The organism is Photorhabdus hindustanensis (assembly GCF_002968995.1).
Classification (GTDB): domain Bacteria; phylum Pseudomonadota; class Gammaproteobacteria; order Enterobacterales; family Enterobacteriaceae; genus Photorhabdus; species Photorhabdus akhurstii.
In genome coordinates, this window is the sequence record NZ_PUWT01000060.1 from 1 (window position 1) to 57,671 (window position 57,671).

A 57,671-nucleotide genomic window follows, 5' to 3' on the forward strand; every position below is an offset into this window, starting at 1 on the left:
AGCCAGGCATACCGGCGGGATTTTTTCGCCACTGACAGTAAGGGTTTGAGGTCTTTACGCGGGCTGAGGTTCACCCCGTGGCGTTGATAAGCGTGCTTCTTAATGTGGAGCGCCTTGTTGTACGCGAAACGGACCGCACCGAACTGAGCATTGAGATAATCAGCCTGTTCGGGTGTCGGGTAAATGCGGACTTTGGTGGCTCTTAACATCATCAGCGCTCATCGGGATAGTTTATGTATTTTAACCGCTTTTTTTGGCCGTGTCCCCCCCGGGCTGCCAGTGAACGTGATGGTTAATAACCTGAAAGCCCTGCGGGCTTTTCGCCTTATATCACCGCCCGCATTGGGCGAGGGTTTACGGCGGATTTTGCTAAAATGGTTCGAATAGCTATTATGGTTAAAAGTGCATGGAGCTACCAGTAATCAAAATAGCCAACCGCCAACCAAGATGATTTTTGGACCCCGCTCGTCGAGTGAGAGCATTTCTGGTGGGAAAGTCTGGGGAGGTGGTGTTCTGCTCCGTTTGGTGAACGGAGCTTAATGTCCATTAAATGTTATCCAACCTTTTTTGTCTAGGTGATTGCGCATTTACTAGGAAACATGCACAATCAACCCTGTTACTTTCATCACCCTATAAGGAGTGAATCATGAAAAGCATGACCATTGAGCAGCTACGCGCCGCAAGCGATTCCGGCGGCGTGGAAGGTGTGACCCTGAAAGGGCAGGGCGGAACCTTCCTTGTGCAGATCGCAACCCGCAGCGGTGTCGCCGCTTTGCTGGCGAAGGCCCGCAGCCAGGAGCCGCGCCGTTTCGGCAACCCCATTGCCGCCCTGAACGTGTTGCGCGACGTAGGCATCACCATCGGCCAGTTCGACGCCAGTGAGTGGAACCCGGACGAGAAAGAAGAAACCGCTGGCAATCGTGGCCGGGCCGAGGCAATGCGTAAGGCCCACCAAGCCGCCGCCTACTCGGAGTGGCTGGCCGCTGAGATTCAGGATGCTATCGACGACCCGCGCCCGAATCTTTCACACGATGAGGTTATGGCCGAGATGGACGCTGATATTGCCGCCTTGGCCGCCGAACACAAGCCCGCCAAAAGGAAGCGCGCTTGAGCGCGGCTGGCTGATTTATGGCGAAAGCAAAGACCCCTTACCGCATCGAGTGGCGACCGAAGGCCCGCGAGGATTTGCGCGCCATTGTTCGATACATAGGCAAAGACAACCCGACCGGGGCGCGCAGCTTCGGTCAGGAGCTACGCGACAAGACTTTGCCGCTTGCGCAGCACCCGGAGCTTGGCCGCACCGGGCGGCCCGGCCTGCCGGATTATGTGCGCGAGCTGGTCGCGCATCGGAACTACATTATTTTTTATCGCGTGCTGGACGAGGCGCGCACCGTCGAAATTTTGCGAGTGAAACACGCGACGCAGCAAACGCCGTGACATGGTGACAGCGGATCTCCCAGCAGGAGATGGAGAGCGTAAAAAAGCGCCCCAGACTTTTTTATGCTCTCAATTAAAAGGGGTAGTGGCCGGGTAGCTGCGATAACTGCCAACAAATGCAGGGCTGGCGTAGCCCCGCATTTACTATTGCTTAATGCTTTAAGATGACCTGCGACATTTCGTCACACAGACGATATCCGCAGCTTTTAACTTGCTCTTTGCTACCGTTGTCACTGGCTTTGTAATATTGTCCGTGAATCATAATCGTCTAATAGATCATTCTGAATGTCGATAATGAATGGGTATTGCTCTCTCGATTTAGTTAATCTATTAAGTATTATTTTGTTATTGTCGGTTATTAACCAATGGTTGAGAAAAATATAATAATTCAACCTATGGAATATTCACTTTAAATTTTATCACTCCCGCTCTCTACGAAATAGTTTTTAATGTAAATCCTAAAGAAAAAAAGTAACTCATTTCTTTATAAATAGAAAATATATTGCGCCCCTTTTGGTGATTTTTATTCTTTGCTTTACAGATAATACTTAGTAGATTAAGTTACATGTTTGCGTATTAATAAAAGTAGCAATAAGGATGTACAGATCCCCTAAATTCTGTTGCCCAAGTCTCATAATTTTAATTTTTACGCTGTATCGATAAAAAATAATCTAAAACCAACTACCAAAAAATCAATTTAGTATTAACCTATAATTGTCAGTCGATAATTTTTTCTATTATCTTCTTCATCAAAGAATAGCTAGTAGTAAATGGCAGTAGAAATTCAGCTTAACCCGCAAGGGATAGGTTTTATGGCATAGATTCCCCTGTAGGTAAGAAGGTTAATCCGATATCACCATCATTAGGAGAATAATATGAATCAAAATAACGAACCCTCACCAAACATGGATGCCGAAGGTAATCCTATCAAGCAATATTGGCAACCGGATAGGAGTAGCTCCTCTGAGAATAATACTTCTATCGTCTCTAATAACGAGTCAACGGCGATGTTATTGCCAAATGGCAGAGTGATGGCTTGGGGAAATGATTATAGTAGCCAAATCCCGCCCGATATTGCCGAATTGCAGGATATCGTTAGTCTGAGTGCGACAAGTGAGGCTTTCGCGGCTCTGCGGAAAAACCGTAGCGTGGTTACTTGGGGGAACGAGGATAAAGGTGGTCAAATCCCACCAGAAATTGCCAAATTGCAGGATATTGTCAGCTTGAAGGCAACAGATTCTGCTTTTGCGGCCCTGAGAGTAAACGGTAGTGTGGTCGCCTGGGGCGATGAGAATTTCGGCGGTCAGGTTCCACCAGAAATTGCCAAATTGCAGGATATTGTTAGCTTGAGTACAACAGGCTCCGCTTTCGCGGCTCTACGGGAGAACGGTAGCGTAGTGGCTTGGGGCGATGAATATTCTGGCGGTAAGGTACCGCCTGAAATTGCAGAGCGGCAAGATATTGTCAGCCTGAGTTCAACAGTAAACGCATTTGCCGCCCTGCGGGCAAATCGGAGCGTGGTCGCTTGGGGACTTGAGAATTGGGGCGGGCAGGTTTCGCCAGAAATTGCCCAATTGCAGGATGTTGTCAGCCTGAGTGCAACAGACTCTGCTTTCGTGGCCCTGCGGTCGAACCGCAGTGTAGTCGCTTGGGGCTTCAAAAATTCGGGCGACCAGGTTCCGCCTGAAATTGCTAACTTGCAGGATATTGTCAGTATCAGTGCAACAGGAACTGCATTTGCAGCCCTGCGGGCAAATCACAGCGTCGTCGCTTGGGGAAGCAAATATTCGGGTGGCAGTGTTCCGCCCGAAATTGCCAAATTACAGGATATCGTCAGTCTGAGCACAACATATGGTGCTTTCGCGGCCTTGCGGGCAAACCGCAGTGTAGTTGTCTGGGGAGGCAATGGTATTTCAACTCCGCCCGAAATTGCCCAATTGCAAGATATTATCAGTATCAGTGCGACAGAAACCGCGTTTGCCGCCCTACGGGCGAATGGTAGCGTCGTTGCTTGGGGATATGGCAGTTATCAAGGCAACCAAATTCCATCCGGGATAGCCCGATTACAAGATATCGTCAGCCTGAGTGCGTCAAAAAACTCATTCGCCGTATTGCGGGCTAATGGTCGGAAAGTAGCCTGGGGTTCTGCTTACGACAATAACGTGCATCATGAATATGAAAATTAATTAACCCATTGGGCAAAGGTCCTACGGTACAAATCACTTGTGGATAAGGTAAATCCAATATGACCTTATTTAGGAGAATAAAATGAACCAAAATGACGATTTCTCACTAAACGGGGATACCCGCAATAATTCTATAAATCAATACCGGCAATCCGGTATAAATAGTAACTCTGATGACAAGATCTCTAGCGCTTTTAACGGGGCCAGCGCCATGTTATTGCCAAATGGCAGAGTGATCGCCTGGGGAGATGAACGTTATGGCGGCCAAATTCCGCCCGAAATTGCTCAATTGCAGGATATTGTCAGTCTCAGTACAACAAGCTCTGCTTTCGCAGCTTTGCGGGCAAATCGTAGCGTAGTCGCCTGGGGACTGAAAGATTGGGGCGGCGAGGTTCCGCCAGAAGTTGCTGAATTACAGGATATTGTCAGCCTAAGTGCAACAAGAGGTGCTTTCACAGCCCTGCGGGCCAACCGCAGTGTAGTCGCTTGGGGGGCTTCGGACTCTGGCGGGCAAATCCCGCCAGAAGTTGCTAAATTACAGGATATTGTCAGTATAAGTGTAGCTGGTAGTGCTTTTGCGGCCCTGCGGGCAAATCGTAGCGTGGTTGCTTGGGGGCTTGATTTTCTAGGCGGTGAGATCTCACCAGAAATTGCCAAATTACAGGATATTGTCAGCATAAGTGCGGGAACAAATGCATTTGCAGCCCTGCGGACAAATCGTAGTGTGGTCGCCTGGGGACAACTAAGCTCGGGGGGGCAAGTTCCACCAGAAATTGCCAGACTACAGGATATTGTTAGCCTGAGTTCAGCAAGTTCTGCTTTTACAGCTCTGCGGGCCAACGGTAGTATAGTTAGCTGGGGGATTGATAATTGGGGTGGCCAAGTCCCTCCAGACATTGCCAAATTACGAGATATTGTCAGCTTAAGTACAACAGGTGATGCTTTCGCGGCCCTACGGGCCAACCGTAGTGTAGTCGTCTGGGGGAACAGTTTTTTTGGGGGTGTAATCCCACCTGAAATTGCCGCATTAAAGGATATCGTCAGTCTGAAAACAACAGGTTTTGCCTTCGCTGCCCAGAGAGCAGATCGCAGCGTGGTCTCTTGGGGTGATCTCAGAGTCCCACCCGAAATCGCCAAATTAAAGGATATTGTCAGCCTGAGTGCAGCAAATGATGCTTTCGCAGCCCTACGGGCGAACGGTAGCGTGGTCGTTTGGGGGCCCCGAAGCTTGAATGTCCAGATCCCCCCCGGAATAGCCCGATTACAAGATATCGTCAGCCTGAGCGCATCAAAAAATTCATTCTCAGTCCTGCGGGCGAATGGAGAAAGATTAGCCTGGGATGTTGGTAACGATAATATAGTACACAGTGAATATGATGATTAATCCACTGTCATTATAAATTACTAAAAACCCTAAAACCAAGGCTGAGCTATAATACCTCGGTTCAGCCTATCGTTTATTTAATTTGAAATATTAGCTTTCCCGCTCTTGTTATTACCAAACTAACTCACTTTTTTATAAACAGAAAAAATATTACGTCATCCTTGGAGGTTTTTATTCTTTGCTTTACGGTTAATGCTTAGTAGATTAAATTACATATTTACGTATTAATAAAATTAGCCATAAAAATGTACATCTTTATTAAATTATGTTGTTCAAACCTCATAATTTTAATTTTTACTCATCATCGATAAAAATAATCTAAAACCAACTGCCAAAAAACAATTTAATATTAACCTATAGATATCAGTCGATAATTTTTTCTATTATCTTATTCATAAAATGTTGGGATTAAACACCAGTCTGGAAATGCGGGCAGAGGAAGTTGATAAAACAACTGATTAATTATAAAGAGGCTGTAAATATCTTTATCAATCAAGCATAAAAGAAGCATTAGGGGCAAAAGTAGCAAACCGTTGAGTATAAATAGCTCAGGAATGGAGATTCCATTCCTGATTATGGTGATTTAATTTTGTCTAACACTCAATTAAATCGGATGACAAGTTCTCATTTATTTCTTTTGAGGAGATATATTGGTGCCGCTATCTTGTACATAATCATCAAAAATAATAATAAAACTGTTATTAGAAGCAGGATATGATTTTTCAATACCTCTCTGTATTACTGACAATATAAAACCATGCGTATCGGATAGATCCCACACCTTGACATCTTCACAATCAAGATCTAAATATTCCTCTCTACCTTCCTCTCCACATTTATTAACCGAAACTTTAACCGGTTCAGTTGAGAGATTTTTAACATAAATCATAAATCCTCCACTATATCAATAATGAATATTTTCATTTAATTCAATGGCATATGAACGTAAATTAAGAAAACTAGATAAATAATAAAATTTTTTAGTTAGATTGTATCGAATATAAATAATTTATCTCTTCGCCGTTATTTTCAATATTGTTATTATTAATAATTAAGTAGCCATCTGATTTTATTGAATACAACTCTGGAATATTATCTTCGCGTACTACTGACATTAAAAAACCGCGCCTATCTGATCTATCCCATTGAACTACTTCTTCTGGATTAATTTCAATATATTCGTCATTACCTTCTTCACTACTCCATTTACTAATTGCGACTTTAACCACATTATCTGAAAGATTTTTGACATAAATCATATTAACCTCTCCATTATATCAACGTAGATTTATTTAGCTCTAATTTAAAAACACCCTAATATGTACCATAATGAAATATAAGTATAGGATAAAAAAGACCAACAAAACTATTATTTGTGTGACCTCCATCAAGGTTTTATACTTCGAGAAGAAAATATTTAAAATTACATTCATTGAGTTAATAGAAATATTTACTATTTAAACTTAGTAACTCAATATTACATTGATGTAAATATAATAATTACTCTTGAATTCATATCATAGGTTTACATCTATTTCCGTTTTAACCTTTGAGCATAACGTTGCGCTAATACCGTACACACCATCAACTGAATTTGATAAAAAATGGCGAAACCGCCTGTCACTCCAGTTAGCTGATAAAAGACTTCGGATAGTGACACGTCGTATCAGTTAATCCGAGGTATTAGATTCGATTTTTTTAAGAAAATAATAAAAAACCATTTATATTTTATTGGGATATATTTTAACGCTGGTGCTAATTTAGGAATAATTGTGGTTGTGTTTTCCATTCCTTTGGAAATAATACATGAACAATTAAACGGAATAATTAAAAGAAAGCTCTATAGCAGAGCATCTTAATTATTGGATAAAACCAGATATCTGTATTTTTGGCAGCTTTGAGAAACAAAAAAAACGCTCCGATATATCCTCAATCACGCATTACCATAATGTACCCGTTCCGGTAGCCAGCGTTCAATCAAGGCGCGGGCATGTTCAGGATAATGCTGGTGGAGATGGCGGGCAATACGCTGAACTTCCGGCAACATTCCCTGATCTCTTAGCAAATCAGCCACCTTAAATTCCGCATTCCCTGTTTGGCGTGTTCCTAATAATTCACCGGGACCACGAATTTCCAGATCTTTCTGCGCGATAACAAAACCATCATTACTGTCTCTAAGCACTTGCAGACGTATTCTGGCAGTACTACTCAGCGGCGTTTTGTAAAGTAAAACACAATGAGAAGCGATAGCCCCACGGCCAACTCGTCCACGTAATTGATGAAGTTGCGCCAAGCCGAGCCGTTCCGGGTTATCAATAACCATCAAACTGGCATTCGGCACATCCACGCCCACTTCAATAACCGTTGTTGCAACCAGAAGCTGTAATTCTCCACATTTAAAAGCCTCCATCACTGCCTGCTTTTCTGCGGCTTTCATGCGGCCATGCACCAGCCCGACTTTCAGTTCCGGTAAAGCAAGAGTAAGTTCTTCACTGGTGGCTTGCGCGGCTTGAGCTTCCAGCACATCGGAATCTTCAATTAGCGTACAGACCCAATAGACTTGTCTATTTTCATCAAGGCAGGCGTTTCTGATCCGTTTGATAATCTCTTCACGGCGTGTATCCGGGATCGCAACGGTCGTCACCGGCGTTCTCCCCGGTGGTAATTCATCAATAATAGAAGTATCGAGATCTGCATAAGCGGTCATGGCTAAGGTACGGGGAATCGGGGTGGCCGTCATAATCAATTGGTGAGGATGAAAACCCTGCTCACGTCCTTTTTCCCATAAAGCCAGACGTTGATGCACACCAAACCGATGTTGCTCATCAATAATCACCAGCGCCAGACCGGAAAACTTCACTTGTTCCTGAAACATGGCATGGGTACCGACAATCATGGCGACTTGGCCGTTGGCAATGGCTTCTTGTTGCTTCTGACGCGCTTTCCCCTTTTGCTTACCCGCCAGCCAGCCGACCTGAATACCCAACGGTTCCAGCCATTGCCGAAAGGTATTTGCATGTTGTTCTGCCAGTAGTTCAGTCGGCGCCATCAAGGCGACCTGTTTACCATGCGCAATGGCTCGCAACGCAGCCAATGCGGCAACCAGCGTTTTTCCTGAACCTACATCGCCCTGAATCAGTCGCATCATGGGAACATCTTTTGCCAGATCCAATTCAATTTCCGAAACAACCCGTTGTTGCGCATGAGTTGGAGAAAATGGCAGGCGATTAAGGAATTGCGGTTTTAACTTGTCCTCAGTCGGCAGCGACTGAGCGTGATAGCGTTGTACGCCGGCTCTGACGGCTAGCATACTCAAATGGTGAGCTAAAAGTTCTTCCAGAACCAGACGGCGATAAGCGGGATGTCTGCCGGTTTCCAGATCCGCCAGAGCAATATCCGGTGTCGGGCGGTGCAAAGTATGCAGTGCTTGCGGCAGACTAATCATGGAGCGGCTAAGTTCTTCCGGCAGGAGTTCATTGATTGCACAGGTGTCCAGCAATTTCAGCGCTTGATCAATGAGATTACGCAGCGTCGCCTGACGAACACCTTCTGTTGTCGGGTAAATGGGGGTTAATGTCTCTTGAAGTTGTACATTTCCAGTACGATTTTGAATCTTATACTCAGGATGAATAATTTCGGCGCCCTGACTGCCTCTTCTGATTTCACCATAGACAACAACCTGTTTCCCTTTCGCCAGATTGTTTCTCATTGCCGCCGAAAAGTTAAAAAAGCGCAGCGTGAGCACGCCGGTGCCATCACTCATTTTGCAGGTCAGGGTTCGGCGACGACTAACAGTAACATCGGTACGCAGGATTTCACCTGCGACGGTGGCGGAAATACCCGGCAAAAGATCATTAATAGTATAAAGGCGTGTCTGGTCTTCATAACGCAGCGGGAAATGCAGCAGAAGATCCTGCAAATTAACCAGCCCTATTTTTGCTAATTTGGCGGCCTGACTTGCCCCGACACCACGCAGGGAAGTCAGAGGGATGGCATCAAGCAATGGGCCTCTCATAAGGTTTCTTTTATCTCCGTTAATTGCATGGCACTCCATCAGGTTTTACAGGTCACGGCCTGATCCTGTTTACCAGCCATAATAATACAGGCGAGTTTAATGTAATCAATGGAATATTTTCCTCGGTAACTGGTTGAAAACCATATCAATACCTTTAAGAGTAAGCCGCTATAACGAAAAAGACGATTTGTAACGACAGGTTCTTGTAGCCTGTTTTGAATAATCTGTCCTGTCGGTCAAATGTAAACTAACGTGCTTGCGAGGTGAAAAAATAATCAAAAAAGGTGTTTAAATTTTGCCCCATATCTGTATAACCTCTTGTAGCCTCGGTGAACAATAGGCCATCGTTTTGGGTAGCGGTGTCTATTTTATCCTAGCTTATATCTGTTCTAAGCGGGATATCGCCGGGTTGTGCTATCAATATATTTTGGAGAAATAATCATGGGCCAAAGAAAATATCTGACTCAATCAGAAGTAGAAAGCATGTTGGAAATGGCGAAAGTGGGGCCTAATCCAGAACGAAATTACTGTCTGGTGTATATGAGCTATATCCACGGTTTTCGTGTTAGCGAAGCCAGGCATTTGCGGTTATCTGACATGGAGTTAAAAGAAAAATGCCTATATATCAGGCGATTAAAAGGCGGATTTTGTACTAATCATCCCCTTTTGCAGCGTGAAGTTAAGGCGATTAAGGCATGGCTTAAAGTGCGCAAAACTTTTCAGGGCGCTGATAGTGATTGGTTATTTCTATCGCGTTGTGGGAAACCACTGACTCGCCAGCGCATCTATCAGATTATCAACCAGTTAGGGCAACGGGCGAATATCGCGGTAGAGCCTCATCCACATATGTTGCGTCATGCCTGCGGTTTTGCCCTTGCAGATCGAGGAATCGATACCCGGCTAATACAAGACTATCTTGGACATAAAAACATTCGCCATACGGTACGTTATACCGCGAGTAATGTTGAACGTTTTCAAGGAGTTTGGGGCGTAAAAGGTAGGCGTTAAGGTACGACAGTTAGGACCATTTTGACTATCGAAACACGATCGCCTAGAAATTGTACTAAAAGTTTTCTAATAAAAAAAGAGATAGATTTGTATATATTTGTAAAACTCAATAATCCTACCACAGAAACATTCCAATAATCCACTCTTTTTATTACAACATGCAAAAACATTGCCCTTTTGTTGTCACTTTAGCAAAATTTTTGTTTTTAATTTTAGGATAGGTAAAGATGATATCCTTAAAATTTGCGAAATAATCGCATATTAACTCTGTATGGTGCTGTTTTTATACAGAAAAATAGCTATGTTTCGATAGTCAAAATGGTCCTAATTGACAAATTTTTGTACAGCTAGATGCCTCTGTTTATCAAAACATGATGCGCGAGCTTGAATCGGACTTTAGTTAGGTAGTTAAAAGAGATTAATGAAATGAAAAAGATATTAAAGATAAGCGCGGTGGCAGCGCTGGTTATGGGGGCAGCTTCGGCTGCTTTGGCAGCAGGTGAGGAAAATAAAGGGGGGAATAATACCACAGTAAATGTTACTGGTACGATTGTGACTGCAACATGTGATGTTACCAACCCAGGCTCAAATGGGACGGTGGATACGGGGAACCATACAAAAGTAGAGTTTGTAGATCCGGGTAATAAATTTCCACACGCAGAAATTAAAAAATTTATATCTAGCAGTGAAAGGCATTTTACTATTGGTCTTGCTAACTGCTCTTCAGACAATAAAGATGCAACTAAAGTTAAGTTGTATGTGACAGGTCAAACTTTGAATGGATCAGGGGGTTATCTCTTTAACAAAGATAGTAAGGAACAGGCAGGTATAATACTAAATCATTTAGAAAATGATGTATTAACACCTATTAAAAGTGAAAGCTTGATTGATATGACTGTTCCTTCTGTGAAAATAGACGACAAAGATTCAGCTGACATCAAGAATAGTTATGCAAAGTTTGTTGTATTTATAGCAACAACGGGCAAAGATGTTCCTGGAAATCAGCGGATTTATGCTCCCATCACCTTCTCCTATGCGTATGACTGACTTTTATGTGGCTTTAGCCTGAGGAGAACCTCCTCGGGCTTCTTTGGTGAAAAATTCTAGATGATTGATGACGCCTTTTATTAGGCAGTTACTGGCGGGCAGAGCCAAGACAGTGAGAAACAAAAGATGATCAATAAACTCCGACTTTCCAACATCATAGTAAAAAGCCTTGTATTGGGCGCGTTTTTGTTCGCGTCGCAGAGTCAGGCCGAAGGCGGGTTTGGCATCGATGTTACACGCATTATTTTCTTACAGGATAAAGCTGCAACAACAGTCTCAGTACGCAATACGACAACCAATATCCCTTACTTGGTGACAACTAAGATTACTCGCACCGTTGACGGCAAGGGTAAAGCGCCTTTTTACGTCACGCCTCCTTTATTCCGTTTGGACCCTAAAGGAACCAATGTTCTGCGCATCTTAGGCGATACCAGTAAGTTGCCGACTGATCGGGAGAGCGTCTTTTATTTTAATGCCTCTGCTATTCCCGGTAGTAATAATCCGCCGAGCCAGCGTTTCGAAGAAACTAAGATTGGCGGCGGGATAACTTATGCCATCGGCAATACCATCAAACTATTTTATCGGCCAACGGGATTGGTGGGTACGCCAGAGCAGGCATACAAAGCGCTGCGCTTTACCCATGCTTCCGGGGGCGTTCAAGTTAGCAACAATTCGCCTTATCACATCAGCTTTACCCAGATCAAAGTTGATGGCGTGCCGGTGAAGTTTTCTGAAAGTCACCCACAAATGCTGGCGCCTTTCAGTAGCCATGTTTATCCCGCTCAAAATAATCAGAATAAAAAGAGAGTGGAATGGGCGGTGATCAGCGATCTCGGCGGTGGAGAGAACTTCAATGGTGAAATTCAGTAAAGCCGGTATCTCAAGGGTTCAGCGTCTACGCAGGTACCTGAATTACATCGGCGTGGGCGGAGTCCTGTGGCTCTTTTCTGGCCCCTTGTGGGCGGCGAATTCTGCCATCGTCACATTTAAGGCCGATATTGCCTACGGAACGTGTGATATCGCTGTGGATAACAACAATATCGATCTGGGCAAAGTGCAATTTGCCAGCCTGGTATCAGGGAGCGCCTACGGGGAAACCAATCTCACTCTGAGAAATTGCTCAGATGTGATCGATGCAAACAGGGTTGCTCCTGCGATTACTATTACCGGAGAGCATTTTGGTACAAATGATAAGACGCTGTTTCGTAGTCAAAATACCGAGGCTCCAGTTTCAAAGGCGGTGGGCGTCACGGTGCGCTTGAAGAAGCTGAATGGAACGGAATGGTCCTCAAATATAGCGGATAGTGAACCATTTTATCTGGCGGATAAAGGCACAGTCATAAATGCTCAAACTCCTTCTGTGCCGGTTAGGTTTTCACTGGTATGCGCCCCGGCGGTAGGGGAGACGGTAATGGTCTGTAAAAAGCCAGGAAAAATCTATGCCAACGTGAATTTTACATTTGATTATCGTTAAGTTTGCTGCGCGATTCATTAAACAGAATAGCTGTGAACGAGAGAGTTTTAAGGTGAACCAAAGTGACAAGGCGAGAAAAAAACAGAGTGAGTGACCAAGCAGCTTTGCTGAGTAATGGCGGCTGTTCGATGTTGCGTATGGTGATACTCCGCCTTTGTTGCGGGATGTTAGTTTTGTTGTGTCTGGCAGGCGGCGTCATGGCTGAATCTGAAGATCCTACAGATCCCCCATTCCCATCGACGAAATCGAGTGGGATAAACGTAAATCTGGCTATAACTGTTGTGCCTGAACCTTGTGACGTAGGGATCAGTGGTAGTGATATCAATGGTTCGGAGCTGAATTTCGGCTCGCTGCCGGCGGCGGAGTTCAGTCAAGCAGGGGATGTATCAAGCACCAAGAGATTTAATCTGGAATTAACCAATTGTGGTGATCCGGATGTTGCACCAAACGGACCTGCTATCACCGTGTCAGGAAATACCATCGACGCGGAACAAGGTTCAATATTCCGTGATCCTGTCTCTGGTTCCGATGATAACGCCTCTGAGGGGTTGGGGTTTATTGTTCACTTAGGAAATGATGAAAAGAAAATAAATCTGGATAGTGATTTGGTAATAAATAATCATGAGAATCCTCTCAATTTGTTATTTGAGGATGGTCGTGCACAGCTTCCGGTAATGGTAGCGATTGCGCGTGGAAAGGATAGCAAGATTATTCGACCTGGCTCGTTAATTGCGCGAGTCGCGTTTACCTACTCTTATCCCTGAGATGCGGTTGATCACAGATGATAAAAATGGGGACCAGTGAGGGGAAGAGAGTTAGATGAAAGCGAAAAATAACACTCTTATAAAGCGTGAGTTAATAACATGTCACAGCAGAACGAAATATTTGTGGCTCATCATGGTACTGATTGGATGGAGTATCGGTTTCGTGGCTTTGTCGGTTCAGGCGGATGGTAAGGATAATATTGAGATCACAATTAAAGGCAATCTGTTGCCTCCGACTTGTGCGTTGAGTGTGAACGGTAACTACGGCGGCACTACTGGTATGTATACCGGTGATATGCCTCAGGTCTATGCGAGTCAACTGAAAAATAGCAAATATGTGGAAAGTTCTGCTTTAGACCTGGTGTTTGAGCTTAGTCACTGTAGTCCAAGTCCAGGCCAATCGCCAGCGTTGTACATATGGACTGATGGTGCTAGAAACTCAGGTGATTTGGAACTGTTTATGCCTGTAAATAATACTAGTACTACCGAGGGAGTGGGGATTAGGTTACGGGACCTTGGCAACCAGCAGTTTGTAGAGGCGAAACCTAGCAATAAGCCGTTTAAGGTGTCGTTACCGTTGGCAAAAGATGGAGCAACGAGGACGTTTAGGGCTTATGTGGGTGGTTTTGGCGACAAAAATAATCCAGTAACGTGTAAAACCGGGAGTAACGAGACCAGTGTGTTATGCGGAGGAGCTGCGGAAGTAGGGATACATTTTGAGTTTTCGTATGAACACTTGAAGTAGATAACGTTATCAGCCGGGTGTATTTGAGGAATAGTGTCTGAAATGAAGTGGGATATATGAAAAAGCTGATAGTTATCGGGATGCTGGGGATATGGGCGGTTATGGCGTCGTCGTCAGCACATGCGGGCCTGATGTTGAGGAAGACACGCATTATTTATCAGCAGGGTGACAAGGTGCAAAGCATCTCACTGCAAAATTCAGGCGAAGAGGTCTATCTGGTACAAGCTGCGGTGACGCCGTGGGATAACCCAAATACCCGCTCATCGGAGTTTACGGTGCTGCCCCCGTTGTTCCGTATGGAGGGCGATAGCTTGAATGTAATGCGCGTTGTACGTACCGGTGGTGATTTTCCTGCTGATCGTGAGTCTCTGTTTCGTTTTCGGATTAATGCGATTCCGGCGAAGAAAACAACTGATGAGAGCAAGGAAAATAGCAACGGCAAACAAGATGAGATTGGCGCGTCGCTATCTATCTCGCTGGGTATGAATATTAAACTTATCTACCGGCCGGATAAGCTGCCGATGACACCGGAACAGGCACGTGGTCGGCTGACGTTTACACAATCAGGTAATAGTGTGGTAGTGACCAACCCAACACCGTATTACCAGACTTTTGCCCAACTGAAACTCGACGGCAAGGCGGTGGATTTTGATAAAGCCCCGTCAATATTGGCGCCTTTCGGCCTGACGACTTTTCCCCTGGCTGGCAAAGCTGGCAGTAAGGTGGAATGGTCGATGATTACCGATATTGGCGGGGTGAGTAAGCTACAGAGCGGTACGTTACAGGCTGACTGAGTATATTTTGAGATTGGAAGAGCATCACATGGCGGAGCGTAAGGTTTCAATCAAGCAGAGAGTGACGTCTGTGTTATGCGCTCTGGCAATGGTATCACCGGTTTTACCACTGAGGGCGGAAGAGAGTCTGGACGGAGTGTTATATATCAATGATGCCCGGGTGATTTACTTTGAATCATTCAGCAATGGCGTCCCTTCGACATTCATCAATAACAGCGACAGCAATTATCTAATTCAGTCAACGGTACGGGAATTGGACCCTGCCACCGGTTTACCATTGGATGCTAAGGCACCATTTATCGTGATTCCGCCTATTGCCAAGGTGGATGCACATGAACGGCAGGTGTTGAAAATCCTGCGTACCGGCGGAGATTTTCCGAAGGATCGAGAATCTCTGTTCTTTCTGAATGTGCGTATGTTGCCTTCTGAGAAACCATCATCGGTATCTAAGGGTTTCTCCGGCAAGGTGAAAATGACGGCGGCGCTGGCGGTGAAGGTGTTCTATCGTCCTGAGGGGTTGCCAAAAGAGGGAGTGGCCGGTGCGGTGAGACAATTAAGAGCGTCAGTAAAAGAGAGTGTTGTGACGCTGACTAATCCGTCGCCGTTTTGGATAACGTTGCAGGCTTTACAGGTGAATTCGTTTGCCGTACCGGATCAGGATTTATTTAGGATGGTGCCGCCATTTGGTCAACAGAGCTGGTCGCTGCCGGTGGGCAAAATGTCCCTTGGTAATAATGTCACGGTATCGTGGCGTGCTATTGGTGAGTTTGGGTTAAGCACTGATGAAGAGAGTCGATCTATTGCTGTGTCTGGCAGTGATTAATAGCAATGTCGTGATTAATAACAATGCCGTGGTTAATAACGATGTCGTGGTTAATAACAATATTGCAGATACCGACAGAGTAGATATTAAGTTGAATATATTTAAATAAGAGATGGCGATTTTAACAATGAAAATGTTAATTCCGGTGATAAGCTGCCGTTTAGAGCGACCGCCTATTTATCATCGTGTAAATCAAAATATTTCTATTTCTCTGGTGCTATCAAAGTGTCCGGTGAAATTGCGCCTTTCTCTGGTTTTCTGTCGGATGGTGCTGGCGTTTGTGACTGGATGGAGTGCTCAGGCGATAGGACGCGACTATTTTGACCCGGCCTTATTGGACTTTGGTTCGAATTCAGGGCAAACGGTGGATTTATCACAGTTTGAAACCGCCGGAGGTCAGGCGCCTGGGACTTATCGTGTTGACATTTACGTGAATGGCACTTTTTTTGATTCACGGGATATTACGTTCCAGCGTCATGGCGACAGCGAGCTGGTCCCGGTATTGACGCCAGATTTGTTAGATATGGCCGGTGTCAATATCAGCGACACACCGGCACTGAAAACCTTGCCGGCGGATAAGCCGCTAGAGAGTCCGTTAGGTAAATTGATTCCTCAGGCTACGGCTCGTCTGAACTTTTCCCAGATGCGGTTAAATTTGAGTATACCCCAAATAGCGATGAAGCCTTCAACCAATGGTCAGGTTGACCCGAAATTATGGCAAGAGGGTATCCCGGCTTTTATATTGAACTACAGCGTTAATGGCAGTCAGAATCAACGCTCGCAATTTGGTAATAAACAGACTAATCAGAGCCTGTTCGGTAGCTTCAATTCTGGATTGAATCTGGGGGCCTGGCGTCTTCGTAACACGGCGACCTATTCTTATAGTACCCAAACTTATAACCGGTATGACTCACTCAATGACGCCATGAAAAAAACCACCCAATCCCGGCAAAGATGGAACTTCCTGCAAACCTATTTGCAGCGGGATGTGGTGGCGTTACGCAGTGATCTGACGATAGGGGATACTTCCACCGGCAGTGTGGCGGGGCAGGTATTTGATGGTTTCCCCTATCGTGGGATTGGGCTGGCCACCAGCGATTCGATGATACCGGGTAGGCAGAGTGGTTTTGCTCCGATTATCAGCGGGATAGCTAAATCTAACGCGCAGGTGACGGTGACACAGAACGGCAGTGTGATTTATCAAACCAATGTCGCGCCAGGTCCATTTCGGATCACAGATTTGGTGGGTAGCAGTACCGGCGGGGATTTACAGGTGACGATCACCGAGGCTGATGGTACCCATCATGGGTTCAGTCAGGCTTATTCTAGCCTGCCGATAATGTTGCGGCAGGGGCAATTCAAGTACGAAGCAGCGGTAGGGCGCTATCACACCAGTGGGTATAGTAGCGGCGGGCGTAAGCCGGTGTTTGGCATGGTCTCAATGATTTATGGTCTGCCCGCCAACGTCACATTATATGGTGGTGGTTTGGTAGCGCAATCGTACCAGTCCGCGGCGCTGGGGACCGGGCTTTCCCTCGGTATGATGGGGGCGTTATCTGCGGATATCACCACTTCCCGGGCGCGGTTGAAAAATATGGCTGACATTCAGCGCGGAGAATCTTACCGGGCCACGTATTCGAAAAGTATGCTGACCTCCGGCACGACAGTGGATTTAACCGCGTACCGCTATTCCACCCGTAATTACCTTAGTTTTTCCGATGTCAATACCCAAGGTTACAGTGTTTGGGGGGAGCTTCCCTCTTGGATGTCTCAGCGACGTCGTAGCAGCTGGCAAATGAGATTGAGTCAGTCATTGCCGGGTAACTACTCCCTGTGGCTCAGTGGTCAGCGGGATAACTACTGGGGCAGTTCTAAAACTAACACCACCCTGTCGATGGGATTGAATGGTTCTTTCTACCGTGTGGGCTGGGGGCTTAATTACAGCATCGATCGTATACGCGGCAACGGCGACTGGCCTGAGAACCGGCAAGTTTCGTTGAACGTCAACATTCCTTTGAGTTTGTTTGGCTCCTATGCGGCGCTGAACAATGCGTATGCCAACTATAGCTTATTCCACGATAGCACGGGGCGCGGCAGTAACCAGCTAGGTATGGGTGGTTCATTGCTGGATGACAATAGCTTGTCCTGGAGTGTCTCGCAAAGTCAGGCTAATAAAGGGCAGGGAAACAGCGGGTCAGTATCAATGGGATACAGTGGTTCCCTTGGGCAGGCTAACCTGGGATACAACTACGATTCATCGGGCGGGCGAGGGGTGAACTACGGGGTTAGTGGCGGATTGATCGCCCATCAGCATGGCGTCACGTTGGCATCGCGTATTGGTGATGCCGCTGTATTGGTGCGGACATCGGGGGTTGGCGGTATTCGTGTGATGAACTCCAACTCGATTACGACTAATCACTGGGGATATGCGGTGGTGCCTTATGCCCAGACGTACAGCCGTAATAGTATCAGTTTAGATCCGTCATCGCTGCCGGAAGGGGCTGACATGGCACAAGGCAGCAAGAACGTATTCCCGACCAAAGGGGCGGTTGTGATGGTGGATTACCCTGTACGTATCGGGCAGCAATTGCTGATGAATTTGCTCTATCACGGTAAGCCGGTACCGTTTGGGGCAATGGCGGGGCTTAAAGGAGATACAGCAACCAATCTGGCGGCGATCGTCGGGGAGGGTGGACAAGTGTACCTAAGTGGTATGCCCCCCAATGGGGTATTAAAAGTGAAGTGGGGCAGCGCACCAGACAGCCAGTGCGAGGTGGTGTTTAATCTGGGGCCGCCGCCGGTAAAAGCGAAGCAAGATAAGAGCTGGAGTCCCATGAGGCAATTGAACGAAACCTGCCGTTAAGATGAAGGTAAGGTGTTGTGGGTCTGCATAGATAACTTAATGCGGAAAGCCATAGTTATTAGAGGAAGAGGAACCGCTGAAAGGTGGATGTAATCTGGCCGGGATGGGGGGAGATCAACGAATGAAAATTTCTAATATGGCAACTGGGAAGTTACTCCCGGTTGGGCAGCCGATGAATACGAAGAAGATGTTTATTAACAAGCTAAAACAGGATATTGGTTGGATGGTGGTTCGTTGCCGTGAATGGCCGATATGGATGGCAATGATATGCCTATTCGTGGGTATTTTTTCTTCTCCCTCAGTGTTTGCCGATCAGTCCCGAAATTGGAATGCTGATGTAGCTTTGAAAGCTTTGGGGCCTGAGCGGATGGTAAAACGGAGTGATGGAGTCATCAATTACCCGGCAGCGGGTAAAGCGACCTTAGATCTGTTTCAAATTCATAGTATGAGGGATATGGTGCCTCGTACAACTTCTTATGATCAGAGAAATCTGAATCAGGTCCGGTTCCAGCTCAGAGCTAGTGGGGAAATTTTTAAAGTCCCGAAAGTGGTCTCAGGCAGTTACGAATGTACAATTATAGCCAAAACTAAATATTCTAGATGGATTAAAGATAATGATCCACATATACAGGGAACAGGCATTCAACACCTTACGGTAAATCTTGATAAGCCATACCCTAATGAAAATCTTTCCGACTCAGTACAGATCAAGCCGGAAAATCCTAATAGTGAAGCTGATGATGATCTTGTACATACAAGAATAAGTGACCTCTATTTTGACGTGTCTTGTCGTGGGGTAAATTTTTCATGGCAGCGAAACCCGGATGAAAAAGTCGAATTCAATCGTGACGATAACTCACCGATTTTGAGTGTCTTAATTAATGGAGAGGAGCTTATGTCGTGGTCCAAACCAAGCCTTCCGCCTATCAAAGACCCGGTAACAGTACTGGACCCGCCGGTTTGTGGTTTAGATGCAGGTCCCTCTACCTCTCATGGGGGGCTAGTACTGATGGGAGAGGTTCTCCGGTCGCCCGGGCCATATCCGGCACAGCTCCCAACAGGTGCATTCAGCGGGATTGAGGGATCTCTTCCTATGAACATTACATGCACTGTAAGCGATAAGAACAGTGCCGGCGGAGTGGCCACTTTGCAGTTTTCCGCCCCACAGCTAGCTGATAATAATGAAAGTATCGTAGTGCCTGGCTTCGATGACGCGTTGAGGATAAAAGTGACTCCGAACAAGATAGGTGGGAATACTAAGCTGGCGGCGTCAAACGCGATGGGTAGGCCAGTAAAATTTGGTCCTCCAACTAACCCGGCTGATGTTCTGTACTTTACTGTGGGTGATACGCCAAACACCTATTTATCTGAAAACCAATTCTTTGTGCAACTTTGGCAAGCAAAGGCGTTAGACCCTGGTACTTTTGGTGAATTTCAGGCCACTATGAACGCAACGTTAGTCGTACGATAACGCCTACGATGGCAGGGTATTTAAATATGGCATGGTGGCTTAGCCGCCTAAGTGCTTCATCTCAATAAATCACACTATTTCATTTCTCATGTGGTAACCGATCGACCAGTTAGTCACCAGGGGAGAGTAAAATGACAATCAATGTTAATGATTCAATGGCGCTTCAAATGAGCGGCAGTCAGGCTGATTTGCCCGGAAATCAGACTATTACTGGCAAGCAGAGTAATCATGGGACTTTTCGTCTGCCTGTCTGCTTGTCTCATTTGAATGATACACCGTTGTACATGGCGGTCGCGTATTGGGGGTTATTGAAGGGGCGAGGATTTACCAAAAGTGAAATCAGTCAGGTGTTTCGGGTGTCGGAACGCCGGGCAAGGGATGTGATGAATTATATCTACAATGAGCGGAGTGATGTGATTTCCTGTGAAAAAGTCTTCTTTCGTGAAAAACACGGGAGTCGGCGTCTGATGTTGATTGTCACGGCAGTCGCTAAACCTATGCCTCAGAGGAACCAGACACTGGCGACAAAAACGGTGAAGTCCGCGCATTCCCGGACATCATCACAGATTAATCATATGCGTAGTTGGTTTTTGCAACGCGCTTGCGGTCCGTTTATCTCTTAACGGTCTGTTTATTTCTTATAAGAGTATGACACAGGTGGCTGTCTGGCGGGATATGGTGGAGGATGCGTTTTTATCGATTCTGTGGGTGATGCCTTATGGATGCTGATAAGCCGAGTGGTATTGGTTATCAGCATCGTACTGCTTATTGCCTGTGGGTTGTTATTGGGTAACAAAGTTCGCCACTCCCGGTATCCCCGTATGCTGCTAGCGTATTGGTACCGGGCATGGATTTTGCCGCTATTGTTTATTGCAATTGGGTTGGTGTTAATGTTTGGCGTGGAGGGGGAGGGGTGGTTAGGCCGTATGCTAGGTGAGGTTGATTCCGTATTGATGGGCCTATTCCTTGATTATCAGCATGATGCGCCGCCGGCTTTGTATCCGGCGACGTCATCGACAGTGGTCTCTTGTGGGGCGGCGGTGGATAGCGCTGTTGGCTGTTCGCTTGCGGATCTGCCCGGTGTAGAAAACGATAATCAAAAGAAGATTCCCTGAGTAACGAGGGGAATCTATCCGGTTTAGTTTCTGTTACGGCTGACTCGCATCACATCCGGCATAATGCGGATTTTGCGCATAATATTTGCTAACTGGATGCGGTCCTTAGTGGTCAGCCGGATAAAAGCGCAGTAAACACGGCCATCTTTCTCTTCTGTGTTCATGCTCTGAATATTGGAGTTTGCTGCGTTAATCGCGGCGGTCAGATTTGCCAGCGCCCCTTGATGGTTAAACATATCCACTTTGATTTCAGCAATAAAATCACTGCTAACATCTTTATCCCACTCTACCGGCATAAATTTCTCCGGCTCTTTCTGATAGCCGCGAATATTACGACAGGATTCATGGTGGATAACCAACCCTTTGCCGGGGCTGATATGGGCGATAATCGGGTCGCCAGGGATCGGCCGGCAGCATTTGGCGAAAGTGATCAGCACACCGTCAGCGCCTTTGATCGGTAATTTACGTGCTCCGTTGTTATTGCTACTGGTGCTTGCGCTGCTCTCCTGCGCGCCTAGCAGGTTGCGGGCGACGACGATACTCATGGTATTGCCAAGCCCGATTTCAGCCAGCAGATCCTCTATTGTCGCGAGTTTCATTCTCGTCAACTCTTTATTGATATTTTCCTGTGGAATATCAACCAGCTTTTTCCCATTGCCCAACGCGTGATTTAGCAGGCGGCGACCTAGCCCAATCGAATCTTCCCGCTTAAGGTTTTTTAGCAATTGACGAATTTTGGCGCGCGCTTTTGAGCTGACGACAAAGTTTAGCCAGGCGGCGTTTGGCCGAGCGCCCGGCGCGGTAATAATCTCAACTGTCTGGCCGTTGGTCAGCGATTGCGATAATGGATATGGCTGGCGATCAACTCGCGAACCGACACAGGCATGACCAATATCGGTGTGTACGGCGTAAGCGAAGTCAACCGGGGTAGCGCCTGCGGGTAATTCCACAATGCGCCCTTTCGGGGTAAAAACGTAAATCTCATCAGGAAACAGATCAGATTTAACGCTTTCAATAAATTCAAAAGAGTTGCCGGCGCTTTGTTGTAATTCCAGCAGGCTCTGCATCCAGCGTTGTGCGCGAACTTGCGCGGCGGTGCTCGACTCTTTCTGTTCCTTGTAGGCCCAGTGTGCCGCGACGCCCATTTCAGCCATTTGATCCATATCTTCGGTGCGAATCTGGATTTCAACCGGTACGCCGTGAGGGCCAATCAGAGAAGTGTGCAAGGATTGATAGCCGTTGGCTTTAGGGATGGCGATATAATCTTTTATTCTGCCTGGACGGGGTTTATACAGGCTGTGCATCTGCCCCAAAACGCGATAGCAGATATCAACATTGTTGACGATGACCCGAAAGGCATAGATATCCATAATGGAATGGAAACGCTGCTCTTTGAGGTGCATTTTCTGGTAGATAGAGTAGAGATGTTTTTCCCGCCCGCTGACTTTGCACTCAATATGGGCTTCGGCCAGTCTGCCAGCGATTTCAGACAGAATTTTCTGGATCATCTCTTTACGGTTGCCACGGGCCGCTTTTACCACCTCTTTGATAACCCGGTAACGGTTAGGGTGAAGGGCCTCAAACCCAAGCTCTTCCAACTCGGTTTTCAGATGGTGAATACCCAGACGATGAGCCAGGGGGCTGTAAATCTCTAACGTTTCCCGGGCGATACGACGGCGTTTATCTGGACGTAACGCCCCGAGAGTACGCATATTATGGGTACGGTCTGCCAGTTTGATCAAAATGACGCGGATATCTTGCACCATCGCCATGATCATTTTGCGGAAGTTCTCCGCCTGCGCCTCTTTTTTATCGCGGAAATTCAGCTTATCAAGCTTGGAAACCCCCTCAACCAACCCGGCGACCACCGGGCCGAAAGGTTGGGCGATATCTTGAAAGGTGGCGGGCGTGTCTTCAATAACATCATGCAATAAAGCGGCCATCAGTGTTTCATGGTCGAGACGCATCTCCGCCAGAATACAGGCGACCGCGACAGGGTGCGTAATGTAGGGTTCGCCACTGGTGCGGGTTTGCCCGTCATGGGCATCCCGCGCGACAGTGTAAGCCTGCTTGAGGAGTTCAATTTGACTCCCAGGCAGATATTTTTGGATAAGCAGATTCAGGCTTTCGAACAGATACAAGGCAGACCTACCGTAGATTAACGACGACTTTCCGCGATAGCGGAAACCGCCTGCATTTCCGCGGCTTCCTGCTCTTGTTGTTCCTGGCGCTCACGGACATCCAGGATCTTACCGTTAATCAGCCCCTCTTCCACTTCACGCAGAGCGATAACCGTCACTTTATCGTTCTCTTCCGCCACCAGCGGGTCTTTACCGCCTGTTTGCAGTTGACGCGCTCGACGAGCAGCGACCAACACCAGGTCAAAACGGTTACCAATTTTTTCTACAGCGTCTTGAACAGTTACGCGTGCCATATGTGTGCGACTCCACAGGTAAAGAAATGACTGGGCATCATACTGAAATTGGGTTCAGTCTGCCAATAATTTGCTGATTAAAGCATCATGCCGTTGCGCCTGGCGCTCCCGATGCAGGCGTTCTGAACGGATGATGGTGTGTAGATCGGCCAATGCAGTATTGAAATCATCATTAACGATTAAATAATCATACTCGTTATAGTGAGCCATTTCTGCAACGGCTTGCTCCATACGTTTTTCAATAACGTCTTCACTGTCCTGCCCCCGGCCACGCAGACGGCGACAAAGCTCTTCCTTCGACGGCGGCAGGATAAAAATGCCGCGGGCAGATGGCATCTGTTTGCGGATCTGCTGTGCTCCTTGCCAGTCGATATCAAGAAAAACATCCACCCCACTGGCAAGCGTTTCTTCAATCACTTTCCGGGATGTACCGTAATAATTATCAAAAACACGGGCGTGTTCCAGAAATTCATTATTATCGATCATCTGGCGAAAGGCTTCTTCGGTGATAAAAAAATAGTGTTCACCATGATTCTCACCGGGGCGCATTGCACGTGTGGTATGGGAGACAGAAACCTGAGTATCATACAAAGGTTGAGTTTTTAATAAAGCCTGAATCAGACTTGATTTACCCGCTCCGCTTGGCGCAGAGACAATATATAACGTGCCTTGGATCATGATGGTGTCTTGGTTGATTGGATAACAATAGCAATGAAGCAGAATAAAATTCTTTTACAGTATACACGTACCTGCTTATATGTGTCGCGTTGCCGATGCATTTCTGCCGAAATTTTGTTGGCGAAGGATTGCTAATGGGTATTTTGTATCGTTAGGGGGGGACTTCTCAAGGAGTGCTGATAGAAAAGGCTAGGGGTGGAGGAAGCCACCGAAAGGTATCTATAAATGGTAAATCGTCGGTTTTCCCCGATCATGGCTCCAAAGAGATTGCGGAACCATATTCAACTCAGTAGGTGACTCAGTTGATGAAGCTCTTCTCGAATCTATTGATGGGTTGGTTACGGCTATTGCTATAGAAATTGACAAACGTCGGCCTATACCTGAAGCATCCCTGTTGGAGGCAGGTGAATATGTTGTCAGTCTCCCTATTCTCGTCGCAATGAAAGTGGCATTGCATAATGCAATGATAGAGACAGGAACACGCAAAGTCGATCTTGCTCGACGATTAGGGCAAAAGGGGCCACAGATTGATCGGCTTCTTGATGTTGAACATTCATCAAAGGTTGAAGTTGTTGAATTGGCCTTGCATCAGTTAAATAGAAAGCTAGATATATACCCTATGGATTTCAAGATGCATCGCGGCGGCAAGGGAGCGAATCCCCGGGAGCATAGATAACTATGTGACCGGGGTGAGAGAGTGCAGCCAACAAAGAAGCAACTTGAAAGATGACGGGTATAGTGGTTAATACTACACTACATCATTAAATAAAATATCACATAAGTTGAGATATTTTGCGAATGAAAGTAATTGAAAGAGTAACATGAACAAGTAAGCGGATAATATGATTAAGTGTGAATGAATTAGAAAATCAGTATAATAACTGGAATTAAATATTCTGATATTTCAGATTAATAGCAAATAAGATGAATTATAACTCGGTCTATTATCTGTATTACTTGGATATTCAACCGGGGATTGCTCCCCGGCTGTTTTATTAATGATCTTTATTGATTATTGCTATCCGCTTTTCTCTTCCAGGGGAGATTATCTGGGTTATCATGGGGGGCTGACTGCTTCTGGTTAGCACTTTCCGCACTAGTCGGCCTCATGACAGCCGGGTCTTTAAACTTATCATTTGGATTATCGTCTGGTGGCGTCCAGAAAGCGACATTATGAATCCAATGGCAGTTGTCTTGCATCTCAATTGACGGCACTCCGTTTTCCCACTCACTTTCCCATTCAAATTTTTCTTCGGGTTTACGTTCCCATGAAAATCCAGCCCCTTTGCAGGTTGCTGTGTAAACCAGGTCTGTTATGCTGGATTCCATAACGTTTTGGTCTCCCTGAAACCGGTGGATCTTATGATTTACAACGGCAGCATCCGTATAAAGGTCTACTGTGGCTTCGCCAGGCGCTCCATCTTTACGTTTGGCAACCATCTTGCAGTAATACTTACCTGTGATCACATGTGGAACCTTGAAGATTCTGTTTTGCGCTCTAACCCAAAACATGCCGTCTTTTAACATCAAATCTCCGGTCGGCGTTGGAAACTCATGATCGACTACTGTTGGAAAGGCAAGCGTTAAGTTAGTGGACCCCCTTGCTGGGTAATGAACCGGCTTACCTTTGTTGTCTTTCCCATTGATGACTGGTTGCCCGAGAGCTTTGAATATGTATTCTGCTCTCCAGGCAGGAGTGGCAGGGTATATTGGGTCTGGTGTTGGTTGTTTACTGGGGCATTTAGGAGCGGCTAATACTGAGGTAGAAAAAAGCGCCCCGATAGACACGCACATTACCCATACCGGCCATCGTTTATTTCGGCCAACATTCTGCTTGACGCTGTTGATGAACGTTTTTTCAGTATTCATCGGATATTCTGACGGGGATTGTTCCCCGGTTGGTATATTAAAAATTTTCATTCTCTGTGATAACCCTGTCCCGGCCAGATTGTATTGGCCTTTTAAGGGCACTCCTTCTTTAAATGATTATTTTCTGCATCGGGTTATCCGTGCAGGCCAACATTACAGATTGCATTCATATAAGGGTATTGCAGGAACTTATGTTTGAGGAGAAACCGTCTGGATTCATATTACCCTCCTAAATTTAAGGTTGTATTGGATTAACCTTTTTACCCACAGGGGAGCCTGTACCGTAAAACTAAACCCCTTGCGGATTACGCTGATTTTCTATTGCGACTCATAAGACATAAATAAGTTTAGCAACTCTTTAAGAAAAAGATAATAGAAAAAGCAAAAGATTAGAAAAATGTGATAACGAAAAGTTATCAACCGATAACTATAGGTTATCGCTAAAGTGGATTGTTGGTGAGGGTTGCCAAGATTATTTTTCACAGATAAATGAAAAGGGTGACAGTAATGAGATTGAGATAAAAGAATTTAGTAAGGATATACATTTTTATGGCTATTATTGCGTGTTCGAGTAACTTAATTTACTAACAACTGATGGGGAGGTGAGAAATAAGGCGTTGTTAAGTTGTTTTCGTAATTTACGCTCTATATGGTTTGGGGAATGGTAGTTATTTTGTGGTTTTTAATATTTATTCTTAAAATTGTTTCGTTAAGTTATTGTCTTTTAATTTTTATTTTCCAGTGGATTTTGCTAATAACAGCGAGCGGGGAGTTGATATTTTAAATGGAATAAACGATAGGCTGAACCGAGTGTTGTGGCTCAGCCTTGGTTTTAGTAACAATTATTGAGTGCCTAACCGGGGATTGATCACCGGCTGTTTTGTTAACGATTTTTATTTATTGCCGCTATCCGTACTAGTCGGTCTCATAACGGCCGGATCTTTAAACCGATCATTCGGGTTGTCTTCTGGTGGCGTCCAGAAAGCAACATCATGAGCCCAATTGCACAGGTCTTGCATTCTAATTAACAGTGCTGGGTTGTCCCAATCACTTTCCCATTCAAATTTCTCTTCGGGTTTACGCTCCCATGAAAATCCGGTCCCTTTGCAGCTTGCTGTGTAAACCAGGTCTGTCACATTAGATTCCAGAACGTTTTTGTCTCCCTGGAATCTGTGGATGATCTGATTTGCAACGACAGCATCCGTCTCAAGGGTTGCTGTGGCTTCGCCAGGCGCCCAATCTTTACGTTTGGCAACCATCTTACAGGTATATTTACCTGTTACCACATGTGGCACCTTGAAGATTCCGTTTGGCGCTCTAATCCAAAACAGGCCCTCTTTTAACTTTAAATCTCCGGTCGGTGTTGGAAACTCATGATCGACTACTGGCGGAAAGATACCTACTAAGTTAGTGTACCTCCTTGCTGGGTAATGAACCGGCTTACCTTTGTTGTCTTTCCCATTGATGATTGGCTGCCCGAGAGCTCTGAATATGGATTCTGCGTCCCAGGGCGGGCTAGCAGGGTATATTGGGTCTGGTGTTGGTGCACTGGGGCATTTTGCAGCGGCCAATACCGAGGTGGAAAAAAGCACTCCTATAGACACACCCATCACCCATGTCGGCCACCGGCGTATTCGGCCAACATCCGGCTTGACTCTGTTGATGAGTTTTTTTTCAGTATTAATCGGATATTCTGACGGGGATTGTTCCCCGGTTGGTATATTAAAAATTTTCATTTTTTGTGATAACCCTGTCCCGGCCAGATTGCATTGGCCTTTTAAGGGTACTCCTTCTTTAAATGATTATTTTCTGCATCGGGTTATCCGTGCAGGCCAGCGCCAACGTTACAGGTTGCATTTATATAAGGGTATTGCTGGCACTTATGTTTGAGGAGAAATCGTCTTGATGCATATTACCCTCCGAAATTTAAGCTTGTATTGAATTGACTTTTTTACCTACAGGGGAGTCCGTTAACAAAAACTTAATCCTTTTTGGGTTAAGCTGATTTTCTATCGCGACTAATAAGACATAAATAAGTTTAGCAACTCTTTAAAAAAAAGATAATAGAAAAGGCAAAAAACGAAAAGAATGTGATAACGAAAAATTATCAGCCAATAACTATAGATTAACGCTAAAGTTGATTGTTGGTGGTGGTTTTCAAGATTGTTTTTCACAGGTAAATGACAATAATGAGATTTGGGCGGAATAATTTATCGGGGATGTACATCTTTATGGATATTATTTATTACGTGTGTGAGTAACTTAATTTACTAACAACTGATCGCAAGACGGAAAATAAGTCGTTGTTAAGTTGTTGCCGTAACTCTCGTTCTGTGTGGTTTATGAAAAATTAGTTATTTTGGGATTTTTGATATTTGTTTTGAGAACTGTTTCGTAAAATTATTGTTTTTTCAATCTTTATTTGTAAGCTAATTTTGGTAATAACAGTGGGTGGGTGAGATGATATTTAAAGTAGAATAAGCGATAGGCTGAACCGAGGTATTGTGGTTCAGCCTTGGTTTTACTGTTTTTTAGTCATTCATAATACCAATCGGCTAATCATCATATTCGCTATGTACTATATTGTCACCCAGATCCAAAAGGTCCCAGGCTAATCTTTGGCCATTCGCCCGTAAAATGGTGAATGCGCTGCTGGATGCACTTAGGCTGATGATATCTTGTAGTTGGGCTATTCCAGGTGGTATCTGGATATTAAGTTCTTTGGACCCCCAAGCGACCACGCTACGGTTTGCCCGTAGAGCTGCGAAAGCATAATGACCTCGCGAGGAATCATCAAGATCGGTTGTACTCAGGCTGACGATATCCTTTAATTTGGCAATCTCGGGTGGAACACTAATAAGACCCCAGGAGACCACACTGCGGTCTGCCCGTAGGGCTACAAATGTGTTCCTTGATGAGTATAGGCTGACGATATCCTTTAATGCGGCAATTGCGGGTGGAACCTGACCACCAGAGTCCGGATCCCCCCAGGCGACGACACTGCGATCTGTACGCAAAGCGGCGAAAGCACCATTTGTTGCACTTAGACTGATAATATCCCGTAATGAGGCGATTTCTGGTGGGACTTGGCCGCCATAGTCTTGATGCCCCCAAGCGACTACGCTGCGGTTTGCCCGCAGGGCGGCTAAAGCATAAGTTGTTATACTTAGGTTGACAATATCTTGCCATTTTACAATTTCAGGAGGTATGGGATATCCGGGCCAGGTGACCACGCTGAGGTCTGCTCGCCGGGCGATGAAAATGTTATTTATTGAACTGAGACTGATAATATCCTGTAATTTGGCAATATCGGGCGGAACTCGGACTTTTCCCCAAGCGACCACGCTACCGTTTGCTCTAAGGGCGGTAAAGGTATCATTTGTAAAGCTATATTGTACAATGAATTTGTACTTGCCAATGCTCTTATTTTCGCAATGGGCTCGATTACGGCCTGGCCACCAGGCTGCACAGACACTATCCGAAATGTTATGTATTGAACTTATGCTTATAATGTCCTTTAATTCAGCAATTTCTGCTGGTAATTTGCCGCCATATTCCTGATCTCCCCAAGCGACTACACTACCGTCTGCCCGCAAGGCTGCGAAAGCATAATTTGTTGAACTCAGGCTGACAATATCCTGTAATTTGGCAATTTCTGGCGGTATAGAGCCGCCATACTTCTCATCTCCCCAAGCGACCACGCTACGGTCTGCCCGCAGGGCCGCGAATGCATAGCCTGTTGAACTCAGGCTGACGATATCTTGTAATTTGGCAATTTCTGACGGTATAGAGCCGCCACCGCTCTCATCTCCCCAAGCGACTATTCTGCCATTGGTTAATAACATGGCGCTCGCGGTGTAAGTGGAGGTGATGGAGACCTTGTTGTCTTTCCCATTGATTATTGGCTGCCCGAGAGATTTGAATATGTATTCTGCGTCCCCTAGGTCTGGTGTTGGTTTACTGGGGTATTCAGTAGCAGCCAATACCGAGGTGAAAAAAAGCGCCCCTATAGATACGCACATTACCCATGCCGACCACCGGCGATTTCGGCCAACATTCTGCTTCACTCTATTGATGAACGTTTTTTCAGTATTCATCGGAGACTCTGGCGGGGATTGTTCCCCGGTTGGTATATTAAAAATTTTCATTCTCTGTGATAACCCTGTCCCGGCCAGATTGTATTGGCCTTTTAAGGGTCCTCCTTCTTTAAATGATTATTTTCTGCATCGGGTTACCCGTGCAGTCCCTCATTACAGGTTGCATTTATATAAGAGTATTGCTGGAACTCATGTTTGAGGAGAAATCGTCTTGATGCATATTACCCTCCTAAATTTAAGATTGTATTGGATTGATCTTTTTTACCCACAGGCGGAGTTTGTTAATAGAACCTAGATCCTTTGTGGGTTAAGCTGATTTTCTATTGCGACTAATAAGACATAAATAAGTTTAGCAACTCTTTAAAAAAAAGATAATAGAAAAAGCAAAAGATTAAAAAATGTGATAACGAAAAATTATCAGCCAATAACTATAGATTAACGCTAAAGTTGATTGTTGGTAGTGGTTTTCAAGATTGTTTTTCACAGGTAAATGACAATAATGAGATTTAGGCAGAATAGTTTGTCGGGGATGTACATCTTTATGGCTATTATTTATTACGCGTACGAGTAACTTAATTCACTAATAACTTATTGCAAGGCGGGGAATAAGTCATTGTTAAGTTGTTGTCGTAATTATCGTTCTATGTGGTTCATGAAAAATCAGTTATTTTGGGGTATTTGATATTTGTTTTCAGAACTGTTTCGTAAAGTTATTGTTTTTTAATCTTTATTTGTAAGCTGATTTTGCTAATAACAGTAGGTGGGTGAAATGATATTTAAAATGGAATAAGCAATAGGCTGAACCGAGGTATTATGGCTCAGCCTTGGTTTTACTGTTTTTAGTTATTCATAATACTAATCGGTTAATCATCATATTCGCTATGCACTATATTGTCACCCAGATCCAAAAGATCCCAGGCTAATCTTTGGCCATTCGCCCGTAAGACGGCGAATGCGCTGCTTGATTTACTAAGGCTGATTATATCTTGTAGTTGGGCTATTCCAGGTGGTATTTGGATATTAAGTTCTTTGGACCCCCAAGCGACCACACTACCGTTTGCCCGTAGAGCCGCGAAAGCATAATTACCACGACTCGCAAAATCGTCAAGATCGGTTGTACTCAAGCTGACGATATCCTTTAATTTAGCAATCTCGGGTGGGACACTGATAGTACCCCAGGAGACCACACTGCGGTCTGCCCGTAGAGCTATAAATGTGTTCCTTGATGAGTATAGGCTGACGATATCCTTTAATACGGCAATTTCGGGTGGAACCTGACCACCAGAGTCCGGGTCCCCCCAGGCGACTACACTGCGATCGGTACGCAAAGCGGCGCAAGCGCCATTTGTTGCACTTAAGCTGACAATATCCCGTAATGCGGCAATTTCTGGTGGGACTTGGCCGCCATAGTTTTGATGCCCCCAAGCGACCACGCTACGGTTTGCCCGCAGGGCGGCTACAGCATAGGTTGTTACATCTAGGTGGATAATATCCTGCCATTTTGCAATTTCAGGAGGTATGGGATACCCGGGCCAGGTGACTACGCTGAGGTCTGCTCGCCTGGCGATGAAAATATTATTTATTGAACTGAGACTGATAATATCCTCTAGCTTGCTAATATCTGACGGAACAGGGACTTTTCCCCAAGCGACCACCTTGCCGTTTGCCCTAAGGGCGGTAAAGGTATCATTTGTGAAGTTATATGTTGAAATGATCTTGGGCCCGCCACGGTTGCCATGGCTGTCGTAATCTCCGCAATTGAATTGATTACGGTCTGGCCACCAGGCTGCACAAACATTATCCGAAATGCTATGTATTGAACTTATGCTTATAATGTCCTTTAATTCAGCAATTTCTGCTGGTAATTTGCCGCCATATGCTTGACCTGTCTGACCTCCCCAAGCGACTACACTACCGTTTGCCCGTAAGGCCGCGAATGCGCAATTTGTTGAACTCAGGCTGACAATATCCTGTAATTTAGCAATTTCTTCTGGGAGATTGCCGCCAAACCCCTCATCTCCCCAAGCAACCACGCTACGGTCTGCCCGCAGGGCCGCGAATGCGTGACCTGTTGAACTTAGGCTGACAATATCCTGTAATTTGGCAATTTCTGGCGGTATAACGCCTCCACAGCTCTCCTCTCCCCAAGCGACTATTCTGCCGTTTGTTAATAGCATGGCGCTCGCGGTGTAAGTTGAGGCGATGGAGGATTTGTTGTCAAAGTGACTACATATCCCACCTCCAGATTGCTGGTATAGTTTGTTTGGTGAGAATGCGTTATTTGGGTTCATATTATTCTCCTAATAAGGTTATATCGGATTGACCTTACTCACAGGGAGTCTGTACCGTAAAACCTCTGCTTAATGGATTAATTAATAGTCGTATTCATAATGTAATTTATTATCATTAGCCGAACCCCAGCCAACTCTCTGACCATCGGCCCGCAGTACGGTAAATGAGTTTCTTGATGCATTTAGGCTAACGATATCTTGTAACCGAGCTATTCCGAGTGGGACTTGATCGCCTTGATAATTGCCGTATCCCCAGGCAACGACGCTACCGTTGATCCGTAGGGCGGCAAATGCGGTTTCTGTTGCGCTGATACTGACAATATCTTGCAATGCGGCAATGTCGGGTGGGGTTTTGATATCATTACCTCCCCAGACGACGACACTGCGATCTGCCCGTAGGGCCGCGAAAGCCTTCGATGTTGTGTACAGACTGACGATATCTTGTAATTGAGCAATTTCTGGCGGGAGTTGACCACCGTTACCTTCGTTTCCCCAAGCGACGACGCTCCGGTTTTTCCGCAGAGCCGCGAAAGCATCATCTGTCGCACTTAGGCTAACGATATCCCGTAATTGGGCAATGTCGGGTGGGATTTGACTACTGGGGTCATTTCCCCAAGCGATTACCCTGCCATTTGGCAATAACATGGCGGTTGCCCCTCTGGTAGAAGCGATAGGCATATTATTATCAGCGTGACTACTCCTGCTTGGTTGCCAATATTGTTTTATAGGATTACCGCCGGTATCCATGTTGGGTGAGGGATCGTTATTTTGATTCATATTATTCTCCTAATGATGGTGATATCGGATTGACCTTTTTACCTACATTACCCACAGGGGAATCTATGCCATAAAACCTATCCTTTGCGGGTTAAGCTGATTTAATACTAGCCATTCTTTGATGAGTAAGATAATAGAGAGAGGTTATCGGCTAATAACTATAGGTTAATACTAAATTGATTTTTTGGTAGTTGGTTTTGGATTATTTTTTATCGATAAGTGATGAAGGTTAAAATTATGAGGCTTGAACGACAGAATTTAGAGGAAATGTACATCTTTATGGCTACTTTTATTAATGCGTAAATATGTAACTTAATATGCTAAGTATTAATTGTAAAATAAAGAATAAAAACACCCGGGTGGTTACCTTAATATTCTATTTTTCCTGTTTATAAAAGTGTCAGTTATTTTTTGGTTTTTGATCTTTATTTGAAAATTGATATTGGTGATAAAAGAGGGAGGGAGAACTAAGATTTAAAATGAATGCTTGATAGGCTGAGTTATTATATCTGTCTCAGCCATTGGTTAATGGTTCACTTAATGGATTAACTAATTATATTCGCCGTGAGCCTTAGCGAAATCCGCCGTAAACCCTCGCCCAATGCGGGCGGTGATATAAGGCGAAAAGCCCGCAGGGCTTTAAAGATCCGTTACTGTGTTGATGAGGGATCAGGTAATTGTTGTGATCTCCCTGCCAACTGTTTGACACCTGGCTGACCAATCAGGGAACGCATCTGAGTAGTGAAAACTGTTCAAACCTGCCTGGCTTTTAAACCTCTCGAATTCGACAGGTTTAAAATTGGCTGAATTGTAGAGCTGCTCCCATATTCCCAGAAACTCAATAGTATTTCGGTTACGCAGCCAATTATAGAGGATACTCTCGTCCCCAAAGTTCTTGACCATATCGGTCAACGAGATGTAGTCCTGATCATTATCTATCGTTGAAAAATGCGGATGTAGCTGACTGTTACAAGAGAAAACAAATATGAAAAACACCCGAAGATGCTTTTCTATGTCGTTTGGATTAAGTTGTTTTGAAGCCAAAATGTAGTTCACAATTGCAAGCTTTGGCGTAGTTCAATAATGTCTTAAGTGTTGGGTTTCCATTTCCTTTTTCAAGCCTGGAAATATTCGCTTCTTTTGTTCCCATACGCTGGGCAACTTGGTTTTGAGTTAAACCAGCAGCATGCCGCATGCGTAATAGAGTATTAATTAGCTCGAATTCTGGTTTTAGCGCATCATACTCAGCTTTTACATCTGGGTTAGATAATGCTTTGGATTTTAGCGACTTTAAACTACTCATTTTGTAACCTCTTTCATTCGTTTATAAGCGAGATCAAGATCCTTTTTAGATATCTTCTGGTTTTTCTTAATAAACGCATGAAGGACGATGATATTTGGGCCTTGTAGGTAACAAAACAATCTGCGTCCAATACCTTCTTGCGCTTTGGCTCGAATCTCGAATAGACCTTTTCCCATTGACTTAGTGTGTGGCTCTCCAAGATTAGCGCCATATTCTTCAATGAGTTCAAGTAGTTTCAGCATACGAGCTTGAATTCTGGGTGGCATATTGAGGATCGCATCCTCGAGACCATCATAGAGTTCAACGTTCCAGTTCATATTCAATATTGCCCTAAAGCTTATCTTATATGATAAGCTTGTGAGTTGTCAAACCTCTGTTTTCGATGAAAACCACAGGGGTGGGAGTTGTTATGGCAACCCTGAACTAAATATTAAATGCATCAGCTTTTCACCATAATATCCGCTCTATGCAGTATATAAAAAAGTCCGTTACCTTGGGATTTCAGGCAGTTATTCCTTCGAACCGCTTCGCAAAGTTATTATTTCTGCCTTGGACAGTATCTCTTTATCCTCTATTGTGCCGTTATGCATGGATAGCCAAGGAGCAGCGGATGCTTAATTTATTGATATTGATTCTGTTTATTGTTTTCAGTACACCGATAGTTGCGGCTGAGATATCAGATACAGAGAATAATTGTCCTGATTGAGCCGGTATTTTTTACATGGTGATATATTCAGGCGCTATGATCATTCAATCACCTACTCGTAGCTAGATTAATGTATTAGAAATAACGCAAGAAAAATTCTATCGTCGTAAATAACTAAGGCCATTGCTGGGCAGTATGTAACACTCTGAGTATCTGTAAAAGGTTTCCCTGAACTTGGTAGATAATAACGTAATGGGGATGAACGACAGCCTCTCGTGTCCCTTTTACCCTACCGGGTTTATACATATTGGGGTGTTGGCAGGCAGTTTCTGCCGTCAATTCAAATCCATTATCTAGTTCAATTGCAGCTAGCGGATTATCCAGCGCGATATACTCCATAATAGCCTCACGATCAGCCAGAGCCATTGGCTTCCATTCCAACTCCATTATATCTCCTTACGTAGGGCCGCTTTTTTGGCTGCAAACCGCGCTTTAACTTCCTCATGGGGAATGCTGGGGTGGGGATCATCGATAGCTGCCTGAACTTGCTTACGGAACCATGCGTCATAAGCAGCTGCCTTATGTGTCCGTTTCAGAGCTTCTGCACGGTCTGGGCGGGCAATTTTCGTTGGTGTATCCAGATTATAATTGGCTGCATCTACATTGAACTGTGCGATGCCGACGTCTTTAAGATAGGTGACAAGGGTTTCCAGCCGTTTGAACAGGCGTACTTGACGGCTGCGCTGGGCAACCAAAGGACGCTCCACCGTGCCATATTTCACCATCAGAGCCCATCCGTCGTTATGACCTACCACATGTACCGAGTTAACAGCGCCAGCTTCAACCAGGCGATTTAGTGTGGGATGATCGATTGTTTCTGTGACCATAAATGTTCTCCTGAGTTATGTATATGCAAGTACTTAGAGTAGCATATGCAATTAATTATTAATTGCAATGCAATAAATAGTTAAATGAGCCAAGTTCTCACCATAATTATCTGTTTTGTGTAGTATATAAAAAATTCCGTTGCCTTGGGGTTTCAGGAAGTTATTCTTCGAACCGCTTCGCAAAGTTATTATCTTTGCCTTGGACAGTCTTTCTTTATCCTCTATGTTGCCGTTATTACATGGATAGCTTGGGAGCGACGGATGCTTAATTTATTGATGTAGTCACATGGATGTATCAGAAAAGAGTTGTCTTGGGTAAGAATGGAATTTACACTGCATTCTATGGTGTATAATTTATCAACAATTATTGCCTTAATATCATTAAGTTAATTTTATTCTGCCATACGTTTGTGGCGCAAATTACAGGGGCTACAGCGATGAGGCTTGAACTGCAAAATTTAGATGAGATGTCACCGGCGCAAGAGTGCGCTTTTATAGCTATCTTTGATGCTCAACTGGCAAATGACGATGGTTCAGAGGCACGTGCTCACCTCAATGCAGGTGAACCAATTTATTATGCGGAGTTTGACACTCCAGCAGGGATGGTTATTAAAGAATATCCAGGCGGCCGTAGGGAACTGGCTAGTTTTATGAGTGGTACCGAGGAGATAGTTGAGGTTTTGGAAGAGTGACGCATCGGCCTCAGCTATGGGTTATTGCAGGACCTAATGGAGCTGGCAAATCGACACTGGTTCGACGTCATCTAACTGGCAAGGTTCCTGTAGTAAATCCCGATGATATAGCACGAGAACTCAGTCCGCATAATCCATTACTGAAAAATGCGGATATAGTTGGCTGTTATAAGAGAAAATAAATATGAAAAATACCCGAAGATGCTTTTTTTATCGTTTGGATTAAATTGTTTTGAAGCCAAAATGTAGTTCTCAATTGCAAGCTTTGGTGTAGTTCAATAATGTCTTAAATGTTGGGTTTCCATTTCCTTTTTCAAGCCTGGAAATATTCGCTTCTTTTGTTCCTATACGTTGTGCAACTTGGTTTTGCGTTAGGCCAGCGGCATGCCGCATGCGTAATAGAGTATTAATTAGCTCGAATTCTGGTTCTAATGCATCATACTCAGCTTTTACATTTGGGTTAGCTAATGCTTTGGATTTTAGCGATTTTAAACTACTCATTTTGTAACCTCTTTCATTCGTTTATAAGCGAGATCAAAATCCTTTTTAGGTGTTTTCTGGTTTTTCTTAATAAACGCATGAAGGACGATGATATTTGGGCCTTGTAGGTAGCAAAACCATCCGCGTCCAATACCTTCTTGCGCTTTGGCTCGAATCTCGAATAGACCTTTTCCCATTGACTTAGTGTGTGGCTCTCCAAGATTAGCGCCATATTCTTCAATGAGTTCAAGCAGTTTCAGCATACGAGCTTGAATTCTGGGTGGCATATTGAGGATCGCATCCTCGACACCATCATAGAGTTCAACGTTCCAGTTCATATTCAATATTGTCCTAAGACTTATCTTATATGATAAGTTTGTGAGTTGTCAAACCTCTGTTTTCGATGAAAACCACAGGGGGGAGTTGTTATGGCAACCCTGAACTAAATATTAAATGCATCAGCTTTTCACCATAATATCCGCTCTATGCAGTATATAAAAAAGTCCGTTACCTTGGGATTTCAGGCAGTTATTCCTTCGAACCGCTTCGCAAAATTATTATCTTTGCCTTGGACAGCATCTCTTTATCCTCTATTTTGCCGTTATGCATGGATAGCCAAGGAGCAGCGGATGCTTAATTTATTGATATTGATTCTGTTTATTGTTTTCAGTACACCGATAGTTGCGGCTGAGACATTGAATACAGAGAAAGATTGCCCGGATTGAGCGGGTATTTTTTACATTCTCCGCACGAAGGGGTCTGACGGTTCTAGTTATCTTTCTTCTCTTTGCGGGTTCAGGTGTTCGTTATGATGGCATCAAGGGCTGAGATAATTTCATTTCTGGATGAGGCTACGTTGCATATAAAATCTGATTTGTTGATTTTTTTTGCATCCAGAAACGTTATTGCCGGTGTAACTATATAATAACTATTATTATTAATGACCACCTGAGGGGTGATTCTTTTCTGGTTGAGGCAATGTTATTTTTAGATACCAGAGGAACAATAATCCTTGTTGTTAAATCATCAAAATAATCATTCTGGATAATAAGGTAAAACGGCCAAAGCCTGTTTGTTTTGGCCGATGGATTACGATACACATCAAATTGCTGTGGCATTACAGGCTCCCGAAAAATTCATCGTCTGTGAGCATTCCAGCTTTCGCCATGAATATGTTCATAGCTTGCATATCTTCTTTCTCTTTCTCATCCTGTTTAGCTTTTATAGCCTGCGCCAGAAGGATATCTAGTGTTGCTGAAAGATTCATGTCCATACTGTGGGCTTTATCGACCAGTGAAGCCGTCAGGTACACGTTGGTGCTTCTTTTGGTACTGTTACGGGGAGAGGTAACGGTATTCATGGTGTTTACTCCTATGCGCAAAGGTATGATGGGTAACGGAAAAACAATCAAGTATCCTGCTTCTTGAAAGACTTAGAATTTAATTATTAATTGCAATGCAATAAATAGTTAAATGAGTTAGGTTCTCACCATAATTATCGGTTTTGTGCAGTATATAAAAAAGTCCGTTACCTTGGGGTTTCAGGCAGTTATTCCTTCGAACCGCTTCGCAAAATTATTATCTTTGCCTTGGACAGCATCCCTTTATCCTCTATTTTGCCGTTATGTATGGATAGCCAAGGAGCAATGGATGCTTAATTTATTGATATTGATTCTGTTTATTGTTTTCAGTACACCGATAGTTGCGGCTGAGACATTGAATATAGAGAAAGATTGCCCGGCATGGTCGCAGGAAAAATTACAACGTGAAACAAAAAGTCTGATGCAACAAATGGCTCAATGGGATCAACTTTATCGTCAGAAAGGGATCAGCGAGATTGATGATGAAGTTTATGATCAATTAATGTCGGAGCTAATTCATTGGCAGCTTTGTTTGAAACAATCACCTGATTCGAACTTTCCGGTAGAAGTTGTTGCGGATAATAAGCTGGTTCATCCGGTTGCTCATACCGGATTAAGTAAACTGAAAGACGAACGGGAAATTAACCGATGGTTGCACGGCAGATTACCTGTTTGGTTACAGCCAAAGATTGATGGCGTGGCGGTAACACTGGTTTATCAGAACGGGAAACTGGTTTCATTGATCAGCCGGGGCAATGGTGCCGAAGGGGTAAACTGGACAGCAAAAAGCCGACAGATTCCCGATATTCCCCAAGAGATAGAAAATGCACCGCCTTATATGGTACCGCCTTATATGGTACCGCCTTATATGGTATTACAAGGGGAGCTTTTTCTGCATAAGGATGGACATATACAGCAATCTTCTGGCAGTGATGGCGCTCGTAATCGTGTTGCCGGTTTAATGATGCGTAAGGAGCATTCGCCGGAATTAAAGCAAGTCGGTGTGTTTATCTGGAGCTGGCCGGATGGTCCTGTTGATATGGAAAATAAATTACAGAAGTTGGCAAGTATGGGTTTTCCATTAGCGCTTCGCCACAGCCATAAAATAGAGAGGCCAGAACAGGTACAGAAACTGCGGATGCACTATTTTGCACAACCCATGCCTTTTGCCACAGACGGTATCGTGCTGAAACAGGAAATTGAACCTAAAGGGAATCAATGGCGGTCTGGATCTAACAGTTGGGCTGTGGCATGGAAACATCCTTTACGCCATCAGGTAACACAAGTCAGGGAAGTGAGTTTTACTATTGGCAGAACAGGCAAAATTTCAGTTGTGCTTGGGCTGGATAAGGTGAAATTGGATGACCGACAAGTCAGCCGAGTCAATATTGGCTCAGTCCGTCGTTGGCAACAATTGGATGTGTTGCCGGGGGATCAGGTGACTCTCACGCTGGCCGGTCATGGTATCCCGAAATTAGCTCAAGTGGTGTGGAGGATTAAAGAGCGTCAGAATATTCAGCCGCCAGATAAGCAGCGTTATCATGCGCTGAGTTGCTTGACGTTAACGGCGGGTTGCGAACAACAGTTTAATGCGCGACTGAAATGGCTTGGTGAAAGTTTGCAAATGACAGGCGTCAGTAGCGGTAGCTGGGCAATGTTGACCGAACAGAAATTAGTCACTGATTTAACCGGTTGGTTGGCGCTTTCAGTTCAACAAATTGCGGCCTTACCGGGAATTGGAGATAAACGAGCACAGGCTATTTATTCACAATTCAGCAAGGCAAAAAATCAGCCTTTTTCCTATTGGATGAAAGGGATTGGAGTGCCTTATATGGATAAGTTGTCTGACGATGTTGATCACTGGCGGCAACTGGAGCAGAAATTAGCCGGATCACAGTTAAAACAGCAATTCACTAGCGGGCAATTGAAAAAGTTGTCTGATTTTGTCAATGACACGCAGGTTAAAGCAATTGCAGAGAAACTGTCAGTGGCTGGTATCAAGGGGTTTGATCGGGAAAACGGGGCTGTGGTTAACCCCGTAGGTATAGCTATAGCTCAGTGATCAGAATGTTCATAATTAAAAACAGGTAATCCAAGGCGATAGCGAATAGCAACCAATCTTGCTGTCAAACCTGCGATTAAGGTAATCAGTACAATGCCATCCTGCGGTAATGGCGTATGCTGTAACCCGATGTATAACCAAGCGGCGGCAAAAGAGACACCGGCATAAATCTCTTTCTGGAAAACCAACGGAATGGTGTTACACAGCATATCGCGTAACACGCCACCGAAAACACCGGTGATAACCGCCGCGATGGAGGCGATGATTGGGCTATAGTTCATATCCAGTGCAATCTGTGCGCCGAGAATGGAAAAAACAATCAAGCCAATGGCATCAAGGATCAGAAACAAGCGGCGCAAATGCTTCATCATGGGGGCAACCCAAGTGGTTATTACAGCGGCACAGGCGACGGTGACGATATATTCAGGGTGTTTAACCCAACCTAGAGGGTAGTGCCCCAGAAGTATATCCCGAACGGAGCCGCCGCCAATGGCGGTTACCGAAGCAATAATAATCACGCCGAACATGTCCATTTTACGGCGGCCCGCAGCTAAAGCGCCGGTCATCGCTTCGGCAGTAATACCAATGATATAAAGAACACTTAGTAACATAGGTTATTCGATGTGCATAACGTAAAAAGGTAAGAGTAATGTCGAAGTGGTAAAGTCTCGACTGAAATTTTTTAGTTCCATCCATTTCGGATTAATATTATTTATCCGAAGAAACCTGATGTAAGGATAATAAAATGGCCTTTCAGGAACGGCAAATCACGTTTGATAATCGCAGCCACCAGCTTACCAATATTAATGTCTGGACGCCAGACAGCCAGTGGTTAGCTTATGATGTACGTCCTCATGGCGCTTCTTTTACCGGTTTAACGATAGAAAAAATTCATGTACACAGTGGCAAAACAGAAATTATCTATCAGGCTAAAGAGGGGGCTCATGTTGGCGTGGTGACAGTCAGCCCAACGGAACCTGTCCGGTATGCGTTTATTCATGGGCCTGAATTCCCAGATGAGCAATGGCATTACGATTTTCATCATCGGCGAGGGGTGATTGTCAGCGAAGATTTACCGGGAAAAGCGGTCACTCTGGATGCAATGGATGTTACTGCTCCTTATACGCCGGGAGCGTTGCGCGGAGGCAGCCACGTTCATGTATTCAGCCCGGATAGTAGCCGTCTGAGTTTTACTTATAACGATCATGTTATGCATGAACTTGATCCAGCGCTGGATTTACGCAATATCGCCGTGGCTGTGCCTTTCAAATCAGTTGAGCCACCTAAACATCATCCCCGTGAATATGATGGTAGCTATTTCTCCGTTGTAGTCAGTCGTACCACTTTTCAGCCGGAGCCGGGTAGTGATGAGATTAACCGTGCCTATGAAGAGTGTTGGGTCGGCCAAGCTGGATATCGTAAAGCGGATGGAAATTGGCAGCGTTGGGCGTTGGCATTTATTGGCGATACTATTTCTGCGACAGGGGAAAAAGTACCGGAAGTTTATATCGTTGATTTACCAGAACAGGATGCTGATTATGCCGTAGCAGGGGAAAAACCACTGCAAGGGACGGAAACAACATTACCTGCACCGCCTGCTAATATCATGCAGCGTCGTCTGACATTGACCAATCATAGGCGTTGGCCGGGGATAGAGAATAATCCACGCCACTGGTTGCGGGCTTCACCGGATGGTGAGCGGATTGGTTTTCTGATGAAAGATGACAATGGCATTGTGCAACTGTGGGCAATATCGCCAAATGGCGGCGAACCGCGTCAGATAACTCAGAGTCATTATGGTATTCAATCTGCTTTCAGTTGGGATCGAAGCGGTCAATATGTTGCTTTCATTTGTGATAACAGCGTGATGCTGTGTGATGTCAACAATGGTCAAATGCAGCGTTTGACAGAGCGTACAGAAAAAGCCCCTGCCGCGGATGCGGTTGTGATTTCACCGGATAACCATCATGTTGCCTTTATGCGTGAAGTTGATGGCTATATGCAAATTTTCCTGGTGGAAACAGGACTGAAATAAATATATTTGCCGCCAGTTCACTTGCTGCTGGTGGCAATAAATAAACCGGAACGGATTATCAATTAATTGTTTTTGGTTTGGTGTTGTGCTTTTTCTATTTTTTCAATTCGCTCTTTTGGTGAACTGGCTGATTGATCTTCGTCAGATTTTATATAGTCATAAGGTAATAACAGAGTATCTAATAACGCGGAAAAGGGTAGATCAATCGCGAGTAGTGGTTTCATTACCCAACCTGTATCTTGGTCTTTTAACATTTCAATGTCAGTTTTAGCGCCGGGATAATAACCGCGGCTAGGCCCGGAATGTGTCATGATGCTGGTACACCCGCTGATTAACAGCCATCCTAATGTGACGCAAAATAGAATTAGTTTATTACTCTTCATCGGTTCTATCGATCTCGTATGGCTAATCCGCTGAAATAGTTCGCCCTTGCGTGAGTTTGTTGGGTGATCTTTATTTCCCCAAATTTCTCCAAATCCCTTAATGAAGGGCTTTGACATCAATCACTATAATCACGTCACGCAACGTTGACCATAGCACCGAGATCAAAAAGTCGTGAATTTTTTATGTAACAGGATTTTTTTCTGTATTTAATTAATAAAAAGTAATGTCAGTCATTATAATGATCTGAATAGTCTATAGCTTAAATATTTCTTAAGTATATGCCCAATGGATTTCAAGATGCATCGCGATGGCGAGTGAGTATCGCCAACAAAGAGGCAACTTGAAAGATAACGGGTATAGAAGTACGTTTTTACTTTGACTGCCATTAAACGCACAAAAACCCGCCTATTCAGGGCATTGGATTTAGAAATTTCTGATTGAATAGAGGTTGCTTAAGGAGAGCAGGCAAGCAAGGAGTGTTTCTTTCTCTTCTTATGCACAAAGCATTCTACAAATTCTGAGAATAATTATGTAAAGTCCTCGTTGTCATTTAGCTCCTGCATTTCCGAGCAGGAGCTTTTTTACTATATTTATTACGATTGATGATTACATTATTGATTTGATTATATTGATTTCAGGCGGCTTGCTGATGCGCTAATTTAATTTCTTCCGCCAGAATCGCAATCCCTTTGGTAATACTTTCCGGATCAGGAACATAATTCATACGCATGCATTCATGAGTATGCGGCCAATCTTGTTCCAGTCCGGGGAAGAAATAGTGACCTGGAACCATTAACACACCACGTTTTTTCAATCTGTGATAAAGCATTTCTGTGGTTATCGGCAAATTTTTAAACCAAAGCCACAGAAAAATAGCGCCTTCTGGTTTATGGATAAGGCAAAGTTCTGCCGGCAGATAACGACGGATAATTTGGATCACGTCTTGAACCCGTTGTTGATAGAACGGGCGGATAACTTCCTGTGACAAACGAAGCAAGTCATTGCGTCGGATCATTTCCAATGCCATTGCGGGGCCTACACCGCCCGGCGCAAGGCTGATGATGCCATTCATATTACTGACGGCATTGATGATTTTCTCGTTAGCGATAATGATTCCGCAGCGTGAACCCGGCAACCCTAATTTGGATAAACTCATGCACAGAATAATATTGGGGTTCCACAATGGCGTAGCTTCGCTAAAAATAATACCTGGGAATGGCACGCCATAAGCATTATCAATGAGTAATGGAATTTGGTGTTGTTGAGCCAGACAATCTAGCCGTTGTAACTCTTCATCAGTGATAACGTTACCCGTTGGGTTGGTTGGGCGAGAAACACAGATCAGGCCAATATCTTCGGTAATATTTAGATGGTCAAAATCAACGTGATATTTGAATTGGCCTTCTGGCAATAACTCAATATTGGGTTTATTGGCAACAAATAAGCCTTCGTCTAGCCCTGAGTCAGAATAACCAATATATTCCGGCGCTAGTGGAAACAGTACTTTGCGGACAGTGCCATCTTCTCCGCGCCCAGCCAGCAGATTAAATAGATAGAAGAATGCACTTTGGCTGCCATTGGTCAGGGCAATATTTTGTGTGCCAATCTCCCAACCCAATTTTTCGCGCAACATCTCTGCCAATGCTTGAATCAATGTATCCTTTCCTTGAGGTCCATCATAGTTGCATAGCGTGTCAGTGAGTTGGCCGTTGGCGACCATCTCTGTCAGGAGCTGCTGAAAATAGTCATCCATTTCTGGAATGTGCGCCGGGTTGCCGCCGCCTAGCATAATTGCGCCGGGCGTCCTCAACCCTTGATTAAGGTCATTCATCAGGCGGGTGATGCCCGCATCTTGTGTGAATTTGTTACCGAATTGAGAAAAAATCATAGCCGCGTTCGTTGTCGGTGTATTGTTGGGATTAAGAGACATAACACCATACTCCGCGCACTATCTGGGTGCAATCTGGAAAATTATGACAATTGGTTATTTAATATTGCGTTTAATTTAGCATTTAAAATAAAGAACTAAATGTTTGGTTAACATCCAGCGTTATTATTCAGATTAATCTTAAAGCACAATAGTAATTCACTGAATTTATTTTTTACATAAACAATTCATTATATGATCATTGACCAAACCGGTAGCTTGCATAAATGCGTAGCAGGTGGTGCTGCCGATGAATTTGAATCCTCTCTTTTTCAGCGCTTGCGATAACGCCTCTGAAATCTCGGTCTTTACCGGTACCTCTGTAATGGTTTCCCACCGATTAATAATGGGTTTGTTATCAACGAAGCGCCAGATAAAAGCGCTGAATTCTTCTCCTTGTTGCTGCATCTTAAGATAGGCTCGCGCATTGCTGATAATCGCGTTAATTTTGGCGCGGTTACGGACAATCGAGGGATCAAGTATCAGCCGTTCTACATCGTTTTCATTCATGACAGCAATTTTTACCGGATCAAATTGGTGGAAACATTTACGGTAACCTTCACGTTTTTTCAGAATAGTTAGCCATGACAGCCCAGATTGCTGCCCTTCCAGGCAGATCATTTCAAATAACTTTTGGCTATCTTTTTGGGGTTTCCCCCATTCATTGTCATGGTAAGCCAAATATTCCGGGTTAGAAGTAACCCAATGGCAGCGTGTTAATTCCATAGTTGAGATTTCCAATATGAGTGGTTGATAATTGACAGTACCTTAACTGTATAAATGTACAAGTAAAATAACTCGATTAAGATTTTTTTATTTCAAGGTGAAATTAAGAGCGAATTCAGGGCTGTATATCTTAAGGTCAAAGGGTATACTGACCAACTTCCTTTCAAATTCATATGTATCGCGTGCGGATCTAACATGCAAAAGTTTGATACTAAGACCTTTCAGGGGCTGATCCTGACATTACAGGATTATTGGGCGCGCCAGGGCTGTACCATTGTCCAACCACTGGACATGGAAGTCGGTGCGGGTACTTCTCATCCAATAACTTGCTTGCGTGCGCTTGGCCCGGAGCCAATTGCCGCGGCTTATGTGCAACCTTCTCGGCGTCCGACAGATGGCCGTTATGGTGAAAACCCTAACCGTTTACAGCATTACTATCAGTTTCAGGTTATTATTAAACCATCCCCAGACAATATTCAGGATTTATATCTAGGTTCTCTGAAGGAGTTAGGATTAGACCCAACAGTTCATGATATCCGTTTTGTTGAAGATAACTGGGAAAACCCAACATTGGGCGCTTGGGGATTGGGTTGGGAAGTGTGGCTTAACGGGATGGAAGTGACTCAATTTACTTACTTCCAACAGGTAGGCGGCCTTGAGTGTAAACCTGTCACCGGTGAGATCACTTACGGTCTTGAGCGTCTGGCAATGTATATCCAAGGCGTAGACAGCGTTTATGATCTGGTTTGGTGTGATGGTCCGCTGGGTAAAACTACTTATGGCGATATTTATCACCAAAATGAAGTAGAACAATCCACCTATAACTTTGAGCATGCTGATATCGATTTCCTGTTTACCTGTTTCGAACAATATGAAAAAGAGGCTCAGGACCTGCTGGCGTTAGAAACGCCACTACCGTTGCCAGCTTATGAACGTATTCTCAAAGCAGGTCATACCTTCAACTTGCTGGATGCTCGTAAAGCTATCTCGGTGACTGAACGTCAGCGTTATATCCTGCGTATCCGCACCCTGACCAAAGCTGTTGCCGAAGCTTATTATGCCTCCCGCGAGGCGCTAGGCTTCCCTATGTGTAACAAGAATCAGAACTAAGAGGCTGTCATGACTCAACAGACTTTCCTGGTGGAAATCGGCACAGAAGAGTTGCCGCCGAAGGCTCTTCGTTCATTGGTTGAATCATTTGCTGCTAATTTTGCGGCAGAGTTGGATAACGCGAATTTGGCGTATGGTGAAGTAAGCTGGTTTGCAACGCCGCGCCGTCTGGCGCTGAAAGTTGCTAATCTGGATGAGGCGCAAGCTGATCGTGAAGTAGAAAAACGCGGTCCGGCGATTGCTCAAGCATTTGATGCTGAGGGTAAACCGACAAAAGCGGCAGAAGGTTGGGCTCGCGGTTGTGGTATCACGGTTGCTCAGGCTGAACGTTTAGTGACAGATAAAGGCGAATGGTTATTGTATCGTGCGCTGGTAAAAGGCCGCCGTGCAACAGAGCTATTGTCGGGTATGGTCAATCACGCGCTGAGTAAGTTGCCAATTCCTAAACTGATGCGCTGGAGCGATAAAGAGACTCAGTTTGTTCGCCCAGTTCATACCATTACCATGTTGTTTGGTGATGAACTGATTGAAGGCGAAATTCTGGGTATTAAATCTGCGCGTGTCATTCGTGGTCACCGCTTTATGGGTGAATCTGAATTTACGATTGATAATGCAGAACAGTATCCCGCGATTTTGCAGCAACGCGGTAAAGTGATGGCAGATTATACAATCCGCAAGGCACTCATTAAGCAGGATGTAGAACAGGCTGCGATTAAGTTGGGCGGTATTGCTGATATCAGTGACAGTCTGCTGGAAGAAGTCACTTCACTAGTTGAATGGCCGGTTGTGCTGACGGCGAAATTTGAAGAGAAATTCCTTGCCGTGCCGTCAGAAGCGTTGGTTTACACCATGAAAGGTGACCAAAAATACTTCCCGGTTTACGACAATGCCGGCAAGCTGATGGCAAACTTTATTTTTGTTGCCAACATTGACTCTTCTGATCCACAGCAAATCATTGACGGTAACGAAAAGGTAGTCCGCCCACGCTTAGCTGACGCTGAATTCTTCTTTAAGACGGATCGTAAACAGCGTCTGGAAGACAATCTACCTCGTCTGGAAACAGTGCTGTTCCAGAAACAGCTTGGTACTTTGCGTGATAAAACCGCTCGTATTCAGGCGTTGGCCGGTTGGATTGCAGAGAAAATCGGCGCTGATGTGAATCATGCTACCCGTGCTGGTTTGCTGTCCAAATGTGACTTGATGACCAACATGGTATTTGAGTTCACCGATACACAAGGTGTGATGGGGATGCATTACGCCCGTCATGATGGTGAAGCAGAGGATGTTGCTCTGGCATTGAATGAACAGTATCAACCGCGTTTTGCCGGAGATGAACTGCCTTCTACCGGCGTTTCTTGTGCGTTAGCGATCGCTGACAAAATGGATACTCTGGCGGGTATTTTTGGCATTGGTCAGCATCCGAAAGGTGATAAAGATCCGTTTGCGTTGCGTCGTGCTGCGTTGGGCGCTCTGCGTATTATCGTTGAGAAAAAACTGCCGCTGGATTTGCAGACATTGACGGAAGAAGCGGTTCGTTTGTATGGCGACAAGCTAACGAATGCCAAGGTTACGGATGATGTGGTTGAGTTTATGCTTGGCCGTTTCCGCGCCTGGTATCAGGAGCAGGGCTACAGCATTGATACCATTCAAGCAGTGCTGGCGCGTCGTCCAACACAACCTGCTGATTTCGATGCTCGTGTTAAAGCAGTGACTCACTTCCGTACACTGGATGAAGCCGCAGCGTTAGCCGCAGCGAATAAGCGTGTTTCTAACATTCTGGCGAAGTCAGAAGAGACATTGAACGAGAAAGTAGATGTTTCTGCGCTGAAAGCGCCGGAAGAGGTGAAACTGGCAACACATTTGGTGGCTTTGCAGGATAAGTTGGCACCTTTATTTGCTCAAGGATGCTATCAGGAAGCGCTGGTTGAGTTGGCATCTTTGCGTGAAGTTGTCGATGCTTTCTTTGACAACGTGATGGTGATGGATGAAGACTTACAGGTGCGAGTAAATCGCTTAACTTTGTTAAGCGAATTGCGGGACCTGTTCCTGAGAGTTGCTGATATTTCGTTACTGCAATAGTAATCTGGAATAATCGGTTTCGGCGGTAGTGAAAACAGTCGCCGGAACCGTAGTTTTTCCTCTACAGATAAAATTTTTTATAAAAACTGTGTGAAAGTGCGGCATAGCGACGTTCACGCTGTTTTTATCAGCAACTAACCCATGATTATCAAAAAGGTATTGACGGCCTGTAGCGAGCGCAGTAAGATTCGGCTCGTTTTCGGCGAGTAGCGCAGCTTGGTAGCGCAACTGGTTTGGGACCAGTGGGTCGGAGGTTCGAATCCTCTCTCGCCGACCAATTTAGAGTTTGGGGTTGTCAAATAAGCCGCAGACTTAAAGAAATAGAGAAGCCTTACAGTGATTGCTGTAAGGCTTTTTGTCATCTGCCGTTTACTCTAACAACCACAGCCACTTGGTGCATAAGCTTGCACAATTTTGCTATCAGCATCAAAACGCTTCGGCCTTCCACCGTTGAAAAGGCCATAATGTTTTTTCCCATCACCAATTAAATCAAAAAGTGTATGGTAACGACTTTTGCTGATCATATCGGCAGTATTCCGGCATACTGGGACCGCTCTACCTGTCTCAAAAATATGTTCTCGATCAAGCACAAACTGATCCGGGGCATCCGATAAATTGCCTTTGTAAATGGCAACTTGACCGTAATCCTCACAACGGTCTTCCAAATCTAATTTGAACAGCCTCAGCGTCATTGAATACAGTTTTGCACCGCCCAGTTTTGCTTCGATCTCCTTATTATTTATGGATTTCAAACTGCTATTAACGACACGAACATCATTAAAACCGGCTGCTTTTGCCAGCCGTATGAAATCTTCAAAGTACAATGCATCACCAATACACTCACAAACAATTTGTTGGTCATTTTTCAGTGATTGGTCCAGCCTTCTATCCAGAAAAATATCAGAAAAATAGATTTCACCACCTGATTTGAGTAAACGGGCCATACCAGCCAACACACTTGCTTTAGATACAGATAGATTGATGACACAGTTTGAGACGATAACGTCGATACTTTCAGGCGGTAAATTAAGTTGTTCTAGCGACTCGATATAGCCTTGCTGAAAATGCACATTGGTGGATGAATAGTTAAAGATTTGACGATGATAATCCACAAAACGCTGGGCAAATTCGATTTGTTCTGCCGTTGCGTCAATACCAATAACTTTACCCTCAGTACCTACGAGGTGAGACAGAATAAAACAATCACGCCCACTCCCACATCCCAAGTCTAATACTGTTGTTCCTTCTAACAAGGGAGGAAAAGGCGTACCACAACCATAAAAACGGCTCTGTACATCAGGATGGATAAGTTTAAGAATTTCTCTGATTCTGTCTGAAGTGGTGTTGTCCACAGTGCATACATTTATAGCAAGATCCTCTCTATTAGACAGGGTTTTACCATAATAGTGTTGTATGTCTTCTATTCGTCGTTTAATCGATTGTTTGTTCATATCTATTTCCTTCAAATTAAATCATTAATAGGCCGATATTACGTTTCGGTAATTTGGTGCCAGATTTACAATGGGTTCTCATATTCCCGATCAATGCATAGATGATCAATGTATAAAGTCAAAAAAAACCGTCATTGCTGACGATTGATATGTGCGGCGACTTCCATCCAAGCTTCTACCGCGACAGTAAAAGCTTTACGCCCTTTATCTGTTAATGTGTATACCTTGCGTCCACGACCTGCAACGGTTTCGTTGTGTACCGTGACATATCCACCCTGCTCAAACTCACGCAGTACCGGATAAATCGTACCTTCAGTAGGTGAACAACACCCTTGGGTAGAATGTTCAACCTCACGGGCAATTTCGTAACCGTGCATAGGCCGTTGTTGTAAGACACAGAGAATGAAAAACTTGGATAAGCTCATCTTAATGATGCCATTCCAGTACATTCTATCAGTGTAGTCCACTGTGGTTCGTCCAACAGTGTTAAGTGTTTTCTTCGACTTGTTCATAACGGCATCGTATACATTGAACATCAAGGTGTCAATGTATAAAGTAGTCTATTTAATTTGTTTTATTATTGACTGTATTCATCATCATGAGTCACCTCTTTTCGATAATAAAATGTAGGTATCTCTTGGCTGGTTTCAAGGGATGCCTACTTCCGGCATCCCTTTGATCAGTATTTCAGATGGATCTTCTGAACTATTTCACACAAGTCTGATATTTTTCCAGAATTGCCACATACTTACCATTATGTTGCTGTACTGTATAGGTGACAGTGTTCCTCATTACGCTATAACATCACAGCGTGAAATTTATGTTCCTATTCCATCGTTTCCATAGTGATTTTCAGATCAGGGCTACCGTTTCCTGAAGTAGAAGATATTCTTGGATCAAAACTCAAAAGGAGTTTAGAAGGTCCTCGTGTATACACTCCTGTTTCTTGATAATGATAATTATCAGCAAAGCGTAAATTGTGCAGTCGATCCAAAATAATATTGGATGAAACTTCCAACTGATTGAGTGAAAATGCAGCCGCAACACAAGCATGTGTACCAGTACCAAAAGCTAAATGTCTTTTTCGATTTGCTTTCTGTTGAGAAGTTGTATTTTTTCTTCGATATAGATCAAATTCATTTGGTTTGTGAAAAACCGATGGATCGCGATTAGCTGCGCCAATCATACAGAATATTAAAGCGCCTTTGGGAATATCGATACCAGAAATAGTGACATCTTCACTCGCTTCTCTTGGAATTAGTTGTACAGGTGATGTCAGACGTAAAGTTTCTTCAAATGCATCCCGAACTAGATTGCGATCTTTAAGCACTGCATCAAGCATACTCGGATGAGATATTAAGTGATTAAGCATCATTGCTAATATCTTGTCAGCAGGTTCTATAGCCGCTAATAGAATATTTAAACACAGTGCTGTAATTTCGCTCATGGACATCCCTGTATCTTGACAGAATATAGATATAATGTCCCCGCTAGGATTACGCCGTCTCTGATCTATTATAGGGTTTAGTAAGCGAATTAATTTCTGACTACATTCAAGACTGTGCATTTTTTCTGGTTCTGTTTGGTCAAACTGGGTAATAAAACTGGCGATACCCTTGTGCCATTCAGCTATATCACGATAGTTATCACTTGGCAGTCCGAGAATACCTAATGTTACTAATACGGCATAGTCGCGGCCAAAGTCATTAACAATATCTATATTTCCTTTTTCCATATAAGGTTGTAAGAGATCTTCAGTAATCTTTCGAATCATGGGTTCGTAGTAGCGATTAAAATAATCTCTTGAAAGTCCTTGCATTATGAGTTTTCGTTTACACGCATGCTCTTCACCTTCCATTTGAGCAAGAACGCGATCCCCCATAACCGGTTCGGCAAGTGCAGTTAATGGCTTAGTATTGAAAATTGAGGATTTTAAAATAGCGTCAACATCCTCATATTTGCCAATAAAATAGCTGTTTTGGGATTGTTCAAAATAAACTAAATCTTCTTTATGCAAGATGTCGTAAAAATCATAAGGATTTTTTATGAATGTTGGTTCGTGAATACTAAAAGAACTTAATTTAGCCATTATTGCGCTTCCTTTCTAAAGATATTTGGTACTAAGAGCTTATTAACTTTAAATACAATTACTATTTCATCAGACTGTTTGGATTTTATAATTGAGTAACGATTCCGTAACTTTGTTTATCTCCTACTTGTATAGGATAATTACCGTTAAACAACCCTTTTCCGATTGGCCAAGGACGATGATAAAGTAACGTAGAATATTTTACCCCAAGTAATCGAGGGGTATCGAGGTAGAAGGGAATTTCAGCGAAAATATATGGTAACGCTTTATATACTAATTGTAGGTCAATTAGACCAAAGTATTGCCCGGTACCTTTTAGTCGCCCTTTTATGGCTTGAAAGGACATATCAATACAAATTTTTTTAAAAGATTCTGATTCATTAAACGCGTTTTCAACTTGTGTTTTAAGAGATTGATAGTCATGGTTTAGTGCGAAGTCACTAAATTGAATGACTCTGATTTGCTTACTTTTTAGCATTGCTATGGACATCGCATAATCAAGGTTACATAAATGACGTCTAATTTCTCGTTGTGTTTTCTTGATTGCCTTAGCATTCTCAGTTCCACCAGCGACTAAAAGGCGTGAAGCTTCACGTTCACAAGGTAACAATATGTCGACTTGCTGGAAGTAATGACTTGACCACTGAATAAGGTCCACTACATAGTCCTTTGAAAAACGCGAGTTAAAGGGGCTTATCCCTATTAGCGCGTGGTCGCCTTTTTGAATAATTTGGCCACAACGAGGGGTTTCACCTTGGACAATAAATGATGGTGAATTCTCGTGCAGCAATGTTGAATGGAGTGGTAATATCTGATTGTTCGTTTCTTTTAAGAATTTTTTTTCAGTAGATAACATTTCCATTGACTTTCCATTTTTTTAATGTAATCCCGCATAATACTGGTATGAATTTTTTAATTTTTATATAGGTTCATTACATCTCCATTAAGATATTTATACAGAAATTTGATCTAACTTAATCTCGTAAAAATGTCAAAAATTATCGAAAGTCAGAGTTAGATAAACCCCATTTCGAATCGATCAACGAATTGATGTTAAATGAGTTTTTACCGATTCAGGTTGCTGTTGAGAAAGTGAGACGAAAATCGAGTACAAAAATGCATCGTCATCCTTGGAGACAAGATAGCATTCTTTAATAAGGAGGTTGTTCAGATAACAACACCTAATGCTGTATTTTTAACTTTATGTCAACATGCTTCGCCATATTAGTCATGTGGCGACTTTATTTGAGTATATTGACAGATATTCTGTTTATATGGCTAGAATAATGGTAAGAAATTATAACTATTTTTCTCTGGTAAATTTATCGGCTTTTATTGATAAATTAAAAAATCCATATATAAATTATGCTATTTAACTTGAGTTCTATTTAATCTCTTGTGTCAGTAATCCTGTAGAAAAATTACGTATATACTAATAATATCATAGTAAAAAATAACATTTAATTACTATCCGTGATATTTAATTTATCCATCTGAGAAATATCTCTCATTCATTAAATGACTTGTTTGAAAAAACATAAGAATGGTGTATGAATATTATCTTCTATGAACATCAAATGGAATATAAATGTGAGATTAAATGACATAGGTAACACAGTTTTACTTGAAATTAATAAGTTTAGAATAAACGGCAATCGAGTATTTTCGAAGTGTGAATATCAAAATTCTATAAGTAGACATAAAGACAGGATGTTTTTGCATATCGATAATATGTTAGCAAAAGAAGGTAAGATGCGGCCAAATATGACATTGATTGACTGTTCGAAAGGAAATAGTGGGAAAGGTGAGATTAAATATGAATCCGTAATAACAAAAGGAATCCAATGTCGGAAATTTACTTTTTGGAATAAGAGAATCATAGGTGATATATGTCTTCACATAGTGGCGTAATATATGGGGTTATTTTCTGCCTCATCAGTGCAGCATTTGATGTTTTTGTTGCGTATTTAACTCAATCAATAAACTCAGCTATTGTCATCTTCTATTGTTTTACATCATCTACTTTATTATTTATGATGATAAGCATTTTCAAAGGGATTGATCAATTAATTGAAAAGATCCGCAAAAATGTTTTATTGGTGGTGATTATTAATGTCTCAATTTTATTAAATTGGGGTGGATTAATCATTGCGCTACGCTTTCTTGAGCCTGCAATAGTAGGTGTTGCTTCAGTGGCTTGCGGTCCTGCGATAACTATCCTTCTCTCATCTTTTATCGATAAGGACGAAGCAAAAACAGAAAAATTGGAAGTTGTCATATCCTGGTTAGTTCTCATTGGGGTAGGTGTGATGCTGGTAAATTCATTTTTGGGAAATAGTGGATTATCATCAACTTCAATTCAGGACAGGATTATTGGTATTGTGAGTGTGATATTTGGCGCCATAGGAACAGTATTATACACTATTTTTTCTAAGAAATTATTCAAGGAGAAATGGCAAACGTATGAGATATTGTCTGTTAGAAGTATTTTAATGGTAGTACTTTCATTTTTTTATGTTTCAGTATCCAGTGTTTCTCTTAGTTTAGATATCGATATGATTCTTCCGATGTCGATTCTTGTTATCGTTGGACATTTACTTCCAATCTATCTGGTATTAAAGACAATTAATGCCATTACCCCTCTTCATGTCTCTTTGTTATTTCTGCTAATACCTGTATTTACGATCATTTTTCAATATCTTGATTCACGTATAGCGTTTTCTGTTGAAAGTTTGATTGCAGCTTCGGTTATAGTTTCTTTATTAATCATTCTTGGGGTGAGTAAGATAAAAAAGACAAATAGGGTATAGAATGAAAAAGGCTGCTATTGTAGATGATTTTTCTTTTGGTAAGGTTATGGTTAATGATTTTATAGTGTAATTACAAAGATACCCCTTTTTCTATGAGGCTGCTTTTTGTGCTGATGAAAATAAGTAATTATTTAAAGGAATATGGACATGTTTACTTCTAGAGTAAACATGTTGTTTTTATTATATAAACTTACTCAATTAATCAAGAAAGTCCATATGTAAATTACGTGTATACTAATAATATCATAGTAAAAAAATAACAATTAATTACTATTAATGATATTTAATGTATTTATTCTTATCCCTCGATTTTATTAATTTCATGATAAATAAGGCTTAATTTATCCATCTGAGAAATATATCTCATTCATTAAATGACTTGATTGAAAAAACATAAGAATGGTGTATGAATATTATCTTCTATGAACATCAAATGGAATGTAAATGTGAAATTAAATAACATAGGTAACACGATTTTACTCGAACTTGATAAGTTTAGAATAAACGGTAATCGAGTATTTTCGAAGTGTGAATATCGAAATCCTACTGGCAGCCATAAAGATAGGACATTTTTGCATATCGTTAATACGTTAGAAAAAGAAGGTAAGATACGGCCAGGCATGACATTGATTGACTGTTCGACTGGCAATGGCGGGGCGGCACTAGCATGGATAGGAAGAGAAAAAGGGTATAAGGTCAAAATATTTATGCCGGAAGGCATGACAGATGAGCGTAAAGAGCAAATAAGATCTTATGGTGCAGAAATTTATGAGACACCAAAGGAATTGTTTCTGAATGGGGCTGTTTCGGCAGCGAAAGATTGCGCTGAAAGCGGAGATGATATCTTTTTTCTTGACCAATCAGGTACAACCTTAAATAAGGAAGCTTGGAATATATGTGGAGAGGAGATCGTTAAAGAATTAAAAGAAAATAATCTTATTCCTGATTATTTTATTTGCTCGATAGGTACGGGTGGAACTTTCTCAGGAATTGCAGAAATATTAAAAAGAGAATATAGCAATATAAAAACAATTGGTATTGAAGTAAATAGTTCTGCGCCATTATATGCACTGAGAAACGGCCTTCATTTTGAACATCATAATCATAATTTGATGGGGCTTGGCGCGGGTGTTCTCTCGGTCAATACTGTCCAAGAATTAATTGATGAGGTATATACAGTAGAGGGGGATGATGCATGGAAAAGAATGAAAGAATTTATATTAAGCGATGATCTTGGTATAGGTCCTACCTGTGGTGCTAATTTACTAGTATGTGAGAGGATGCTGCAAAAAGTGCATAATAAAGTATTCATTACGTTATTCTTTGATAGTGCATGGAAATATAAAAGTCGTTGGGATGGTATTTATCCTGAATATAAGGCAGATTGAAAATGTTATTAGAAGATGTTTATGAAAACGCAAGGGTTGTTAATTCGGGGAGAGCACTTACAACAGTTAATGAATTTACAGATCAATTACCTGCGTTGAGGCCCCAGGTTTTGATCGAGGTTGCTCATAGAATAATCCAATTAATGGATCTTAAAGTAGATAAAATTGTTACAGAAGAAGATAAAGGCGCTCCACTGGCAACAGCTATCTCCCTCCTTACAGGAATACCATTAGCAATGGCTAGGTGGTATCCCTATTGTTTGGACGAGATGAATAATACTGTTGTACAGATCAGCTCTGAATATTTTGAAGGAAAAATGTATCTCAATGGAATAGAGCCAGGTGATCGCGTCTCTATTATTGATGATACGTTAAGTACCGGAGGGGCGGTGATATCCCTTATAGAAGCGGTACAAAAGAGAGGGGGTGAGATTAAAGATGTTATCTGTGCGGTAGAGAAAATCCAGAATAATGGTAAAAATAAGGTGAAAGATAAAACGGGCATAGAGGTGAAAACGATTATTAAAATTTATCTTGATAATAAAAGTGTTAAGGTTATTGATTAATAACAAATATGAAGACAATAACGATTAAAGATGAATTTGCAATAATAAGAGGGCTCTAATGTCGGAAATTTACTTTTTAGAATAAAAGAACGATAGGTGATATATGTATTCGTATAATGGCGTAGTATATGGGGTTGTTTTTTGCCTCATCAGTGCAGCATTTGATGTGTTTGTTGCGTATCTAACGCAATCGATAAATTCAGCTATTGTTATCTTTTATTGCTTCGTATCATCTACTTTGTTGTTTGTGATGATAAGTATTTGCAAAGGGATTAATCAATTAATCGTGAAGATCCGCAATAACACCTTATTGGTGTTAATTGTTAATGTCTCAATTTTACTAAATTGGGGAGGATTAATCATTGCGCTACGCTTTCTTGAGCCTGCAATAGTGGGTGTCGCTT

Annotated in this window: 55 protein-coding genes, 1 tRNA gene and 1 pseudogene (1 of these 57 running past the window's edge); 28 read left to right on the plus strand and 29 right to left on the minus strand. The window is 43.5% G+C overall.

Features of this window, described 5'->3' with window-relative positions; genetic code table 11:
* Positions 1 to 209: helix-turn-helix domain-containing protein (locus C6H66_RS19830; RefSeq protein ID WP_181150249.1), on the minus strand; the 209-nt coding region annotated here is incomplete at its 3' end.
* 437 nt (positions 210 to 646) lie between these two features.
* Between C6H66_RS19830 and C6H66_RS19840 the strand changes: the two genes are divergently transcribed.
* From C6H66_RS19840 to C6H66_RS19855, 4 genes are all read left to right on the plus strand, one after another.
* Positions 647 to 1,111, plus strand: coding sequence for an antitoxin PaaA2 family protein (locus C6H66_RS19840; RefSeq protein ID WP_036813788.1), 465 nt, complete (start codon positions 647 to 649; stop codon positions 1,109 to 1,111).
* A gap of 17 nt (positions 1,112 to 1,128) precedes the next feature.
* Positions 1,129 to 1,437 (plus strand): type II toxin-antitoxin system RelE/ParE family toxin, encoded by a 309-nt coding sequence (locus C6H66_RS19845; RefSeq protein ID WP_105396490.1) that lies wholly within the window; start codon positions 1,129 to 1,131, stop codon positions 1,435 to 1,437.
* A gap of 875 nt (positions 1,438 to 2,312) precedes the next feature.
* On the plus strand, positions 2,313 to 3,623 hold the full coding sequence (locus tag C6H66_RS19850) for an RCC1 domain-containing protein (protein WP_105396491.1): 1,311 nt from the start codon (positions 2,313 to 2,315) through the stop codon (positions 3,621 to 3,623).
* Positions 3,624 to 3,705: 82 nt separating this feature from the next.
* On the plus strand, positions 3,706 to 5,007 hold the full coding sequence (locus C6H66_RS19855; protein WP_105396492.1) for an RCC1 domain-containing protein: 1,302 nt from the start codon (positions 3,706 to 3,708) through the stop codon (positions 5,005 to 5,007).
* A 628-nt stretch (positions 5,008 to 5,635) separates the two neighbouring features.
* On the opposite strand, the gene C6H66_RS19860 is transcribed toward C6H66_RS19855, so the two are convergent.
* From C6H66_RS19860 to recG, 3 genes are all read right to left on the minus strand, one after another.
* Entirely contained in the window at positions 5,636 to 5,896 is a 261-nt protein-coding gene (locus C6H66_RS19860) for a hypothetical protein (protein WP_105396493.1), read from the minus strand.
* 91 nt (positions 5,897 to 5,987) lie between these two features.
* Positions 5,988 to 6,266, minus strand: a complete 279-nt coding sequence (locus C6H66_RS19865) for a hypothetical protein (RefSeq protein WP_105396494.1) — start codon at positions 6,264 to 6,266, stop codon at positions 5,988 to 5,990.
* 674 nt (positions 6,267 to 6,940) lie between these two features.
* Positions 6,941 to 9,022 (minus strand): ATP-dependent DNA helicase RecG, encoded by a 2,082-nt coding sequence (gene recG / locus C6H66_RS19870; protein ID WP_105396495.1) that lies wholly within the window; start codon positions 9,020 to 9,022, stop codon positions 6,941 to 6,943.
* 441 nt (positions 9,023 to 9,463) lie between these two features.
* Here recG and C6H66_RS19875 point away from each other — a divergent pair, with 441 nt between their 5' ends.
* From C6H66_RS19875 to C6H66_RS19930, 12 genes are all read left to right on the plus strand, one after another.
* Positions 9,464 to 10,030 carry a tyrosine-type DNA invertase gene (locus C6H66_RS19875; RefSeq protein WP_036778403.1) on the plus strand — a complete coding sequence of 189 codons (567 nt, stop codon included), beginning with the start codon at positions 9,464 to 9,466 and terminating at the stop codon, positions 10,028 to 10,030.
* A gap of 426 nt (positions 10,031 to 10,456) precedes the next feature.
* Positions 10,457 to 11,077 (plus strand): fimbrial protein, encoded by a 621-nt coding sequence (locus C6H66_RS19880; protein ID WP_105396496.1) that lies wholly within the window; start codon positions 10,457 to 10,459, stop codon positions 11,075 to 11,077.
* Between the two features lie 126 nt (positions 11,078 to 11,203).
* Complete coding sequence (locus C6H66_RS19885; RefSeq protein ID WP_105396497.1) at positions 11,204 to 11,947, plus strand: fimbrial biogenesis chaperone; 744 nt, start codon at positions 11,204 to 11,206, stop codon at positions 11,945 to 11,947.
* Positions 11,916 to 12,551 (plus strand): fimbrial protein, encoded by a 636-nt coding sequence (locus C6H66_RS19890; RefSeq protein WP_248000742.1) that lies wholly within the window; start codon positions 11,916 to 11,918, stop codon positions 12,549 to 12,551. The genes C6H66_RS19885 and C6H66_RS19890 overlap by 32 nt, the downstream gene beginning before the upstream one ends.
* Positions 12,552 to 12,613: 62 nt before the next feature.
* Positions 12,614 to 13,315 (plus strand): fimbrial protein, encoded by a 702-nt coding sequence (locus C6H66_RS19895; protein ID WP_105396498.1) that lies wholly within the window; start codon positions 12,614 to 12,616, stop codon positions 13,313 to 13,315.
* A 55-nt stretch (positions 13,316 to 13,370) separates the two neighbouring features.
* The gene (locus C6H66_RS19900) at positions 13,371 to 14,060 is read left to right on the plus strand and encodes a fimbrial protein (protein WP_105396499.1); all 690 of its coding nucleotides are present in this window, start codon (positions 13,371 to 13,373) and stop codon (positions 14,058 to 14,060) included.
* A 56-nt stretch (positions 14,061 to 14,116) separates the two neighbouring features.
* Entirely contained in the window at positions 14,117 to 14,854 is a 738-nt protein-coding gene (locus C6H66_RS19905) for a fimbrial biogenesis chaperone (RefSeq protein ID WP_248000743.1), read from the plus strand.
* A 28-nt stretch (positions 14,855 to 14,882) separates the two neighbouring features.
* On the plus strand, positions 14,883 to 15,677 hold the full coding sequence (locus C6H66_RS19910; RefSeq protein WP_105396500.1) for a fimbrial biogenesis chaperone: 795 nt from the start codon (positions 14,883 to 14,885) through the stop codon (positions 15,675 to 15,677).
* A gap of 127 nt (positions 15,678 to 15,804) precedes the next feature.
* Positions 15,805 to 18,540, plus strand: coding sequence for a fimbria/pilus outer membrane usher protein (locus tag C6H66_RS19915; RefSeq protein WP_248000744.1), 2,736 nt, complete (start codon positions 15,805 to 15,807; stop codon positions 18,538 to 18,540).
* 121 nt (positions 18,541 to 18,661) lie between these two features.
* Positions 18,662 to 20,011, plus strand: coding sequence for a hypothetical protein (locus C6H66_RS19920; protein WP_146111080.1), 1,350 nt, complete (start codon positions 18,662 to 18,664; stop codon positions 20,009 to 20,011).
* A gap of 131 nt (positions 20,012 to 20,142) precedes the next feature.
* Complete coding sequence (locus tag C6H66_RS19925) at positions 20,143 to 20,634, plus strand: CaiF/GrlA family transcriptional regulator (RefSeq protein WP_105396503.1); 492 nt, start codon at positions 20,143 to 20,145, stop codon at positions 20,632 to 20,634.
* A 99-nt stretch (positions 20,635 to 20,733) separates the two neighbouring features.
* Positions 20,734 to 21,126: a hypothetical protein gene (locus C6H66_RS19930; protein ID WP_146111081.1), complete on the plus strand. Its 393-nt coding sequence runs from the start codon at positions 20,734 to 20,736 to the stop codon at positions 21,124 to 21,126.
* A 23-nt stretch (positions 21,127 to 21,149) separates the two neighbouring features.
* Here C6H66_RS19930 and spoT read toward each other — a convergent pair whose 3' ends face one another.
* The 3 genes from spoT to gmk are packed head-to-tail and all read right to left on the minus strand — an operon-like array spanning position 21,150 to position 24,238.
* Complete coding sequence (spoT, locus tag C6H66_RS19935; RefSeq protein WP_046395303.1) at positions 21,150 to 23,267, minus strand: bifunctional GTP diphosphokinase/guanosine-3',5'-bis pyrophosphate 3'-pyrophosphohydrolase; 2,118 nt, start codon at positions 23,265 to 23,267, stop codon at positions 21,150 to 21,152.
* 17 nt (positions 23,268 to 23,284) lie between these two features.
* Positions 23,285 to 23,560: a DNA-directed RNA polymerase subunit omega gene (gene rpoZ / locus C6H66_RS19940; protein WP_011144672.1), complete on the minus strand. Its 276-nt coding sequence runs from the start codon at positions 23,558 to 23,560 to the stop codon at positions 23,285 to 23,287.
* 54 nt (positions 23,561 to 23,614) lie between these two features.
* A complete protein-coding gene (gene gmk / locus C6H66_RS19945; RefSeq protein ID WP_046395304.1) occupies positions 23,615 to 24,238 on the minus strand; it encodes a guanylate kinase in 624 nt (207 codons plus the stop codon).
* Between the two features lie 277 nt (positions 24,239 to 24,515).
* On the opposite strand from gmk, the gene C6H66_RS19950 reads away from it, so the two are divergent.
* Positions 24,516 to 24,914, plus strand: coding sequence for a type II toxin-antitoxin system HicB family antitoxin (locus C6H66_RS19950; RefSeq protein ID WP_282183125.1), 399 nt, complete (start codon positions 24,516 to 24,518; stop codon positions 24,912 to 24,914).
* Between the two features lie 329 nt (positions 24,915 to 25,243).
* On the opposite strand, the gene C6H66_RS19955 is transcribed toward C6H66_RS19950, so the two are convergent.
* From C6H66_RS19955 to relB, 10 genes are all read right to left on the minus strand, one after another.
* Positions 25,244 to 26,209 (minus strand): hypothetical protein, encoded by a 966-nt coding sequence (locus C6H66_RS19955; protein ID WP_248000746.1) that lies wholly within the window; start codon positions 26,207 to 26,209, stop codon positions 25,244 to 25,246.
* A 791-nt stretch (positions 26,210 to 27,000) separates the two neighbouring features.
* The gene (locus tag C6H66_RS19960; protein ID WP_248000747.1) at positions 27,001 to 27,843 is read right to left on the minus strand and encodes a peptidase associated/transthyretin-like domain-containing protein; all 843 of its coding nucleotides are present in this window, start codon (positions 27,841 to 27,843) and stop codon (positions 27,001 to 27,003) included.
* Positions 27,844 to 28,662: 819 nt separating this feature from the next.
* Complete coding sequence (locus C6H66_RS27005) at positions 28,663 to 30,204, minus strand: RCC1 domain-containing protein (RefSeq protein WP_248000748.1); 1,542 nt, start codon at positions 30,202 to 30,204, stop codon at positions 28,663 to 28,665.
* Between the two features lie 863 nt (positions 30,205 to 31,067).
* Positions 31,068 to 32,495 (minus strand): RCC1 domain-containing protein, encoded by a 1,428-nt coding sequence (locus C6H66_RS19970; protein ID WP_105396505.1) that lies wholly within the window; start codon positions 32,493 to 32,495, stop codon positions 31,068 to 31,070.
* An 81-nt stretch (positions 32,496 to 32,576) separates the two neighbouring features.
* The gene (locus C6H66_RS19975; RefSeq protein WP_105396506.1) at positions 32,577 to 33,272 is read right to left on the minus strand and encodes an RCC1 domain-containing protein; all 696 of its coding nucleotides are present in this window, start codon (positions 33,270 to 33,272) and stop codon (positions 32,577 to 32,579) included.
* A 669-nt stretch (positions 33,273 to 33,941) separates the two neighbouring features.
* The gene (locus C6H66_RS19985; RefSeq protein WP_321208835.1) at positions 33,942 to 34,328 is read right to left on the minus strand and encodes a KilA-N domain-containing protein; all 387 of its coding nucleotides are present in this window, start codon (positions 34,326 to 34,328) and stop codon (positions 33,942 to 33,944) included.
* Positions 34,297 to 34,575: a helix-turn-helix domain-containing protein gene (locus C6H66_RS19990; RefSeq protein WP_036779863.1), complete on the minus strand. Its 279-nt coding sequence runs from the start codon at positions 34,573 to 34,575 to the stop codon at positions 34,297 to 34,299. Before C6H66_RS19990 ends, C6H66_RS19985 begins: the two co-directional genes overlap by 32 nt.
* Complete coding sequence (locus tag C6H66_RS19995) at positions 34,572 to 34,892, minus strand: type II toxin-antitoxin system RelE/ParE family toxin (RefSeq protein ID WP_040151252.1); 321 nt, start codon at positions 34,890 to 34,892, stop codon at positions 34,572 to 34,574. Before C6H66_RS19995 ends, C6H66_RS19990 begins: the two co-directional genes overlap by 4 nt.
* Positions 34,893 to 35,395: 503 nt before the next feature.
* Entirely contained in the window at positions 35,396 to 35,668 is a 273-nt protein-coding gene (locus C6H66_RS20000; RefSeq protein ID WP_065392327.1) for a type II toxin-antitoxin system RelE/ParE family toxin, read from the minus strand.
* Positions 35,668 to 36,108 (minus strand): type II toxin-antitoxin system RelB family antitoxin, encoded by a 441-nt coding sequence (relB, locus tag C6H66_RS20005; protein WP_046397879.1) that lies wholly within the window; start codon positions 36,106 to 36,108, stop codon positions 35,668 to 35,670. The genes C6H66_RS20000 and relB overlap by 1 nt, the downstream gene beginning before the upstream one ends.
* 437 nt (positions 36,109 to 36,545) lie before the next feature.
* Here relB and C6H66_RS20010 point away from each other — a divergent pair, with 437 nt between their 5' ends.
* Both C6H66_RS20010 and C6H66_RS20015 read left to right on the plus strand, forming a co-directional pair.
* On the plus strand, positions 36,546 to 36,800 hold the full coding sequence (locus C6H66_RS20010; protein WP_046397878.1) for a hypothetical protein: 255 nt from the start codon (positions 36,546 to 36,548) through the stop codon (positions 36,798 to 36,800).
* Positions 36,797 to 36,982 (plus strand): AAA family ATPase, encoded by a 186-nt coding sequence (locus C6H66_RS20015; protein ID WP_236548324.1) that lies wholly within the window; start codon positions 36,797 to 36,799, stop codon positions 36,980 to 36,982. The genes C6H66_RS20010 and C6H66_RS20015 overlap by 4 nt, the downstream gene beginning before the upstream one ends.
* A gap of 70 nt (positions 36,983 to 37,052) precedes the next feature.
* Here C6H66_RS20015 and C6H66_RS20020 read toward each other — a convergent pair whose 3' ends face one another.
* The 4 genes and pseudogenes from C6H66_RS20020 to C6H66_RS20035 all read right to left on the minus strand — a co-directional run bounded on the left by C6H66_RS20020 (position 37,053) and on the right by C6H66_RS20035 (position 38,640).
* Positions 37,053 to 37,301 carry a helix-turn-helix domain-containing protein gene (locus tag C6H66_RS20020; RefSeq protein WP_105396507.1) on the minus strand — a complete coding sequence of 83 codons (249 nt, stop codon included), beginning with the start codon at positions 37,299 to 37,301 and terminating at the stop codon, positions 37,053 to 37,055.
* Entirely contained in the window at positions 37,298 to 37,618 is a 321-nt protein-coding gene (locus C6H66_RS20025; RefSeq protein ID WP_046397947.1) for a type II toxin-antitoxin system RelE/ParE family toxin, read from the minus strand. The genes C6H66_RS20020 and C6H66_RS20025 overlap by 4 nt, the downstream gene beginning before the upstream one ends.
* A 457-nt stretch (positions 37,619 to 38,075) precedes the next feature.
* Positions 38,076 to 38,398 (minus strand): annotated as a pseudogene (locus C6H66_RS20030) (CcdB family protein).
* Entirely contained in the window at positions 38,398 to 38,640 is a 243-nt protein-coding gene (locus tag C6H66_RS20035) for a type II toxin-antitoxin system CcdA family antitoxin (RefSeq protein ID WP_036768299.1), read from the minus strand. The pseudogene C6H66_RS20030 and the gene C6H66_RS20035 overlap by 1 nt, the downstream one beginning before the upstream one ends.
* Positions 38,641 to 38,929: 289 nt before the next feature.
* Here C6H66_RS20035 and ligB point away from each other — a divergent pair, with 289 nt between their 5' ends.
* Positions 38,930 to 40,702 (plus strand): NAD-dependent DNA ligase LigB, encoded by a 1,773-nt coding sequence (gene ligB / locus C6H66_RS20040; protein WP_105396508.1) that lies wholly within the window; start codon positions 38,930 to 38,932, stop codon positions 40,700 to 40,702.
* Here ligB and C6H66_RS20045 read toward each other — a convergent pair.
* The gene (locus C6H66_RS20045) at positions 40,696 to 41,313 is read right to left on the minus strand and encodes a trimeric intracellular cation channel family protein (RefSeq protein ID WP_036779852.1); all 618 of its coding nucleotides are present in this window, start codon (positions 41,311 to 41,313) and stop codon (positions 40,696 to 40,698) included. The two genes, ligB and C6H66_RS20045, sit on opposite strands and share 7 nt — an antisense overlap.
* Before the next feature lie 134 nt (positions 41,314 to 41,447).
* Here C6H66_RS20045 and C6H66_RS20050 point away from each other — a divergent pair, with 134 nt between their 5' ends.
* Positions 41,448 to 42,737 (plus strand): YidR family protein, encoded by a 1,290-nt coding sequence (locus C6H66_RS20050; RefSeq protein ID WP_105396509.1) that lies wholly within the window; start codon positions 41,448 to 41,450, stop codon positions 42,735 to 42,737.
* A 62-nt stretch (positions 42,738 to 42,799) separates the two neighbouring features.
* Here the strand turns inward: C6H66_RS20050 and C6H66_RS20055 are convergent, their stop codons facing one another.
* From C6H66_RS20055 to C6H66_RS20065, 3 genes are all read right to left on the minus strand, one after another.
* Positions 42,800 to 43,075: a YceK/YidQ family lipoprotein gene (locus tag C6H66_RS20055; protein ID WP_236548287.1), complete on the minus strand. Its 276-nt coding sequence runs from the start codon at positions 43,073 to 43,075 to the stop codon at positions 42,800 to 42,802.
* A gap of 680 nt (positions 43,076 to 43,755) precedes the next feature.
* On the minus strand, positions 43,756 to 45,009 hold the full coding sequence (locus tag C6H66_RS20060; protein ID WP_105396533.1) for a valine--pyruvate transaminase: 1,254 nt from the start codon (positions 45,007 to 45,009) through the stop codon (positions 43,756 to 43,758).
* Positions 45,010 to 45,216: 207 nt separating this feature from the next.
* Positions 45,217 to 45,774, minus strand: coding sequence for a DNA-3-methyladenine glycosylase I (locus C6H66_RS20065; RefSeq protein ID WP_105396510.1), 558 nt, complete (start codon positions 45,772 to 45,774; stop codon positions 45,217 to 45,219).
* Positions 45,775 to 45,969: 195 nt separating this feature from the next.
* Here C6H66_RS20065 and glyQ point away from each other — a divergent pair, with 195 nt between their 5' ends.
* The 3 genes from glyQ (at position 45,970) to C6H66_RS20085 (ending at position 49,240) form a co-directional block, all read left to right on the plus strand.
* Positions 45,970 to 46,884: a glycine--tRNA ligase subunit alpha gene (gene glyQ / locus C6H66_RS20070; RefSeq protein WP_105396511.1), complete on the plus strand. Its 915-nt coding sequence runs from the start codon at positions 45,970 to 45,972 to the stop codon at positions 46,882 to 46,884.
* Between the two features lie 9 nt (positions 46,885 to 46,893).
* Positions 46,894 to 48,963, plus strand: coding sequence for a glycine--tRNA ligase subunit beta (glyS, locus tag C6H66_RS20075; RefSeq protein WP_105396512.1), 2,070 nt, complete (start codon positions 46,894 to 46,896; stop codon positions 48,961 to 48,963).
* 200 nt (positions 48,964 to 49,163) lie between these two features.
* A tRNA-Pro gene (locus tag C6H66_RS20085) sits at positions 49,164 to 49,240 on the plus strand.
* Positions 49,241 to 49,337: 97 nt separating this feature from the next.
* Here C6H66_RS20085 and C6H66_RS20090 read toward each other — a convergent pair.
* The 4 genes from C6H66_RS20090 to C6H66_RS20105 form a co-directional block, all read right to left on the minus strand.
* Entirely contained in the window at positions 49,338 to 50,414 is a 1,077-nt protein-coding gene (locus tag C6H66_RS20090) for a methyltransferase domain-containing protein (protein ID WP_248000749.1), read from the minus strand.
* 131 nt (positions 50,415 to 50,545) lie between these two features.
* The gene (locus C6H66_RS20095) at positions 50,546 to 50,926 is read right to left on the minus strand and encodes a PadR family transcriptional regulator (protein WP_201445816.1); all 381 of its coding nucleotides are present in this window, start codon (positions 50,924 to 50,926) and stop codon (positions 50,546 to 50,548) included.
* Positions 50,927 to 51,240: 314 nt separating this feature from the next.
* A complete protein-coding gene (locus C6H66_RS20100) occupies positions 51,241 to 52,503 on the minus strand; it encodes a cytochrome P450, cyclodipeptide synthase-associated (protein WP_248000750.1) in 1,263 nt (420 codons plus the stop codon).
* An 85-nt stretch (positions 52,504 to 52,588) separates the two neighbouring features.
* A complete protein-coding gene (locus tag C6H66_RS20105; RefSeq protein WP_248000751.1) occupies positions 52,589 to 53,365 on the minus strand; it encodes a tRNA-dependent cyclodipeptide synthase in 777 nt (258 codons plus the stop codon).
* A gap of 1,027 nt (positions 53,366 to 54,392) precedes the next feature.
* On the opposite strand from C6H66_RS20105, the gene C6H66_RS20115 reads away from it, so the two are divergent.
* The 4 genes from C6H66_RS20115 to C6H66_RS20130 form a co-directional block, all read left to right on the plus strand.
* Complete coding sequence (locus C6H66_RS20115; RefSeq protein WP_105396514.1) at positions 54,393 to 55,313, plus strand: DMT family transporter; 921 nt, start codon at positions 54,393 to 54,395, stop codon at positions 55,311 to 55,313.
* Positions 55,314 to 55,759: 446 nt separating this feature from the next.
* On the plus strand, positions 55,760 to 56,701 hold the full coding sequence (locus tag C6H66_RS20120; RefSeq protein ID WP_105396536.1) for a cysteine synthase family protein: 942 nt from the start codon (positions 55,760 to 55,762) through the stop codon (positions 56,699 to 56,701).
* Positions 56,702 to 56,703: 2 nt separating this feature from the next.
* On the plus strand, positions 56,704 to 57,267 hold the full coding sequence (locus C6H66_RS20125) for an adenine phosphoribosyltransferase (RefSeq protein ID WP_105396515.1): 564 nt from the start codon (positions 56,704 to 56,706) through the stop codon (positions 57,265 to 57,267).
* Between the two features lie 103 nt (positions 57,268 to 57,370).
* Positions 57,371 to 57,671: the 5' end (the start) of a DMT family transporter gene (locus tag C6H66_RS20130; RefSeq protein ID WP_105396516.1), read on the plus strand. It continues 620 nt past the right edge of the window; the window shows 301 of its 921 coding nt (coding positions 1-301); its start codon is at positions 57,371 to 57,373; the stop codon falls past the right edge of the window.

Bases quoted from the DNA above. Each gene is read 5' to 3' on its own strand.
- C6H66_RS20100 (WP_248000750.1), bottom strand. From the start codon at position 52,503: ATGGCTAAATTAAGTTCTTTTAGTATTCACGAACCAACATTCATAAAA.
- C6H66_RS19865 (WP_105396494.1), bottom strand. From the start codon at position 6,266: ATGATTTATGTCAAAAATCTTTCAGATAATGTGGTTAAAGTCGCAATT.
- C6H66_RS20025 (WP_046397947.1), bottom strand. From the start codon at position 37,618: ATGAACTGGAACGTTGAACTCTATGATGGTGTCGAGGATGCGATCCTC.
- C6H66_RS20045 (WP_036779852.1), bottom strand. From the start codon at position 41,313: ATGTTACTAAGTGTTCTTTATATCATTGGTATTACTGCCGAAGCGATG.
- C6H66_RS19930 (WP_146111081.1), top strand. From the start codon at position 20,734: ATGCTGATAAGCCGAGTGGTATTGGTTATCAGCATCGTACTGCTTATT.
- glyS (WP_105396512.1), top strand. From the start codon at position 46,894: ATGACTCAACAGACTTTCCTGGTGGAAATCGGCACAGAAGAGTTGCCG.
- C6H66_RS19960 (WP_248000747.1), bottom strand. From the start codon at position 27,843: ATGAAAATTTTTAATATACCAACCGGGGAACAATCCCCGTCAGAATAT.
- C6H66_RS19855 (WP_105396492.1), top strand. From the start codon at position 3,706: ATGAACCAAAATGACGATTTCTCACTAAACGGGGATACCCGCAATAAT.
- C6H66_RS20125 (WP_105396515.1), top strand. From the start codon at position 56,704: ATGTTATTAGAAGATGTTTATGAAAACGCAAGGGTTGTTAATTCGGGG.
- gmk (WP_046395304.1), bottom strand. From the start codon at position 24,238: ATGATCCAAGGCACGTTATATATTGTCTCTGCGCCAAGCGGAGCGGGT.
- C6H66_RS19905 (WP_248000743.1), top strand. From the start codon at position 14,117: ATGAAAAAGCTGATAGTTATCGGGATGCTGGGGATATGGGCGGTTATG.
- glyQ (WP_105396511.1), top strand. From the start codon at position 45,970: ATGCAAAAGTTTGATACTAAGACCTTTCAGGGGCTGATCCTGACATTA.
- C6H66_RS20060 (WP_105396533.1), bottom strand. From the start codon at position 45,009: ATGATTTTTTCTCAATTCGGTAACAAATTCACACAAGATGCGGGCATC.
- C6H66_RS19990 (WP_036779863.1), bottom strand. From the start codon at position 34,575: ATGAGTAGTTTAAAGTCGCTAAAATCCAAAGCATTATCTAACCCAGAT.
- C6H66_RS19875 (WP_036778403.1), top strand. From the start codon at position 9,464: ATGGGCCAAAGAAAATATCTGACTCAATCAGAAGTAGAAAGCATGTTG.
- C6H66_RS19995 (WP_040151252.1), bottom strand. From the start codon at position 34,892: ATGAACTGGAACGTTGAACTCTATGATGGTCTCGAGGATGCGATCCTC.
- C6H66_RS19925 (WP_105396503.1), top strand. From the start codon at position 20,143: ATGACAATCAATGTTAATGATTCAATGGCGCTTCAAATGAGCGGCAGT.
- C6H66_RS20050 (WP_105396509.1), top strand. From the start codon at position 41,448: ATGGCCTTTCAGGAACGGCAAATCACGTTTGATAATCGCAGCCACCAG.
- C6H66_RS20020 (WP_105396507.1), bottom strand. From the start codon at position 37,301: ATGAGTAGTTTAAAATCGCTAAAATCCAAAGCATTAGCTAACCCAAAT.
- C6H66_RS19975 (WP_105396506.1), bottom strand. From the start codon at position 33,272: ATGAATCAAAATAACGATCCCTCACCCAACATGGATACCGGCGGTAAT.
- C6H66_RS19915 (WP_248000744.1), top strand. From the start codon at position 15,805: ATGAAAATGTTAATTCCGGTGATAAGCTGCCGTTTAGAGCGACCGCCT.
- C6H66_RS20035 (WP_036768299.1), bottom strand. From the start codon at position 38,640: ATGAATACCGTTACCTCTCCCCGTAACAGTACCAAAAGAAGCACCAAC.
- C6H66_RS19900 (WP_105396499.1), top strand. From the start codon at position 13,371: ATGAAAGCGAAAAATAACACTCTTATAAAGCGTGAGTTAATAACATGT.
- C6H66_RS27005 (WP_248000748.1), bottom strand. From the start codon at position 30,204: ATGAATACTGAAAAAACGTTCATCAATAGAGTGAAGCAGAATGTTGGC.
- C6H66_RS19880 (WP_105396496.1), top strand. From the start codon at position 10,457: ATGAAAAAGATATTAAAGATAAGCGCGGTGGCAGCGCTGGTTATGGGG.
- C6H66_RS19910 (WP_105396500.1), top strand. From the start codon at position 14,883: ATGGCGGAGCGTAAGGTTTCAATCAAGCAGAGAGTGACGTCTGTGTTA.
- C6H66_RS19845 (WP_105396490.1), top strand. From the start codon at position 1,129: ATGGCGAAAGCAAAGACCCCTTACCGCATCGAGTGGCGACCGAAGGCC.
- C6H66_RS19970 (WP_105396505.1), bottom strand. From the start codon at position 32,495: ATGAACCCAAATAACGCATTCTCACCAAACAAACTATACCAGCAATCT.
- C6H66_RS20010 (WP_046397878.1), top strand. From the start codon at position 36,546: ATGAGGCTTGAACTGCAAAATTTAGATGAGATGTCACCGGCGCAAGAG.
- C6H66_RS19850 (WP_105396491.1), top strand. From the start codon at position 2,313: ATGAATCAAAATAACGAACCCTCACCAAACATGGATGCCGAAGGTAAT.
- rpoZ (WP_011144672.1), bottom strand. From the start codon at position 23,560: ATGGCACGCGTAACTGTTCAAGACGCTGTAGAAAAAATTGGTAACCGT.
- C6H66_RS19920 (WP_146111080.1), top strand. From the start codon at position 18,662: ATGAAAATTTCTAATATGGCAACTGGGAAGTTACTCCCGGTTGGGCAG.
- recG (WP_105396495.1), bottom strand. From the start codon at position 9,022: ATGAGAGGCCCATTGCTTGATGCCATCCCTCTGACTTCCCTGCGTGGT.
- C6H66_RS19860 (WP_105396493.1), bottom strand. From the start codon at position 5,896: ATGATTTATGTTAAAAATCTCTCAACTGAACCGGTTAAAGTTTCGGTT.
- relB (WP_046397879.1), bottom strand. From the start codon at position 36,108: ATGGTCACAGAAACAATCGATCATCCCACACTAAATCGCCTGGTTGAA.
- C6H66_RS20000 (WP_065392327.1), bottom strand. From the start codon at position 35,668: ATGGAGTTGGAATGGAAGCCAATGGCTCTGGCTGATCGTGAGGCTATT.
- C6H66_RS20065 (WP_105396510.1), bottom strand. From the start codon at position 45,774: ATGGAATTAACACGCTGCCATTGGGTTACTTCTAACCCGGAATATTTG.
- ligB (WP_105396508.1), top strand. From the start codon at position 38,930: ATGCTTAATTTATTGATATTGATTCTGTTTATTGTTTTCAGTACACCG.
- C6H66_RS20105 (WP_248000751.1), bottom strand. From the start codon at position 53,365: ATGGAAATGTTATCTACTGAAAAAAAATTCTTAAAAGAAACGAACAAT.
- C6H66_RS19840 (WP_036813788.1), top strand. From the start codon at position 647: ATGAAAAGCATGACCATTGAGCAGCTACGCGCCGCAAGCGATTCCGGC.
- C6H66_RS20090 (WP_248000749.1), bottom strand. From the start codon at position 50,414: ATGAACAAACAATCGATTAAACGACGAATAGAAGACATACAACACTAT.
- C6H66_RS19885 (WP_105396497.1), top strand. From the start codon at position 11,204: ATGATCAATAAACTCCGACTTTCCAACATCATAGTAAAAAGCCTTGTA.
- C6H66_RS20095 (WP_201445816.1), bottom strand. From the start codon at position 50,926: ATGAACAAGTCGAAGAAAACACTTAACACTGTTGGACGAACCACAGTG.
- C6H66_RS20115 (WP_105396514.1), top strand. From the start codon at position 54,393: ATGTCTTCACATAGTGGCGTAATATATGGGGTTATTTTCTGCCTCATC.